54 protein-coding genes (2 of these 54 cut by a window edge) are annotated in these 57,671 nt (G+C 36.1%); 19 read left to right on the top strand and 35 right to left on the bottom strand.

Going from position 1 to position 57,671, the window contains the following annotated elements; translation table 11 throughout:
* The 4 genes in view from ACFO3O_RS04530 to ACFO3O_RS04515 are tightly spaced (each overlapping or abutting the next) and all read right to left on the bottom strand, a layout consistent with a single transcriptional unit that may run on beyond the window.
* Positions 1-5,832: the 5' portion of a hypothetical protein gene (locus tag ACFO3O_RS04530; protein WP_379977351.1), read on the bottom strand. It extends 141 nt beyond the left edge of the window; the window shows 5,832 of its 5,973 coding nt (coding positions 1-5,832); it begins with the start codon at positions 5,830-5,832; its stop codon lies off the left edge, out of view.
* Entirely contained in the window at positions 5,822-6,448 is a 627-nt protein-coding gene (locus ACFO3O_RS04525; RefSeq protein WP_379977350.1) for a hypothetical protein, read from the bottom strand. Before ACFO3O_RS04525 ends, ACFO3O_RS04530 begins: the two co-directional genes overlap by 11 nt.
* Complete coding sequence (locus ACFO3O_RS04520; protein WP_379977349.1) at positions 6,449-7,096, bottom strand: hypothetical protein; 648 nt, start codon at positions 7,094-7,096, stop codon at positions 6,449-6,451. It abuts the gene before it with no gap.
* Positions 7,096-8,223, bottom strand: coding sequence for a hypothetical protein (locus ACFO3O_RS04515; RefSeq protein WP_379977348.1), 1,128 nt, complete (start codon positions 8,221-8,223; stop codon positions 7,096-7,098). Before ACFO3O_RS04515 ends, ACFO3O_RS04520 begins: the two co-directional genes overlap by 1 nt.
* 150 nt (positions 8,224-8,373) lie before the next feature.
* Between ACFO3O_RS04515 and ACFO3O_RS04510 the strand changes: the two genes are divergently transcribed.
* The 3 genes from ACFO3O_RS04510 to ACFO3O_RS04500 all read left to right on the top strand — a co-directional run bounded on the left by ACFO3O_RS04510 (position 8,374) and on the right by ACFO3O_RS04500 (position 14,336).
* Positions 8,374-8,772, top strand: a complete 399-nt coding sequence (locus ACFO3O_RS04510; protein ID WP_379977347.1) for a hypothetical protein — start codon at positions 8,374-8,376, stop codon at positions 8,770-8,772.
* Between the two features lie 76 nt (positions 8,773-8,848).
* The gene (locus tag ACFO3O_RS04505; protein WP_379977346.1) at positions 8,849-13,183 is read left to right on the top strand and encodes a CusA/CzcA family heavy metal efflux RND transporter; all 4,335 of its coding nucleotides are present in this window, start codon (positions 8,849-8,851) and stop codon (positions 13,181-13,183) included.
* Between the two features lie 10 nt (positions 13,184-13,193).
* Positions 13,194-14,336 (top strand): efflux RND transporter periplasmic adaptor subunit, encoded by a 1,143-nt coding sequence (locus ACFO3O_RS04500; RefSeq protein WP_379977345.1) that lies wholly within the window; start codon positions 13,194-13,196, stop codon positions 14,334-14,336.
* A gap of 172 nt (positions 14,337-14,508) precedes the next feature.
* Here the strand turns inward: ACFO3O_RS04500 and ACFO3O_RS04495 are convergent, their stop codons facing one another.
* Together ACFO3O_RS04495 and ACFO3O_RS04490 are read right to left on the bottom strand one after the other, a co-directional pair.
* Complete coding sequence (locus ACFO3O_RS04495) at positions 14,509-14,922, bottom strand: DUF6691 family protein (protein WP_379977344.1); 414 nt, start codon at positions 14,920-14,922, stop codon at positions 14,509-14,511.
* 3 nt (positions 14,923-14,925) lie between these two features.
* Positions 14,926-15,483 (bottom strand): YeeE/YedE family protein, encoded by a 558-nt coding sequence (locus ACFO3O_RS04490; protein ID WP_379977343.1) that lies wholly within the window; start codon positions 15,481-15,483, stop codon positions 14,926-14,928.
* A 129-nt stretch (positions 15,484-15,612) separates the two neighbouring features.
* Here ACFO3O_RS04490 and ACFO3O_RS04485 point away from each other — a divergent pair, with 129 nt between their 5' ends.
* The 4 genes from ACFO3O_RS04485 to ACFO3O_RS04470 are packed head-to-tail and all read left to right on the top strand — an operon-like array spanning position 15,613 to position 19,116.
* Positions 15,613-16,833, top strand: a complete 1,221-nt coding sequence (locus tag ACFO3O_RS04485; protein ID WP_379977342.1) for a sulfite oxidase — start codon at positions 15,613-15,615, stop codon at positions 16,831-16,833.
* On the top strand, positions 16,834-17,307 hold the full coding sequence (locus ACFO3O_RS04480) for a monoheme cytochrome C (RefSeq protein ID WP_379977341.1): 474 nt from the start codon (positions 16,834-16,836) through the stop codon (positions 17,305-17,307).
* Positions 17,291-18,235: a sulfurtransferase gene (locus ACFO3O_RS04475; RefSeq protein WP_379977340.1), complete on the top strand. Its 945-nt coding sequence runs from the start codon at positions 17,291-17,293 to the stop codon at positions 18,233-18,235. Before ACFO3O_RS04480 ends, ACFO3O_RS04475 begins: the two co-directional genes overlap by 17 nt.
* A 2-nt stretch (positions 18,236-18,237) precedes the next feature.
* Positions 18,238-19,116 (top strand): sterol desaturase family protein, encoded by an 879-nt coding sequence (locus ACFO3O_RS04470; protein ID WP_379977339.1) that lies wholly within the window; start codon positions 18,238-18,240, stop codon positions 19,114-19,116.
* Positions 19,117-19,292: 176 nt separating this feature from the next.
* On the opposite strand, the gene ACFO3O_RS04465 is transcribed toward ACFO3O_RS04470, so the two are convergent.
* From ACFO3O_RS04465 to ACFO3O_RS04390, 16 genes are all read right to left on the bottom strand, one after another.
* On the bottom strand, positions 19,293-20,282 hold the full coding sequence (locus tag ACFO3O_RS04465; RefSeq protein WP_379977338.1) for a 2-hydroxyacid dehydrogenase: 990 nt from the start codon (positions 20,280-20,282) through the stop codon (positions 19,293-19,295).
* A gap of 3 nt (positions 20,283-20,285) precedes the next feature.
* Complete coding sequence (locus tag ACFO3O_RS04460; RefSeq protein ID WP_379977337.1) at positions 20,286-20,942, bottom strand: hypothetical protein; 657 nt, start codon at positions 20,940-20,942, stop codon at positions 20,286-20,288.
* Between the two features lie 4 nt (positions 20,943-20,946).
* Positions 20,947-21,393 (bottom strand): hypothetical protein, encoded by a 447-nt coding sequence (locus tag ACFO3O_RS04455; RefSeq protein WP_379977336.1) that lies wholly within the window; start codon positions 21,391-21,393, stop codon positions 20,947-20,949.
* 114 nt (positions 21,394-21,507) lie between these two features.
* Positions 21,508-21,954 carry an Hsp20/alpha crystallin family protein gene (locus ACFO3O_RS04450; protein WP_379977335.1) on the bottom strand — a complete coding sequence of 149 codons (447 nt, stop codon included), beginning with the start codon at positions 21,952-21,954 and terminating at the stop codon, positions 21,508-21,510.
* 84 nt (positions 21,955-22,038) lie between these two features.
* Complete coding sequence (locus ACFO3O_RS04445) at positions 22,039-22,446, bottom strand: hypothetical protein (RefSeq protein WP_379977334.1); 408 nt, start codon at positions 22,444-22,446, stop codon at positions 22,039-22,041.
* Between the two features lie 66 nt (positions 22,447-22,512).
* Positions 22,513-23,907, bottom strand: coding sequence for an MBL fold metallo-hydrolase RNA specificity domain-containing protein (locus tag ACFO3O_RS04440; RefSeq protein ID WP_379977333.1), 1,395 nt, complete (start codon positions 23,905-23,907; stop codon positions 22,513-22,515).
* A complete protein-coding gene (locus ACFO3O_RS04435; protein WP_379977332.1) occupies positions 23,900-24,730 on the bottom strand; it encodes a restriction endonuclease in 831 nt (276 codons plus the stop codon). Before ACFO3O_RS04435 ends, ACFO3O_RS04440 begins: the two co-directional genes overlap by 8 nt.
* 122 nt (positions 24,731-24,852) lie before the next feature.
* A complete protein-coding gene (locus ACFO3O_RS04430; RefSeq protein ID WP_379977331.1) occupies positions 24,853-25,263 on the bottom strand; it encodes a hypothetical protein in 411 nt (136 codons plus the stop codon).
* Between the two features lie 12 nt (positions 25,264-25,275).
* Positions 25,276-26,127: a universal stress protein gene (locus ACFO3O_RS04425; protein WP_379977330.1), complete on the bottom strand. Its 852-nt coding sequence runs from the start codon at positions 26,125-26,127 to the stop codon at positions 25,276-25,278.
* 63 nt (positions 26,128-26,190) lie between these two features.
* Positions 26,191-27,039, bottom strand: coding sequence for a universal stress protein (locus ACFO3O_RS04420; protein ID WP_379977329.1), 849 nt, complete (start codon positions 27,037-27,039; stop codon positions 26,191-26,193).
* A gap of 189 nt (positions 27,040-27,228) precedes the next feature.
* A complete protein-coding gene (locus ACFO3O_RS04415; protein ID WP_379977328.1) occupies positions 27,229-28,074 on the bottom strand; it encodes a universal stress protein in 846 nt (281 codons plus the stop codon).
* 2 nt (positions 28,075-28,076) lie between these two features.
* A complete protein-coding gene (locus ACFO3O_RS04410; RefSeq protein ID WP_379977327.1) occupies positions 28,077-28,931 on the bottom strand; it encodes a universal stress protein in 855 nt (284 codons plus the stop codon).
* Positions 28,932-28,972: 41 nt separating this feature from the next.
* Positions 28,973-29,821, bottom strand: coding sequence for a universal stress protein (locus ACFO3O_RS04405; protein ID WP_379977326.1), 849 nt, complete (start codon positions 29,819-29,821; stop codon positions 28,973-28,975).
* A gap of 80 nt (positions 29,822-29,901) precedes the next feature.
* On the bottom strand, positions 29,902-30,723 hold the full coding sequence (locus ACFO3O_RS04400) for a universal stress protein (protein WP_379977325.1): 822 nt from the start codon (positions 30,721-30,723) through the stop codon (positions 29,902-29,904).
* Between the two features lie 429 nt (positions 30,724-31,152).
* Entirely contained in the window at positions 31,153-32,199 is a 1,047-nt protein-coding gene (locus ACFO3O_RS04395; protein ID WP_379977324.1) for a response regulator, read from the bottom strand.
* Between the two features lie 12 nt (positions 32,200-32,211).
* A complete protein-coding gene (locus tag ACFO3O_RS04390) occupies positions 32,212-33,384 on the bottom strand; it encodes a PAS domain-containing sensor histidine kinase (protein ID WP_379977323.1) in 1,173 nt (390 codons plus the stop codon).
* 104 nt (positions 33,385-33,488) lie between these two features.
* Between ACFO3O_RS04390 and ACFO3O_RS04385 the strand changes: the two genes are divergently transcribed.
* The 6 genes from ACFO3O_RS04385 (at position 33,489) to deoD (ending at position 37,694) form a co-directional block, all read left to right on the top strand.
* Positions 33,489-33,899 carry a hypothetical protein gene (locus ACFO3O_RS04385; RefSeq protein WP_379977321.1) on the top strand — a complete coding sequence of 137 codons (411 nt, stop codon included), beginning with the start codon at positions 33,489-33,491 and terminating at the stop codon, positions 33,897-33,899.
* A 33-nt stretch (positions 33,900-33,932) separates the two neighbouring features.
* Positions 33,933-34,868 carry a mechanosensitive ion channel family protein gene (locus tag ACFO3O_RS04380; RefSeq protein ID WP_379977320.1) on the top strand — a complete coding sequence of 312 codons (936 nt, stop codon included), beginning with the start codon at positions 33,933-33,935 and terminating at the stop codon, positions 34,866-34,868.
* Between the two features lie 180 nt (positions 34,869-35,048).
* Complete coding sequence (locus ACFO3O_RS04375) at positions 35,049-35,450, top strand: hypothetical protein (protein WP_379977319.1); 402 nt, start codon at positions 35,049-35,051, stop codon at positions 35,448-35,450.
* Positions 35,451-35,460: 10 nt separating this feature from the next.
* The gene (locus tag ACFO3O_RS04370; protein WP_379977318.1) at positions 35,461-36,336 is read left to right on the top strand and encodes an RsiV family protein; all 876 of its coding nucleotides are present in this window, start codon (positions 35,461-35,463) and stop codon (positions 36,334-36,336) included.
* A gap of 9 nt (positions 36,337-36,345) precedes the next feature.
* On the top strand, positions 36,346-36,984 hold the full coding sequence (deoC, locus tag ACFO3O_RS04365) for a deoxyribose-phosphate aldolase (protein WP_379977317.1): 639 nt from the start codon (positions 36,346-36,348) through the stop codon (positions 36,982-36,984).
* An 11-nt stretch (positions 36,985-36,995) separates the two neighbouring features.
* Positions 36,996-37,694, top strand: a complete 699-nt coding sequence (gene deoD / locus ACFO3O_RS04360; RefSeq protein ID WP_379977315.1) for a purine-nucleoside phosphorylase — start codon at positions 36,996-36,998, stop codon at positions 37,692-37,694.
* A gap of 56 nt (positions 37,695-37,750) precedes the next feature.
* On the opposite strand, the gene ACFO3O_RS04355 is transcribed toward deoD, so the two are convergent.
* The 3 genes from ACFO3O_RS04355 to ACFO3O_RS04345 all read right to left on the bottom strand — a co-directional run bounded on the left by ACFO3O_RS04355 (position 37,751) and on the right by ACFO3O_RS04345 (position 39,629).
* Positions 37,751-38,587, bottom strand: a complete 837-nt coding sequence (locus ACFO3O_RS04355) for a universal stress protein (RefSeq protein WP_379977314.1) — start codon at positions 38,585-38,587, stop codon at positions 37,751-37,753.
* A 17-nt stretch (positions 38,588-38,604) separates the two neighbouring features.
* Entirely contained in the window at positions 38,605-38,907 is a 303-nt protein-coding gene (locus tag ACFO3O_RS04350; protein WP_379977313.1) for an HPF/RaiA family ribosome-associated protein, read from the bottom strand.
* 143 nt (positions 38,908-39,050) lie between these two features.
* On the bottom strand, positions 39,051-39,629 hold the full coding sequence (locus tag ACFO3O_RS04345) for an outer membrane beta-barrel protein (RefSeq protein WP_379977312.1): 579 nt from the start codon (positions 39,627-39,629) through the stop codon (positions 39,051-39,053).
* Positions 39,630-39,840: 211 nt separating this feature from the next.
* Between ACFO3O_RS04345 and ACFO3O_RS04340 the strand changes: the two genes are divergently transcribed.
* Complete coding sequence (locus tag ACFO3O_RS04340; protein ID WP_379977311.1) at positions 39,841-40,464, top strand: WG repeat-containing protein; 624 nt, start codon at positions 39,841-39,843, stop codon at positions 40,462-40,464.
* A 31-nt stretch (positions 40,465-40,495) separates the two neighbouring features.
* Positions 40,496-41,146 carry a uracil phosphoribosyltransferase gene (upp, locus tag ACFO3O_RS04335; protein WP_379977310.1) on the top strand — a complete coding sequence of 217 codons (651 nt, stop codon included), beginning with the start codon at positions 40,496-40,498 and terminating at the stop codon, positions 41,144-41,146.
* Between the two features lie 491 nt (positions 41,147-41,637).
* On the opposite strand, the gene ACFO3O_RS04330 is transcribed toward upp, so the two are convergent.
* The 4 genes from ACFO3O_RS04330 to ACFO3O_RS04315 all read right to left on the bottom strand — a co-directional run bounded on the left by ACFO3O_RS04330 (position 41,638) and on the right by ACFO3O_RS04315 (position 45,128).
* The gene (locus ACFO3O_RS04330; RefSeq protein ID WP_379977309.1) at positions 41,638-42,630 is read right to left on the bottom strand and encodes an MlaD family protein; all 993 of its coding nucleotides are present in this window, start codon (positions 42,628-42,630) and stop codon (positions 41,638-41,640) included.
* Positions 42,631-42,638: 8 nt separating this feature from the next.
* Positions 42,639-43,388, bottom strand: a complete 750-nt coding sequence (locus ACFO3O_RS04325; RefSeq protein WP_379977308.1) for an ABC transporter ATP-binding protein — start codon at positions 43,386-43,388, stop codon at positions 42,639-42,641.
* A complete protein-coding gene (locus tag ACFO3O_RS04320) occupies positions 43,388-44,170 on the bottom strand; it encodes an MlaE family ABC transporter permease (protein ID WP_379977307.1) in 783 nt (260 codons plus the stop codon). Before ACFO3O_RS04320 ends, ACFO3O_RS04325 begins: the two co-directional genes overlap by 1 nt.
* Before the next feature lie 121 nt (positions 44,171-44,291).
* A complete protein-coding gene (locus ACFO3O_RS04315) occupies positions 44,292-45,128 on the bottom strand; it encodes a universal stress protein (protein WP_379977306.1) in 837 nt (278 codons plus the stop codon).
* Positions 45,129-45,446: 318 nt separating this feature from the next.
* Between ACFO3O_RS04315 and ACFO3O_RS04310 the strand changes: the two genes are divergently transcribed.
* On the top strand, positions 45,447-46,499 hold the full coding sequence (locus tag ACFO3O_RS04310; protein ID WP_379977305.1) for an aldose epimerase family protein: 1,053 nt from the start codon (positions 45,447-45,449) through the stop codon (positions 46,497-46,499).
* A 10-nt stretch (positions 46,500-46,509) separates the two neighbouring features.
* Here the strand turns inward: ACFO3O_RS04310 and ACFO3O_RS04305 are convergent, their stop codons facing one another.
* The 6 genes from ACFO3O_RS04305 to holA form a co-directional block, all read right to left on the bottom strand.
* A complete protein-coding gene (locus ACFO3O_RS04305; RefSeq protein WP_379977304.1) occupies positions 46,510-49,140 on the bottom strand; it encodes a glycoside hydrolase family 3 protein in 2,631 nt (876 codons plus the stop codon).
* Positions 49,141-49,196: 56 nt separating this feature from the next.
* A complete protein-coding gene (xylE, locus tag ACFO3O_RS04300; RefSeq protein WP_379977303.1) occupies positions 49,197-50,615 on the bottom strand; it encodes a D-xylose transporter XylE in 1,419 nt (472 codons plus the stop codon).
* Between the two features lie 10 nt (positions 50,616-50,625).
* Positions 50,626-51,942, bottom strand: coding sequence for a xylose isomerase (gene xylA, locus ACFO3O_RS04295; RefSeq protein ID WP_379977302.1), 1,317 nt, complete (start codon positions 51,940-51,942; stop codon positions 50,626-50,628).
* A gap of 4 nt (positions 51,943-51,946) precedes the next feature.
* Positions 51,947-53,431, bottom strand: coding sequence for a xylulokinase (locus ACFO3O_RS04290; protein WP_379977301.1), 1,485 nt, complete (start codon positions 53,429-53,431; stop codon positions 51,947-51,949).
* 1 nt (position 53,432) lies between these two features.
* Positions 53,433-54,434, bottom strand: a complete 1,002-nt coding sequence (locus tag ACFO3O_RS04285) for a GntR family transcriptional regulator (RefSeq protein WP_379977300.1) — start codon at positions 54,432-54,434, stop codon at positions 53,433-53,435.
* Positions 54,435-54,757: 323 nt separating this feature from the next.
* Complete coding sequence (gene holA, locus ACFO3O_RS04280) at positions 54,758-55,762, bottom strand: DNA polymerase III subunit delta (RefSeq protein ID WP_379977299.1); 1,005 nt, start codon at positions 55,760-55,762, stop codon at positions 54,758-54,760.
* Between the two features lie 35 nt (positions 55,763-55,797).
* Between holA and ACFO3O_RS04275 the strand changes: the two genes are divergently transcribed.
* From ACFO3O_RS04275 to ACFO3O_RS04265, 3 genes are all read left to right on the top strand, one after another.
* Positions 55,798-56,247, top strand: coding sequence for a type I restriction enzyme HsdR N-terminal domain-containing protein (locus ACFO3O_RS04275; RefSeq protein ID WP_379977297.1), 450 nt, complete (start codon positions 55,798-55,800; stop codon positions 56,245-56,247).
* Between the two features lie 46 nt (positions 56,248-56,293).
* A complete protein-coding gene (locus tag ACFO3O_RS04270; protein WP_379977296.1) occupies positions 56,294-57,295 on the top strand; it encodes a glycosyltransferase family 2 protein in 1,002 nt (333 codons plus the stop codon).
* 79 nt (positions 57,296-57,374) lie between these two features.
* Positions 57,375-57,671: the beginning of an OmpA/MotB family protein gene (locus tag ACFO3O_RS04265; RefSeq protein ID WP_379977295.1), read on the top strand. Its footprint extends 573 nt past the window's final position; the window shows 297 of its 870 coding nt (coding positions 1-297); the start codon lies at positions 57,375-57,377; the stop codon falls past the right edge of the window.

Below are 57,671 nucleotides of genomic sequence, written 5' to 3'. Positions count from 1 at the left end.
TTCTAACTTCGCCTTGGGAATCTTTGATCTAAGTAATATGGCATCGATATCGCTTTTGCTATATGTTAACGTATCAATGACACCTGTTTTATTTTTCCAGATTATAGTGAATTGATTTTTATCTAGCATATATGCTACAGGGTAGCCTTCTGTATCTTCTACTAGAATCTCAACGTCATTATCTACGACTACATTCTTAAGTATTTCTTCAAAAAATGTAGCATTTTCTCTCACATACGGAGCTTTGGAATAGAGATCTCCTCCCTTCATGGCATTCTGATTATCACTAATATTGAAATATATCTTAGATTTTGTTCCGAGTATGTTGCTGTTAGTTTGGCTAAACAGGATACCGTTATAATCATAGAAGAACAATCTATTTTGATGCTTTCCTAAATATGTGATGTTAAAAGGAAGCTTTCTGTCTATGATATTAGTAAATGTATTTGAGACTAATGGTGTATCCTTGAAATAGTCTACCATGGCATTGTGGTTTATGGCGGTAACTCCTAAATCATAAAACAGGTCTTGCTTTTCAATATAGACCCAAGTATTTGTATCTTGACCTAAATCCATTACTATTTTCCGAGTAGCATCATGAGATTGTGAAATTAAAAACTGACGTCCATTATGATTAAACGTTTTGACAAGAGGTAGTTTTGTAGGATCTTCTATAAGTCCTTCAATAAGAATTAAGAACTTTTTAAAAGCTGCTAATCCCATTTCTCCATTATACCTAGCTGCCAGTTGAGAAACATTATCTTTAAGACTATTACTTGGATTGTACCAAGGCTCACTATCAAATATATTATTTAGTTCTGTTTCTGGTAATTCGACATATACATTACCTACTGCAGCAGCGTATTGCTCCAATTCGCCTCTTATTTCAGTATTGGGTCTTCTATGATAAGTTTTGAACTTTATAAGGTCGTTCTTCTCTACCACCAAGACATAGTTCCCATAAAAGAGTAATGCACTCACATTTTCTAGCTTAACACCGCGCTTTTCAAGTCGTTTAAAGAATCTATTTGCTACTCCCTCTATATTGTTGAAGTCGTTACCCTGGATATTTAGAAATTTGTTTCCTTTTTTTACATAAAGTTGATCGGGTGTTGCACCCATTGGGTAATATTTTTCGTTATTAATAAGGCGATTACTAAAAGAATTAAAACGTTGAGAATCAAAGGTTCTTCCACTTAACTTATAAACCTGCTTATTTCTAAGAAATAAAGTCATGTAATTCCACTCTTGAGACAACCAGTTATCATCAAATTCTTTAAACTCCTTTGTGGTATTTTGCCATAGTTTAAAACCTAGGTGCTCTAAATACAAATAGCCCTTACCATTAGGTGCCAAAGCAATTCTCCAACTCAAAGAACCATAACTAGTAGGAAATTTTTTATTATCTATTAAATAATATTGAGTACCATCTTCCTCTTTCTTGTATTTTACCAAACTTGGATCAATTTGATTGACTGCATCTGTTTTCCAAAACCTAAAATTAGAATTAAAATGTTTTGAAACGTTATCATTTATATATCTTACACTATGGTAAAGTTGGTATCCATTTTCTTTTTCTAATACAATTCCCTTTTGTACGTTAGAAGGCCATGCATCATTCATATTTTTAAGGACATACTCATGAGACTTGATATCTTGTCGATTTACTATTTTTAATCCGTATCCTTGATTATGTACTCCTTGAGAACTTGTTTTGACTTTACCGCCTGTTACAGGTACAAAATTATTCTGAGAACTGCTTGCACCTGTATTGTTTTCAGTATTTACATCTGAATTAGGAGTTTCAGATCCTGGACCTGGACCGTCACTTGGGCTTCCTCCAGTATCTCCTCCATCAAATTTAGCCGCTCCCATTGGAGCCATTTTAAAGGATATCTTTGAGGGATCTTTAAGGATTTCTAACAACGCCTCTGGGTTGAACTCAAGGAGTTTCAGAATTTCTTCCAAGATCATTTCTTCTGAAAAATCATTGATACTAGGAGTATTAACAGTAATACCAACCCCTAATACCTCAAAGCTAAGCAAGGCATGGTAATAATCGGCATCTACTGTAGCTCTTGCAATATCAAAATCTTCTACTTCAATCCTTCCGTCCAGATAAACAAAGGCATTTTTTGCAAGGCTATTAATATCACCTACTTCTAAAGTTGTCCCTGCCTTTATGGTCATTTTACCAATATCAATAAAATTGAAGCGACCTTCCCCATTTAGATCAATCACATCTCCATGCTGAATAGCGGTTATTACAGTTTCCAGCGAAATACCCAAAATGTCCATTTTGGTTTCACTACGTAGGAGTTCGTTGTTACAATTAATGGCAACACCGTTATCATATTTGATAATCTCTCTTAGGGGTCCTGTGGTTCTAGAGGACATACTAAAACATCCTTTAGAAGTGTCTATTTGGCCTTTACCCTCCATCACCTTTAGTACCGTAATCAAAAATAGGTTTGCTTCCAGATCCATGCTTCCAAAATTCCCTTCAGTGTAATAGGCACTTAAGCTACCTTCTAGATTGATAAGTTTGCTATTGGCTTCTGCCACCCCCGGAGCACCTACTGTGACATTGGTTCCTAGCACGATCTGTTTCTCATCTAAATCTAAAGACACACTGCTGCCAAAAATAGTAAGTGGTGGAGATACGGAGATAGCGTATTCGCCAGGCAACGGAAACGAAAGCGAGGGATAAAATCTAATTTCCTTTTCGGTTACGGTGAATCTCATCGCTGGAAACGTTAATTTGTTTAGCTTTAGTTCAACACTACCTTCCAGTCGTAGTGGCCCTATTTGAGGATACAATTCTAATATCTTCACAGACAAACCTGGAACTATTTCTCCGCCGAGATTAGTCATTTTTGCTACATTTTGCAACAAGGCATTAATTACAGAATCTGCTGGGAGTTCTATTTTGACTGCATCCATGATATCCTCTGCAGAAAGGTTGATTGTAATTTTGAATTTAGGAACTGTAATACCTTTTAGTTTAGCATCTGCCCAAAAAACAATTTCTTTGGGGTCCTGAAACATATTTACTCTCTCAATATCTGTGATATAAAGCCCACTTGCATCCTTAGAAAACTCTAGTTTGAGAAGGTCTTTTTCTATAAGACGTTCTAAAGATTTCTTTACATAACCATTGATTTTTGATTGAAAAGCAGTCTGAATATCAACCCCAGAGAAAGTGGCTTCTAGAATATTTTTATTATCAGGTGAAATTTCAAATACCCCCACTTTCTCATAGATGTCAAGTGCTTCAAAGTTTATATAGGTATCAACTATTAATATTCCATTTTTAAATCTAGGGTCTTTAACCTCCAGATATTTAAAATCCGACAACTCCTCCAATTCTGAAGTTATCTTATCTATGACCTTTTCTTTTAGAACAGGAGCATTAAACGATTCTAATATAATTTCTCCATCTGCTTTTAATCTAAGAGTTGCGAAATTTTCAGGTGCATCTATGTATACAGCTTTTGCCGTAAGATTCGGTTGATTAAAATCACAGTTTACATCTGTAATTTCAAAATCGAAGGTGTATAAAGATATTTTCGTATCCTCAATCAAATCATTACAGTTTTTCTCTAAGGGTTCAGTGAATTGTGATTGTACTAGTTCCTCAAGTTTTGCTGCCATTATTCCTGTAACCATATCTTCCAGTCCTTCTGCTCCAATACGGCCATTGGCAATAACCAAATCTATAGACTTGGTTGATACATCTGGTAGGGTTACAGCCGTTCGAATTTCCCGACGTTCTATATCTAACTGAAACTTTGAAAACTCCACCTGTTCCGCAAGATTAAAAACAACCGTGCTTAACTCGGCATCACTTATTGATCTGGTGATGCTATTCTTAAGCGCCTCCTTCTTATCCTCTAAAAATAATCGCACATAGTCTCTTACAGGTTTCTCAAATGGCAAAAACACATTCGATAAATGCACAGAAGCTTTGCCTTCTATTATATCTGTTTTAAACAATAACTCGGCAGTAGCGTCTGTATGAAAGGTTTTACCCAAATCACTAAAACCTTTTGGTACAAATTGAATACGGCCAACAATTTGATCTTCGTTGTTAAAAACCTCCGCATTTTCAATGCTTTCGGCCATTAATAGTGCTTTGAGAAATTTGGAATGTTTCTCATCTTTAATCATGGTGTCTAAACGATGAGCAATTTGTTTTCCAATTTCATTCCGTAAATTTTCCGTTAAAATTGCACTACTATTATCTATCTCTTTTAATGAAATTTCAAATGTGTTAGCATTCTGCTCAAGACTCAACAAGCTACGAAAAATACTCCCAGTTTCAGTTCTAAATGTAAATGTAAGGTCAAAATCCTCAGGGTTTACCGTAATTTTTTTAACGCTCAATCCAAGTTGTTTACTGATCTGCAAATCGTTAAATAATTTTTCTTGTATTTGTAGATCGTTTCTAAAATTGGTCCAAGGACTATCTTTAGGAAGCGCTACCGAAAAATCACTATATGGTATACTAGAGCCATCGTTTGCATAAAAAATTACAGGTAGATTTGCATGGCTTCCTTGCGATAGTTGAAGACCCGATACTTGAATTCCAAGAGGCACATCTACTACTATCTTTTTGAGAGCATTATACAGAGTATCTTGTTGTGCCTGAGTAAAAGTTACACCCGGTAAAAATGAATTATCTTCTAGCATAGTACGATGCTGAGTGATTTCTGGTTTATACACCAAGGATAGAGTTCCTGTCATATTATTTAAAGACTTCCCATCTTTTAATAAGGCTAATGCCCCACTAGGCAGTTGTATTCTTACCCAATACGCACTATTTTCTATTGACATACCTCTAGGCAGTACATCTATATATTCAGTTGAAGTTAAACCACTCAATATCTCTTCTGTATTAACTACAGCGTCTACGGCTATTTGCGCAACAAAATTTTTAAGGCTTCCGTACTGATCTAAAATTTTCTGTTCAAATAACTTAACTTTCTGAATTATCTCTATTATTTCAGTTTCTAAATCTGAAAAGTCATTTAAGAAATAGTCCCTTCGTAATTGTAAATACGATGCCAAACGTTCTTCTAAAATCTCTTGAGAAAGCTCTTCATTAGCGATCATTTTATACGTTTCTGAAGATAACTTGGTAAGAGAATGATACGCTTCTATTTTATTCTTAATACTGACCAGCTCTCCCTTGGAAAGCATAACCTCTAGAATTACTCCTTGCTTACTCTCAAGAAGTTTCTTTATCATATCCACCTGTATAGCTACTAACTCAATTTGATAATAAGCCTCAAGCACTCGCTCTTTTGTAATTGGATTATTACCCTCAATAATTTTACCTAAGTAAGGTAACAACTTATTCAGCACAAGCACTTTTTGATAGGCTACAGAAGCAATTTCTATACGTTCTTTCCCTTCTTTTATCTGAGCTTCGATTACCTCAATCGCTGCCTGATCATCTTCAGAAAGTACCCCTCGAACACCTTCCTCACTAATTATTTCTATAGCATCACTGAAACTTGAATTCCTAAGCTGTTCCAATCGATCTACAAGTGAAGTCAATAATTCAATATTCTGGTGATTTTTCAGATTTTCTTTAGAGAAAACACCACCAAAATGCGCTATCTGAATTTTAACCTGTTTTAGATCATCATAAAAACGGAATTGATCAAATTGTTGAACCATCTTTAATATCTGATCAGGTTCCATTCTCTCAATCAATGCTAACTCTGTTTGTGATAAACCATCTGAAGGGCTTTCATCATTCACTAACGCCGTCATCATAAGGAAGATCACACATAATACTACTATTCTTGATATATTAAATTTCATCCTCTTCAATTACAATATTAAATACCTTAGTTTCTCCGAAGTTGATTTTTACTTTTTTCTCTGTGAACGAAACACTATTCTTATTACGAATTCTATACACCAACTCAATAGCAGAAATGTCGTTGATATCTTTTATTTTATTAGGATCTTCTTTGCTGTCCCAGTTCAAAGTTCTATTAGAAATATAACTTATACTGAATTCCCATTCATTTTGATTTTTCCCATCTACTCCATAAATTCCAAAAAACTGTGAATCAAGCGCATATGTATCATTAACCTTTTTATAAAAGGGTCCCCATGCGTAGAAACTAGTAGGTTTGTCTAATTGGTTGTTTGAAAGAAGGATAAAATCTTTTTCATGCAGAAGTTCACCGTCTTGATTTAATCGAAATTTTCTCCATTCACCATCTTTTGGTCGAATTTGCAATATCAGATACGCACTCGGGTCACTGAGTTCAATTTCGCAATAGACAAAGTCTTTTGGAGCCCCCAACCCTTCCGCCTGATTATTGATTTCTTTGGACTTAGCAAAAACCAGCATAAGCAGGATTGATGCCCCAAGGGCACATGCTAACAAATCAATAAAACTCATAAGTGATCTGGCAGATTTAAACATCTATTCGTTTTTAATTTCAATAAGTTTACTAATCCTAGCACGATCTTGTGCAGGCCTTCTTTTGAAGGTAACAGATAAATTTCGGAATCCTTGATCAGCTCCATACACTTCAACGGGGAGTTCATAGAATCCAGAAAATACCTCTTCAGCATCTTGAATAGAGGCACCTTCCAAAAGTTTGGCATTTACATTAACACCACGCGATGCTATAGTTCTATCTTGGTTAAGAATTTTATCATTCAACTTAAATAGAATAGCACTCTTTACTATAGTATCAGAAACCAATGAGTATACAACAGTTGTTTTTTCAGGCACCCTATACACCTGTTCCTGCACATGTTTGCTATTTCTTAAATTAAGATCATATTCCCAGAGTCCTACATCTAGATTATTAGAAATTTGTAAATAATCTTGTTTAGAATGACATTGTATAGACACCTGCCGTACAAAAACCATTTTTCCAGGGAGAATTTCGTTTGACAAAACAGACATGGAAGAACCATTTAGTTTCCCCTGCCCTCCAGAGGTGCCGTCACTACCTTCATCGCCACCAATGTTTACTACAAATACAAGCATCAACACTATACAGGCACCTAGCGCACATGCCAGCATATCCACACTACTTAGATTAAATGTGTTCTTACTCATCAGTCTAGTTTTAATTGATTTGTAGGATCTATTCCTAATTTTGCCAAACTAAGCAACAAGGTGAGCACTAGTGCTATCAGTGTGGTTGAAAAAGCGACTCCTAGCGTTTCCGTAATACTTGAGATTGAAATAGCTTGATCTAATCCCGAACCTGAACGAAAAATAATATCAGCATCTGATAACGCATTACTTAATCCACGGATAGTTCCAATAAAACCAATAGCTGTTAGAGAAGAAAAAATCCAATTATAGAAATTATAATAACTTCTGGCAGTCTTGTTGTCTAAATTTAGTTGATCTGCAAACTTGCTCTTAATAATAAGGATAATAATTGCTACAAAGAATAAACAAATCATTACCACCTGCTCAATACCCTTAATCCATTCTTTAACCTGTACAGCATTTTTTACTTTCTGATCATCAGAAACGGACAAAAGAATTTGAAAACACAGATCTTTGATTTGCTTATATTCCTCCTGAGGCTCGAGGGTTGAATTTGGAATGGAATTAGGAACTTCAGCAAATACTTCATCGGCTCCGTAGTGATAAAACAATCTATTTAAAACAGCATGATTTACTCCAATTGATGATTCGTCTATTGCTTGGTATGTTTCACCTCCTGGAGCATTTTGCAAGTAGGCGTCGTAATTTTCAAGCGCATTATTTTTTTCAGATAACGTCTGTACAATATATTTCTTGACTTCATTTTTGGCAATAGAATCAATCCCATTTTGGCTTTTCCCAATAGATTGTAGAACTTCTATTAAAACATCAAGAGATGTACTATTCCTAATATCTTTAGAATTTGATATGGAGCTGTTAAAATACTTACTAATACGGCTACTCACATCTGTGGTAGGAACATCATCTTTGATTACATTGGCCGCTCGCAAAAGTCGCCAAGTAAGCACTGGATATTGTCCTTTTTTCATGTCAGATAAACGTCTCTCAGACTGAAGCACTCCACTAAGCGAGGGATCCTTTTCAAATGTCTGTGACAAAAAATTACTCTCTAGCATTCTGCTTTGAATAGAAGAATAAACAACTTCCAAAATCGAATAGTAAGTAATAAGTCCCAATGCGATTCCTGTGATGATCAGAAATATTGGCCTAGTAAGTTTTTTCATAAAACATTGATTTTAATATTATAAATGTACAATATATGATTTTTAAAAAAATACCTAATAAAGAGTATACTCAAAAAAAAAACTAACATTCTCCTATCCACACAACATACAAGCTCAAGATTCTTTTTTTAAATCACTATATTTGTACTAATGAGTAAACTATTTGCCATATCATTTTCTTTTCTGATCCTTATACAAAGTATAGGGTTTAGTATCAATGATATAGCGCAAATAGATGATTTTATTGAGCACGCACAATTTCATAGTGAGCAATATGGAGATAATGTATTCGTTTTTATCTCAAAACATTATGGCGAGTTGAAAGCGGAACATAATAAAGAACATCAGGAAGAAAAAGAAGATCATGAGCAATTACCTTTTCAGCATCAATCCCATGTCTCTTGCATAAGCGTTTTTGTAGCCAATACCACCAAAGATGAGTTAAAAACACCTGAGTTTTCAGAGTATAAATCACATCATTTCTTTTACCAAGAGCCTTCATCATCACTTCATCTAGAAGGATTATTACAGCCACCACGGCACTCATAAAATACGTATTTCAACTAGTTAGTTTCCATTTGCCGTTTTGGCTTTGGATACGTTCATGTTTATTATTTTATGAAAAATGTTATCCTATATTATCAATTTCAGTATAAAGAATAAGTTCATTGTTCTTTTATGTACCATCTTTATTATCGGGTTTGGATTGTATTCCTTATCCCAAATTCCCATCGGCGCTGTCCCTGATGTGACAAACAATCAGGTGCAAGTCATTACGACCTCCCGCAACCTGTCTACGCAGGACATGGAACAGTTTATCACCTACCCGGTAGAGCTAGAAATGGCTAATTTACCAGGCGTTCAGGAGATTCGTTCGGTGTCTAAATTTGGCTTGTCTGTAGTGACCATCGTTTTTAACGACGACATGGGCACCTATTTACCTAGACAGCTGATTGCCGAAAAAATAAAATCGGCTTCTGAGAAAATTCCTGAAGGCTTTGGAACGCCAGAAATGGGCCCTATTACCACAGGGTTGGGCGAAATTTATCAATACATCCTTGATGTCAAACCTGAATTCAAAGACCAATACACTGCCGAAGATCTGAGAACCATCCAAGACTGGATTGTTAAACGCCAACTTTCTGGAATTCCCGGTGTCGTGGAAGTCAATACTTGGGGAGGTTTTTTAAAACAATACGAGGTTGCCATTGACACCGACAAGTTACATGCCATGGATATTACAGCCAGTGAGGTATTTACTGCGCTAGAAATGAACAACAGTATCTCTGGTGGTGGGTATATTGAGAAGGTCAATCAGGCTTTTTTTATTCGAGGTGAAGGTTTAATTTCTTCATTAGAAGACATCAATAACATTGTTGTAAAGAACGACAAAAACTTCCCTATTTACATAAAAGATGTCGCTACAGTCGGCTTTGGGAGTGCTACGCGTTTTGGAGCCATCACTGGCAATGGCGAAGGTGAAAAAGTACTCGGGCAAGTCATGATGCTTAAAGATGCGAATTCTAAAAAAGTCATCGAAGCTGTCAAGGAACGTGTGGATTTGATGTCAAAGTCCCTGCCAGAAGGGGTCTATATCAATGCATTTTTGGATCGGAGCGAACTCATTGCCAAAACAACGTTCACAGTTTCTGAAAATCTCATTTTAGGGTGTTTGATTGTGATTTTTGTGGTGGTATTGCTCTTAGGAAATCTACGCTCTGGATTGGTCGTGGCCTCCGTGATTCCCTTGTGTTTACTGTTTGCATTGTCGTTGATGTATATTTTTGGCGTAGATGCCAACTTGATGAGTCTAGGTGCTATTGATTTTGGGATCATTATTGACGGGGCGGTCATTATCGTCGAGTTTATCGCCTTTCAAATGATGCAAAAGAAAGAGGAGTTATACGCTTTCGCGAAAGCGGACCAACAAGCTTTTAAAGATAAGATCGCATCTCTAGGAGCCTCAAAGATGATGAACTCAGCTATTTTTGGGCAACTCATTATTTTAATAGTATTCATTCCTATTCTCTCGCTTTCTGGCGTGGAGGGTAAAATGTTTAAACCGATGGCACTTACCTTTAGTTTTGCCTTAATTGGCGCCATGTTATTGTGCTTTACGTATGTGCCTGTAGCCGCTTCTTTATTTCTAAAACCTTCGAAGGCATCAGACAAAAATATCTCCGTACGCCTCATGAAATGGCTAAATAAATTATATGCGCCTGTGATTCATTGGGCATTAGCAAGTAAACGATGGGTGTTGGGTATTGCAGGGCTTTTACTAGCGATTTCTGTATATCTGTATGCGACGATGGGTGGCGAATTTGTACCCACATTAGACGAAGGCGATTTTGTGATTCAGCCTGTGCTTAAAACAGGAACCTCTTTAAGCAATACCGTGAAAATCACTACTGAAATTGAACAGATTTTACTCGAACAATTCCCCGAAGTAAAGCAAGTCGTCACCCGAATTGGTGCCGCCGAGGTACCCACAGACCCCATGTCTATGGAAGAAAGTGACGTCATTATTGTTCTAAAACCCAAAAGTGAATGGACCTCTGCGACTTCTAAAGATGCACTCGCCGATCAATTTAAAGAAGCACTGGCTATTATTCCTGGGATGGAGGTCGAATTTACACAACCTATCGAAATGCGTTTTAACGAACTTATCACAGGAGTACGAGCAGATATTGCGATTAAGATTTTTGGTGATGACCTTGATATATTGGCCAAAAAAGGAAACGAAATAGGCGATTTGATTAAAGATGTGCCAGGAGCAGCAGATGTCTCCGTTGAAAAAATAGCAGGTCTTCCAGAAATGAATGTAACATTTGATAGACGAAAAATTGCACGCTATGGCCTCAATATCCAAGAGGTTAATGATATGGTTGCTATGGGCTTTGCTGGCAAAAGCACGGGAAGTGTTTTTGAAGGTGAAAAACGTTTTGATCTTGTAGTGAGATTGGATAAGCAAAAGCGACAAGATATTGATAATTTAAAAAATCTTTACATCGATGTGCCGAGTGGTGGAAAAGTTCCGTTGCATGAATTAGCAACGATTACCTATCAAAAAGGAGCTGCCAAAATATCCCGAGACGACACCCGACGCAGAATCGTAGTGGGGATTAATGTTCGTAATCGAGATCTACAATCTGTCGTAGATGATGTACAACAATTAATCAACGATCGCATCAAACTACCCGTAGGATACACCATCACGTATGGTGGACAATTTGAAAATCTTCAAAGCGCCAAAGCGCGACTCATGGTAGCCGTACCTATCGCGCTGATTCTCATTTTTATCTTACTCTACTTCGCGTTTAAATCGGTGAAAGAGGCTTTGATGATTTACTCTGCGATTCCGCTCTCTGCGGTAGGGGGTGTCTTTTTATTATGGATTCGGGATTTGCCTTTTAGTATCTCGGCAGGGGTTGGTTTTATTGCCCTTTTTGGAATTGCCGTTTTAAACGGAATTGTACTGATTGAGCATTTTAAAGAACTTAAAAAGGAAGGAACATTTGACACTATGGAAGCACTGATCAAACAAGGAACAAAAGATAGATTGCGTGCCGTACTACTCACAGCAATGGCAGCAGCCTTAGGATTTTTGCCTATGGCAATCTCCACCAATGCAGGTGCCGAAGTACAACGCCCATTAGCAACTGTGGTAATCGGTGGATTGATTACCGCTACCTTACTTACCCTCGTCGTACTTCCTGTTTTATATGCCTATTTTAATAGTCCAAAAGAGGAAAAGACAGGTGCTAATGGCAAAAAGGCGGCTACGATATCCGTACTCTTACTTCTTGTGACTATGACTAGTAATGCACAAGAAAATCCCATGAATCTTGAGGCTTTACTCCCATTAGCGCTTGAAAATAATGCAGGGCTACAAGGGAATCGGCTTGAAATAGCACAATCGGATGCGCTTGTTAATAGTGCGTTTAGCTTTGACAAAACACAGGTATATTATGAGTTTGATGAAAATAATTTGGCGGTGAATAATGAACCGATTCGTGTTTTTGGCATTCAGCAAGATTTTAGATTCCCAACGGTGTATTTCTCTGAAAAGAAAGTGAATCAAGCAAATGTTGTGATAACTACCAACCGCTATGATATCCAAAAGAAAGCAATAGAGCGGAATTTGTCAAGTGCTTATTATACCTATCAAGTCGCAAAAGAAAAAGAACGTGTCCTGAAAACGTTGGATAGCTTATACTCAAATTTTGCTATCATTGCTGCGAGACGTTTTGAGCTGGGTGAAACGAATTATCTAGAAAAGATTACGGCTATTTCTAAGCAAAAGCAAATCAATCTTAGTTATATAGCGTCTCAAAAGAGTGTACTACTGGCATACAATGACATTATAAAGGTGGTGCAACCTAAAGATTCACTGGTCATTGCAAGAGAGCCTATTTTAAAAGTACCTCTCAAAACCATTGATGTGAGTACCAATGCAGAGATGCTGTATTATCAACATAAAATTTTGCTATTACAAGCCCAACGAAAGTTGGAGAAACAACAGCTTTTGCCAGACATTAGTCTCAATTATTTCCAAGGTACCAACGAGGGGCTGAATACAAATTTATATGGCTACCAGGTAGGTATTAAGATTCCGCTTTTATTTGGAGGACAATCCGCGAGAATCAAAGCCGCGGGTATTGCCGAAGAAATCGCTACGGAAGTATCTAATGAATATACCATTCAACTCAAAGCAAAATTTGATGCGCTTCACATGCAATTAGAACAGGTACGCACAGCACTTACCTATTATGAAGAAGAAGGTACGGCATTGTCTGATGAGATTCTAAAAACAGCAAACAGTAGTTTTAGAAATGGCGAAATAGATTTCTTCCAATACATCCAAAGCTTGGAAAGTGCGTATGAGGTCAAACTCGAGTACCTAGACAAGCTCAATGAATACAATACCATCATCATCAACATCAATCATTTAACCTTATAAATCAAGCTTTATGCAACGTATTATATATCACATAGCCCTATTCACTATCACTCTTTCACTTCTAGCATGCGGCGATAAAGATGTTAGCAATGGACAAGTAGAAATGCAGGAAGCCATCACTGATGCTCGGATTTTTGTTTCAAAAGCACAATTTAAAAACAGCGACATGGCGCTGGGAAGTATTGAAGAAAAATCATTTCCTATGACGGTAAAAACGACAGGAATGATAGACGTACCACCAGAAAATCGGGCTGTTGTTACTGCCACAATGGGTGGGTATATTAAGACCACGCCCTTACTCATAGGTGATAAAGTCCGTAAAGGTCAAGCACTCGTCTCTATTGAAAATCCAGATTTTGTATCGTTACAACAGGAGTATATGGAAGTGCATGAGCAACTCACCTACTTACGCTCTGAATTTGAGAGACAGCAAACGATGAATGCAGAGAATATTACGTCTCAGAAAAGTTTTCTACAAGCAGAAAGTGCCTATAAAACTGCCAAAGCACGCCACAATGGATTACGCAAGCAATTGCAGATGCTTCATATCTCCCCTGCTTCCGTAGAAGCAGGAAATATTAGTTCTGTGGTGACTATTTATGCCCCTATTTCGGGAAGTATTACAAAGGTTAACGTGACTAGAGGTACCTATGTTTCCCCTGCCACCGCCATCCTAGAAATCATAGATAATGATCATATTCATCTGGAATTATCGGTGTTTGAAAAAGACATCATGAAATTGAAAAAAGGGCAAGAAATCGATTTCAAAATTCCAGAATCATCTACAGAAACCTATAAAGCAAAAGTGCATCTGATAGGTACTGCCATTGAGGATAATAGAACAATCAAAGTGCACGGGCATTTAGAAAATGAGGAAGGGGTAAACTTCTTAACAGGTATGTTTGTGGAAGCAAGGATTATTACAGAGTCCGCTTTCGCGAAAGCGTTGCCAGAAACAGCATTTGTAGAAGTGGGTGAGCTAATTTATGCCTTACAACTCGATCAGGAGACTGAGGAAGGGTTTTATTTTAATCAGTTGCAAATGGATGATGAAGATACTTATGATGGTTTCGTATCTCTAAAAAATACAAATGAAATCGAAAGTTCTCTATTTTTAATACGTGGAGCATTTAGTTTGATTGGTGATGAGTAATATGCTCACATAAAAGTCTCCGAATACTGTTTGAACTGATCATACAATATCGTATGATCAGTTCAAATATGTATCAATTATAATTTTGAATAGTAAGGTCCCTTTAAAGTGGATGAGAGAATGCTTTCACGAAAGTGAAAAACACATGATTTGTTTAGCGTATATTACTCGTTTAATGAGGTAACTTATCTTTTAGTACTCCGTATATAAAAGTGCCCAAAATAGAAGCTGCAATCACGATAAGTATGGGAATGTAGCCTACGCCTACTAATGTGAACATAGGTCCCGGACATGCGCCAGCTAACGCCCAACCTAATCCAAAAATAATACCTCCAATCAAATAGCGAGCAACACTTTTTGCCTTGGGAGGAAAGAGTATAGTCTCGCCGTAAAAGGATTTGATATTAAACTTTTTTATGAGTTGTACTACAATAATACCTGTCACGAGCGCCGATCCAATGATACCATACATGTGAAAAGATTCAAACTTGAACATTTCATAGATACGAAACCAAGAGGCCGCTTCTGATTTAAACATAGTGATTCCAAAAAGGATTCCGATCAATAGGTAAATAAATGTTCTCATAATTTAAAATAAAATTGGGAAAAGAAAATGAATCATAATAAGGCCGCCAATAAAAAAGCCTATTACTGCAATAAGAGATGGTAGTTGTAAATTACTTAATCCTGATATCGCATGTCCAGAGGTACAACCACCAGCATATCGAGTTCCAAATCCTACCAAAAGACCTCCTACAATCAATATCGCAATGCTTTTAAAAGATAGCAAGGCATTCATATCATATAATTCTGTAGGAAGGTATGCTGCACCTGCACTTTCAAAACCTAGTGTTTTGAGGTCCGATATGGTATCGGGGTTGATGGCTACAGCGGTGTCTGTGCTTAGAAAATGTGAACCTATAAATCCGCCGATAATAGCACCGAGTACAACGACTAAATTCCATTTTTGAGACTTCCAATCAAATTTAAAGAAATCAGCTTTAGTCCCTGCGCCACAAATTGTACACATGGTTCTGAGATTTGCAGACATTCCAAAATTCTTACCTACCATTAAAAGCAAGAGCATAATAAAGGCAATCATAGGCCCAGATACATACCAAGGCCAGGGTTCAAAAATCCAATTCATTTCATTTATTTTAACTGCAAAATAAAGCTAATTAAAATGATCTATAAGTAACCTATGTTACATAATGTGTGTTTTGAAAATCATATATTAGTATGTTTTTACAGAAGAAATGTTTTAAATCACACTATTTTGAAGAGAAGAGATTTTGTTAAAAGAGCCACGTTAAGTTCGTTTGCGACACTCATAGGTGCCGAAATTGTTTTTGGATCTAATATGCTGGATGGATACCAACCCCTTGCTATACAAGACCCTGACCCCTTTAAAATGTTCCAAAAGAACAAAGAAATGGTCGTCTTAAATGACAAACCTTGGAATATTGAAGCCCAAGCACATCTACTAGACGATAACATCACACCCAACTCAGCTATGTTCATCAGAAATAATGGACTTATCCCTGAAGGTATTGATGCCTCCACATGGACGCTTACAATAGATGGGGAATCTGTGATTACTCAAAAAACATATACGCTGGCTGAACTAAAAACTAAATTTAAGCAGTATAGTTATCAATTAACCTTAGAATGTGGAGGAAACGGAAGAAGTGAATTTAATCCGCCTGCTAAAGGAAACCAATGGACCGTTGGTGCTGTCCATTGTGCTACTTGGACGGGTGTTCGCTTAAAAGATGTACTAGAAGATGCGGGCATCAAAGAAGATGCTGTTTACATTGGATATCACGCTGTAGATGAGCACTTAAGCAGAGATCCTAAAAAAGAACCTATTTCAAGAGGCGCTCCAATGATCAAGTCGCTTCAAGACGAAACCTTACTTGCGTTTAAAATGAATGGAGAAGACATTCCGTTGGCGCACGGATATCCCTTGCGTTTGGTTGCTGGTGGATGGCCTGCCTCTGTTTCTGGTAAATGGATAGAACGCATTAGCATCAGGAATAAAGTACACGATGGTACAAAAATGACAGGAACTGCGTATCGCGTTCCTTGTGAACCTGTCGCTCCAGGAGAAACGGTGAAAGATGAAGATATGTGCATTATTGAATCTATGCCTGTAAAGTCATTGATCACCTACCCAAAAACAGGGGCTACAATCAAAAAAGGAAAAACATTAAAAATTAGAGGTCACGCGTGGGCAGGAGAACTTGAGGTTTCAAAAATGGAATACTCCATAGATTTTGGAGCTACTTGGCAAATATGTCCTATTGAAAAGCCTGCAAATCGTCTGGCTTGGCAACATTTTTCGGCAACTGTTGATTTTCCTAAAAAAGGATATTATGAAGTATGGGCAAGAGCCACCGATGCACGAGGGGTTGCACAACCCATGTTATTACCTGGATGGAATCCTAAGGGATATTTGAATAATGCGTGTCATAGAATCGCGATCAAAGTTTCATAAATGGGCAAGGAAGAAAAATTCAAAGAATACGTTAGGGCTGTATATCACATGATGCTACTGGTATATAGCTTAATTGCCATTGTAGGCGGTGTATTGATATATGCCATGATAGATCCTGATTTTTCAGCTTTTAAAAATGACGATTCTGAAACTTATGTCGCTGTTGAAGAAATTGATGAAGACCTCATCGAAAATGGGATTCATGTGCGGACAGGTTTTATCGATGCCGAAGGATTAATGACAGTGATTAATAATTGTACGAATTGCCACTCCTCAAAATTAGTGACACAAAATAGAATGAGTAAGGAGCGATGGAATGCCACGATACGATGGATGCAAGAAACTCAAAATTTATGGGACCTGGGAAATAATCAAGAAATTATTGTCAACTATCTGGTGACAAATTATCCCGTAGAAGATAAAGGAAGACGAGCGTCATTAACTAATATAGAATGGTATGAACTGGAGGATTAGTATAGTACTTTTACTTGTGTTGTCTGCCTGTAAAAAGGAGAAGGCTACCGTTATTCATGTTCCTGATCAAACAACAGAAAGTATAGAAAACAACTACATTATCGAAGTAGACGAGCTTCTAAAAATTGCAAAGGAACCTACAATTAAAATCATAGATTTCAGAAAAGCAGAAATTTACAACCAAGAGCACATAGAAGGTGCTTTACATATATGGCGTACAGATGTTGAGGATCCTACCTATCCTTACAATGGGATGATGGCTGGAAGAGAACAACTAGAAACACTTTTTAGTGATCTAGGTATTGACACCAATGATACTATCATCATTTATGATGATAACGCATTGTGCGATTCTTCAAGATTATGGTGGATTTTGCAGAATTATGATTTTACAAATGTAAAATTATTTCATGGCGGAATCACCGATTGGAAAAATAAGGGCGGTATGGTGTCAAAAGAGGTTCCAAAAGTAACAAAGACCGTATTTAAATTGACAGACACACCTTCTATGAAGTATTATGTCTCTAAAACTGAAATGGAAGAAGCAATTACAGATAACACAATCATTCTAGACACAAGATCTTATGATGAGTTCACGGGTAAAAGACAAAAAAAAGGGGCTGCAAAAGGAGGTAGAATTCCGAACAGCAAACACATAGATTGGTCGCTAGCTGTTCATTATCATGGTGATAAAAAAATAAAACCCACAGAAGAATTGAATCAATTATATAGCGAGTTGGGAATTTCAAAAAGTGATCCTATTATTGCGTATTGCCATAGCGGGGTTCGCTCTTCACATACCACTTTTATACTCACACAGCTATTGGGTTATAAAAATGTAAAAAATTATGATGGATCTTGGACAGAATGGAGTCATTTTGACGAATTACCTACTGAACAAGACAGCGTCACAACCTTATTTAATTAATTATGAATAGATATATAGATGCATTTATTAATGCTTTCACCGGAACGGTAGATTGGACCTGGAAGTCCATTCTCTTTGAAGTACCTTGGTACACCAATTATTTTTGGGGACTCATTGCTATTTCCCTTTTTGTATGGCTTTTGGAAATTGTATTTCCTTGGCGTAAAAATCAATCCATATTTAGAAAAGATTTTTGGCTAGATGGATTTTATATGTTTTTTAATTTCTTCCTCTTCTCTATTGCCATTAGTGGTTTTTATAAAGTATTGCAAGTAGGTTTTGAAGATTTGGGTATTACAGATAAAACATTTGCTCTTATCAATCCCTCTAGTTGGCCTATGTGGTTGCAGTTGGTTGTATTCTTTATCCTCTTGGATTTTGTGCAGTGGTTTACCCATACGTTGCTCCATAAGTACCCTATTTTATGGAGATTTCACAAAGTACATCATAGTGTCAAAGAGATGGGATTTGCAGCACATTTACGTTATCACTGGATGGAAAATATCTTATACAAACCCTTAAAGACATTTGCAGTGATGATCCTATTTGGGTTTGAACCTGAGCAAGCCTACATTGTACACTTTATTGCTATTGCGATCGGTCATCTTAATCATTCCAATATTAAAATTACGTGGGGACCTCTTAAATATATCATTAATAATCCTGTCATGCATTTGTACCATCATGCCTATGACTTACCAGAAGGAAAATACGGTGTCAATTTTGGTATAAGCTTAAGTCTTTGGGATTATATTTTTAAAACTAATTATATCCCTGAAGACAGTGGGACCATTCCTTTAGGTTTTCCAGGAGATGAAACCTTTCCTAAAGATTTTATCCACCAAAACACCTATGGTTTTAAGAAAGAAAAGGAGGCTTAGGTAAGGGTACTTTTAGTAGGCTTTATTGAATATTATTCGTCTTATTTTTAGGGTACGCTCCTGCCTGCCGGCAGGCAGGTTCGCGAAAGCGAACTTGTGAGATTCACGATCAGAGGGAGAGTGAAGTGTTAAAGCGTATAAATACTGATTTACAATCATCATACTTCCTGCATTGTTTAGCTAAGTTCATTTTTAGACTTCTCCCCTGCTTCCCAACTTGATAAATTTGTGATTGTTGTTTTGGCGATATTAGACAACGCTTCTTGAGTAGCAAACGCTTGATGCGGGGTGAGGATTACTTTAGGGTGCTGTAATAGTCGATCTAAAAGTGGATCATCTGGTTTATCTGAAGACCGATCATAAAAAAAGATGCTACTTTCATGCGCATATACATCGGTTGCATATCCATTTAATTTATTAGTATCGAGGCTTTCTAATACCGCTTTGGTATCTACAATTGCCCCTCTTGCGATATTAATCAGGTATGCATTGGGCTTCATATACGCAAGGGTTTCTTTATCTATAAGGTGATGGGTTTCTGAATTAAGAGGAACACTTAATAAGATGACATCACTTTGTTTGCAAAGTTCTTTAAGAGGCATATAGGTAATACCAAAATCACGAACGAGATCTTTACTTTCTACAATATCGGTAGCAAGAATGGTTGTTTCAAAACCATGAAGTATTTTAACAATTACAGCCCCTATTCGACCTGTTCCTATAATGCCTACAGTTTTTCCTTTTAAATCCATCCCTATGAGATTAGAAAGGCTAAAATCATATTGTTGCACTTGTGTATTCGCAAGAATAATTTTACGGTTGATGGCGAGTAAAAGCGTAACTGCATGCTCTGCGATGGCATGTGGTGAATATTCAGGAGCGTTGGCTACACGCATCTTTAATTTTTGTGCTTTAAAAAGACTTACATTATCGTAGCCAGCAGATCGTAACGTGATGTATGACACGCCAAAATCTTTCAATTTTTCTAACACATTAGGAGACGCATCATCTGCCGAGAATATAGAGATCGCCCTATACCCCACAGCGAGCATGGCAGTGTGTGTTGTGAGTCGTTCTGATGTGAAATGTAGATCATGTGTCTTCTGATTTGCCTTTTCTAAATAAGGGATTTCAAAATCTTTTGCAGAATAGATGAGTGTTTTCATAAATTAGATACCCTTACCATCATTTATAATAAGTAATTGTTGTTCTTCAAGTACCCAAAGAAGTATTTTAATATAATCTTTGATCGCCTTGCGTGTGCTCTCAGGTTGCGTGATATCTATACTCCCCTTCCAAATAGTTTCTCTCTCCTTGGTAGGACAAATACAATATAGCGCAGATTCTGCATGATACACGGTGTAGACATCCATATACTCATCTTCTGCATAAATCTTTTGATTGGTATAATAATCTTCTTCAAAACTATTGAAGAGCGTATCAAAACCATCGTACGACTGTAATAAGCTTTTTCGGTCTTCTGCGCCTATGATTTTTGAGACTAGAATGGCATCAAACCCTTCTTCTAACATCGCATTTTCTAATAGATCTAACTCTTCTTGCGTATGGGGACGTTGGGTATACTCTTTATCAAAAAACTGATCACTTACAACGGCATTCACTCCTTTCTTCTCAAGTTCATCTACGAGCTTTTTTTCAAAACGTTGTCTATTCTCCACATCGTTTGTCATTGCCAGAACCAATACTTTTTCTGCGGCAAACAGATCAATTTCAGGGTTTTTCCAATTCTCTACCAAATCGCTTGACATGCAACTTGTTAAAAGAAGTAGTACACTACCTATAAAGCCATATAAAATCCTTCTCATATTATTATTTACTTGCTATTGATTTTTGTTTTCTTTTTTTAAAACTATGTTTCATCAGATCAAAAATGGCGGTTTTGATTTCTCGGTACCTATCATTAAAGTCATTTAATTTGATTTCCAGCAAAAGATGTCTGTCTTTAAACGCTTTTTCTTTTTGGCTTTCATTAATCCCGTCTACAAGCACTTCCAGTGCATTGCGGTGTTCTACTAACATTTGGCGTATCTCTGGTATTTCTTGCTTACAACTTTGTAATTTTGATACCAATTTTTGAGCTTCATCAAAATGGTCATCAGACAGCAGTAATAACGTATTATCGCTCAATAGTTCTTTTAAGAAAAGCCACTCCACCTCTACAAAATCGAGCGTGGATTGCCATTTTATGGTAGTTTCATGAATTTCTTCTGGACTATGCCATTCTAGATATTTGAATTTATATTGATTAGTATACATGGTGTTTTGTTTTTGGATGAGTTTGCTTTCGCGAAAGCGTATACATAATTACTATACCCTTAGATAAAAAATATGAGGCAGTGAGATAAAACTTGTTGCCTCATATTTAGTGCGTTATGCAATTTCAATTTTACGTTTTTGTGGTATTTCTAGTTCTTTGTTTTTTTGAAGCGTAAGTTTTAAAATACCGTCCTGATAATTTGCAGTCACCTCTTGGTTTTGGTTAACCGTAGAAGGTATTTGAAGTTGGCGCTCGAAACTTTCGTAGCTAAATTCTTTACGGGAATAATTTTCTTTTTCTTCTACGTCTTCTTTCTTTTTTGAGGCACTTACAGATAAAATATCATCTGCTAGTGTGACATCAATCTCCTCTTTTGAGAATCCTGGAACAGCTAGTTCTATCTCAAAATGATCATCGCTTTCTTTTACATTCATTGCTGGCATATTTCTCCTACTTGTAAAAAAGTCATCCTCAAAAAAACCATCTGAATTCATCAAGTCATTAATCCCTCCGTCTATCCAAGGGAATCTGTTTCTGTTAAATTTAAATAGTGACATCATAATAAAGTTTTAAGTATTACTTCTTTAAAAGTACTATGAATGTGTATCGAAAACTATGATATTGGTCAGTAAGACATCGAAAAACTACTTTTTATTGCGTTTTAAAATTCCTCCACAATACTCAAAAATATTAGATTTAAGTGCTTTATACGTGGTGATAAATTGATTGTAATCTGCAGAAATCCTTTGCCTTTTTTTCTCCATTGATGGATCAAGAGGCTCTGTATCATGAGACTCCAAGAGCCCTCCCAATTCATTATCATAACTGATTACACGTTCTTGTATCTTTTTATACTGCGTTTTGATGTTTAGAAGTTGCGTTTTAAAATGCTCAAGACGTTCAAAAAGATTAGGCGTATTGGGCTCAAACACATAGGAGTGAATGAGTTGCTCAATAAAGTGAAGTTCGGTCTCAATAAATAAAAGATTTGATTTCCATTCTTTGGCTTCAGAGTGATAGCCATTCTGTATATTTTGGGTCTGTGTTGTCATAATCGCGTGATCTATCTTTATATTAAAAGACAAAATTAGAACCTCTTCAAAAAGGAAACTATGACATTAATCAGCTATATACATTTCAGTAATCTGGTGAAGTTTTGGGATCTCTATATTCCAATGAAAATGATGTTGTAATTTTACTCTGAAAGCGTCGCTTGCACTGGCTTCGCCATGCACTAAGAACACTTTTTCCGGGATGTTTTTTATGGCACTTACCCAATCGATTAAATCCTTTTGATCTCCATGCGCAGAGAGGCTCTGTATTTGGTGTACTTGTGCTTTTACAGGATAATATTTACCATAAATTTTTACTTCATGCACGCCTTCTTGTAATTGACGTCCTCGGGTACCTTCGGCTTGATATCCTACCAATAATATACGAGTCGTAGGATTATCGATAAGTTGTTTTAAATAGGTAAGCACGCGTCCTCCAGTGACCATCCCACTTCCTGCAATGACAATTTTTGGAATAGGTTTATCTATGACTTCCCAGGTTTCTTTGTAGGAAGTGACAATATGAATATGATTACAAATGGCTTTGTATTCTTTTGGGCTTATTTTATGCCATTCTGGAAAGCGTTCAAATACAGAGAGTACATTATTTCCCATAGGACTATCTACATACACAGGAATATTGGGGATACGGTTTTTAAGATGTAATTTCCACAGGATATACATTAATGTTTGCAATCGTTCTACTGCAAAACTTGGTATGATAAGGGTCCCTCGTGTGTAGACAAGTTCTTTAATGAGATCTATTAATTTTTGATCTGTGTCTTCTTCTTGATGTAATCTATCCCCATAGGTACTTTCTAAAAATAGGAAATCTGCCCATTCAGGTTTTTTCGGAGCTCTTAATAAAAGATCGTGAGGTCTTCCTACATCTCCCGAAAACACAAAAATGGTTTCATTTATTTTTAATTCAATATACGTGGCACCTATAATATGCCCAACAGGCATCCATCTACAATAAATTTTATCATGTAATTCTATCCATTTTTCTGGTTCGATGGCTTTAAACTGTGTAATGGTTTTTTGTGCTTCTTTTTCAGTATAAAAAGGGAGCGCAGGATGGTGTTTTGTAAATCCTTCTTTGTTGGCACGTTCTGCATCTTCTTCGTGTATTCTTGCACTATCGTTTAAAATAATAGCTGCGATTTCTAGTGTGGGAGATGTTCCTAGAACTTGTCCTTTAAAGCCTTGTTTTACCAATCTTGGTAAATATCCTGTGTGATCTAGGTGTCCATGGGTTACTAAAACAAGATCTATAGTAGACACATCAAAAGGTAAAGGTTCCCAGTTTAGCTCTCTTAATTCTTTAAGCCCTTGAAACATACCGCAATCAATAAGTATATTGAATGTAGGGGTTTCAATAAGGAACTTAGAGCCTGTGACAGTTTTTGCTGCTCCTAAAAAGTGGACTTTTATTTTTTGAAGAGAGGTTGCGTTAGGCATTACAGAGTAGTTTTAGTTCGTTAAGAATATGTTCTTTTCGTTTTTCAGAAATTCCTAAATGGTCTAAGTAAAAAGCAGCTACTATTAATTGTTTACACAGTACAATACCTCTATCTAATAAAAACTCTTTTTCTCTATTAGAAAGTAGTGTTAATACGGTGATAGGATACAATCCAATTCTATCAATTCTATCTTTTAGACCGTTACCTTTGGGGAAATCCCAACTTAACAGATAAAGTCCTACACATTGACCATACTGTATCGCATCTTTTGTGAAACGGGTATTTGTGGCTACCCAACCAGCATTTTTGCAGTCTTGAGATTGAGTTATCATTAGATCTTGATATCGAGAATGGATATATAAAGGGATTTTTACATCACAATTACGACCTTCTTCCCCATGAAATTTACACTCTACAAATAGTTTTTCTGTATTCTTGGTGGCAATTACATCGATCTCATGGGAAACACACTTGCCTTCTACATATTGACCTACCGCCACTTGATATCCTGAGTGACTTAGGATTTCTGCTATAAAATGCTCAAAAGGAAATCCTGTTGGACCTAATTCATAAATTGCTTTTTTGAGTTTGTATTTAGAGGCAAAAACAGATTTCTTTTTTTTGAGGAGGACAAACGCTCGATTATAGATTTCTTTAGTAGAAATACCTTGATACAACTCATCGCGAACAATGTCTATAATTTGCTGAATATCCTTTTCACTGGCACCACTATGCCGGAGTGATTTCTTAAGTTTCGGCAACGAGAAATCTACCTTCTCCCCTGACGATTTTTGAACCTTAATAATTGATTTTCCTTTCATTGAAGTAATGGCATTGTCTTACCATTGATAGCACATTTGATCTAGGTTTAAGCAATGCTTCTTTTCTGTTGTGAAGTGCATGGGTACGCTTTCGCGAAAGCGTATAAACAATACTCTATATTCTAACGGTATTCTTTGAAGAAATCACGAATCAACGCTTTTGTTTGGTTTTCAGTCATACTATCGACAGTCTTCAGGGCAACTACTTTACTCGAAAGTTTCTCATACCTTTCTTTGAGTTCTTTTCTGAATTTCTCCGCGGTTTCTGCAGGTCCAAAGAGCGCTAGTTGATCTGCATCTTCTGTATGTGCAACAATATTTTTGAAATAACTTCTCAATTGCTTTTTTTCAAGTGCTAGATATTTACTATCATGTACCACATCTTGTGGTCCTCCCTTTAGTCTAGTTCCTGACCCTCCATGAATCCGGAAGCTATCTACTTCTGAAGGAATGGTTTCAAAATGTTCTCCATTTTCTGTGATATGAAGGATAAGCGCTTCACGTTTATCCATCCAGATTCCAATTTTTTTCATTTTTCTAAGTGTTTAGTTTCTAAAATCATGCAATGCCATAATAGGCACTTTTGAATACAATCCAATTTCTTTGACCATGGGTCTAGAAAGCAGGCTTCCAAAGAAGGAATGCTTTTTATTAATAAAAGCAATCATATCACTATCTCTACTTTCAACAAAATATCTAACGGCTTCTGAAGGAGATGAACCATGGAGGGTATGAAATGTATAGTTTACCTCTTCAAAGCATTCTTCTAGCAGCTTTTTGTTATTTTCTTGAATATCGCTTAGGGTATCATCTGTCGCTACATGGACAATACAAATAGATGCTTTTGTCAGTTTTGCGATATCTGTAAGGTATTGCAATTCTCTACGTTTAAAGTGTGTTTTAAAACTGGTAGGAAAAACAATTTCTTTGAGAATAGCAAAACGAGCCTCTTCTGGAACTGCTATGACAGGGCAGTTTCTCAAATTCTCCATGATCGTGATGGCATTACTTCCAAAGACGACACCGCCTGCATTAGTGCTTCCTTTGGTTCCCATTATAACCATATCAATATCTTTTTTTTCAACGATGTCTTTAAGACCTGCAAGTAGTGAATTGAATTGTGATATGGTGTAAAAGGAATGTTTCTCATTACGATCTCTAAAAGAAAGCATATCTAATACTTTTTCAAGTCCTTCTCCTGATTTCTTTTTCTCTCTTTCATATTCCAATTCGCCAGGTTCTGGGACCATCATATTTTCAAGAGCATAGCCTCTTACGGTATATACGTTAAGAATGTAAAATTCACATTCTTTATCCTGAAACAAATCGGTTGCATAGCTTATGGCATTCCACGCATTTTTTGAGAAATCAGTAGGTAATAAGATTTTTGTTTTCATAGAGACTTAGGATTTATATTGATTAAAAGTAAGAGTAATTAAAGGGAGTAATTATGATATTTGTCAATCTTGATCTGTAAATATTAGTACAGGCACTGTTGAATGGAATCCTATGTTTTCTACAATATTTTCTTTGAATAGTTTTTTAATAAGACTGTATTTATGATACGTAAGCACAAGTAAATCTACATCCATTTTCTTGACAAACTCCTCGAGTACTTTTTCCTTTTTTGATGTATTTTCAAGCCAATGGGTGGTATAGTCTACATCTGAAAGGCTGTCCTTTGTTTTTTTATAATTGGCTTCAAAAACATGTTCAGGGCTTTTTTGATTATAAATATGTGTGATTTTTACTGTCGCATTATTGGGTTTTATAATCTCTTTTAAGGTATTAATCGCATGGGTAAATATGGGCGTTTTAAAGTCAGTTGCAAGCGCAATTACTTTAGGAGGTGTGAAGTTTGCATTTTCTGGAACTACTAGAATAGGTAGTTTTCGTATTTTTTTTATTAGCTTAATGGTTTGGCTTCCCATAAATAATTGTCGCATTCCTGAAGCTCCTTTGGTTCCCATGACTATGAGGCTAACTGTTTTTTCCCTCTGTAATTTATTGACACTTTTAAATAAAGGAAAACCTGTCATGATCGTCTCAAAGTGAATTTTTAATCCTTCTGTATCTCTTGTGATTTTATGGATTAATTCTTCAAAACTTTTTGTCACTCTTTTTTCTATATCAAGATATAAATCTTCATTACGACCAATATCAATTCTGCTTGTAGACATGGAAAACTCACTTTCATACGAATGGATAAGTATAATTGTATATTCTTGTTTTGGAAAAAGTCGTGTAGCATATAATAAAGCATTGTATGCATTATCTGAAAAATCTGTGGGAACGGCAACGTATTTCATAGGTACTATTATTTACATTAACAAAGGGTATTAAACCATAGATCCCGCTGAAAACCGGGATTAGCCTGCCTGCTGGCATAGGCAGGTTCAACTAGTTATTTTTGAATTTGTCCTATGACTTTTTCAAAATAACGTTTCACTAATAACTCATTATAAAACTAAGAGATATTGAAAACAGAAACTATGATATTAGTCAGTTAATGAAGGTAATACTAGAAATGGGATGGTTGTGTGATGTACCATTTTTTTAATAATAGGTTCTCTTACAATTTTCTGTAATAGACTTTTAGGATATCTAATCATTGCTAGTATATCGATCTCTAATTCGTCATTAAAAATAGTAATCGCTGTTTCTATGGTATTAAAATGTGGGATGACATGAAAATGACATTGAACATCTACTAATAAATTTTCAAGCGTTTCTAAATGTGTTTTTTGATTTTTGGAGAGTATAGGGTCATGATACACTTCTATCATACGCAATGATGCATTCCATTCTTTAACAATATCAATGAGAGGTTGTATCTCTTCTTTTGAATAGGCTCGACTGAAATTAGTAGCAAAAGCAATTTTTTCAGGGTTTTTATAGGTACAATTCTCTGGGACAATGAGTATAGGTCTCTTGACTGTAGAATTGACAAGATGAAAGGTATTGCTACCCCATAGTACGCTTTTTAAACCAGTAGCCCCCTTTGATCCCATAACAATAAAATCATAAGTGTCTATGGGTATGTTTTTGAAGACTTCATCTAGTGCTCCTAGATGTGCTTTTACGGTATACGTATGCTTTTTATTTTCATTTAAGCTATTGATTTTTGCTAAGAGATTTTGTAACTGTTCTTCAGCTACGAGTTTACTACTTTGATACATAGTCCCTACTTGTTGCGAGCTTTTTCGTAACAGGTTTACAGTAGAAGGTTTGTAGGTGTGTAACAACGTAAATATCACTTCTTCATCTTGAAATAAAAGCCTTGCATAACTCAGTGCATTATGTGCATTTTGAGAAAAATCGGTAGGAACTATAACACGTTTCATCTTTATTTTTTTTGCATAGAAGGAATGACTAAAAAGGGCGTTTTAGTATGATGCACGATCTTATTAATCACTGGGACAAATAACAAATTTTCAAAAATACTGTGACGGTTGTGTATCATGACCAAAAGATCTATCCGGTGTTTTGATTGAAAATCTTCTATGGCTTCTAGCACATCCATGCCATCGCTTATTTGAAATTGATGCGCATTTTCTTTAAAAAATTTATCTAGTGCATCTCGTACTTCTATCTGCCTTTGGTCAAGGGGTACTCCATAATAAGCATTTAAAAAAATAAGCCGAGAGGTATGCCAGTTACAAATGTCTTTTACAATTGATATCCCTTTATTGTTCATTGATAATTCATAATCTGTTGCAAATACAATGTCTTTTGGTGCTTTGTAGGTGTACATACTTGGTACACAAATAATAGGAACTGTTGCTTTTTTAATTGCATGAAGGGTTTGTGAACCAATAAAAATCTCCTTAAGACCCGAAGCCCCCTGTGTCCCCATGACTATCAAATCTATCGCACAGGTTTTTACACATTCGGCAATTTCCTCTACTAGAAGATTACAAGAAGCTATTGTTTCAAAGGTGTGTAAATCATTGGGAAACATTTTTTTAATTTTCTGTATGGTCTTTTCCAATTTTGCTTCTGACGTTTTTTTATACAATTCTCCTAAGTCTACCTGTAGAGAAGTATGATATTCATAAATAGTCGATGTATATAATGATACAGGGCTGTACGTATTTAAAAGGTGAAATCTGCATCGTTCCTTTTTCATAAGTTGTACTGCGTACTGAAAGGCATTGGTTGCATTTTCGGAAAAATCTGTTGGGATTAATATATTTTTCATAGTATGATTCGTTTAGCTAGTAAATATGTTTAGACAAAGGGTTATCGCCTTTTTAAATTTTGAAAAACAAGCAATGGAATTTTGGTATTTAGACTTATGCTATCAATACTAGATTGGTTTAATAACTCTTCCATATAGGAATGTCTTGAATTGACCATAACAATCATCTCTATACCCTCTGCCTCAATGTATGTATTTATTGTTTTTGCAATAGGGCCATAATCCCTCCGTACATATTGAATGGTATTATCACCTAAGCCATATTCTATTAATGCTTTGTTGTCTTCTTGTCTTAAGGAAAGCCTGTCATAATTAGAGAGGTATAATAAATGTATGGTAGCTCTGTAACTTTTTGCTAAACAGGATAATAGTTTCAACTCTCTGTTTTTATACGGCACCATAAAATTTGAAGGAAACACAATTTGAGTAGGTCGTTCATAAATATACTCAGAAGGAATACCTAATACAGGACACGTGACATACTTAAGCATTTGTAATGTATGACTACCATATGTGATCTTACTATCATTTGTTTTGCCTTTTGTACCCATAACAATAAGGTCTATATTTTCTTCTTCCACAAGGTCATCTGCTGCATCTATTAGGCTTTCAAACACAGCCTTGGGAATGAACGTATGCTTTGGGTTAGGAAAATGGTCTTGTATTTTTTGAAGAGTAGCCTCCAATTGTTGATTAACTTCTATTTCACAGACCTTTTTATAGTCTTCAAGTGATTCTTTTGAAACTACCGTTGTATTTGCATATACCTGATCTGCATAAGCATGAAGAATATAAATATCAGCTTTTTCATACTTAAAATACTGGAGTGCACAGGTAAGCGCGTTCCATGAATTTTCTGAAAAATCTACAGGAATTAGAATCTTTCTCATCGGGATAGGGTTTAGCTTTCTTATGCTCAAAAATATCGCTTGCCCAAATCAATAACTATGATTTATGTCAGCTAAACTTTTTATTCATGTACGATTAAGAATGGCGTTTTCTTATGATAATTAATCGTTGTGTCTGTGGAAGGAGAAAACAAGAGATGCTCTGAAAAATTCATATTTTTGGCAAATAAAATAACAAGATCTACCTGCTGCACATCAATAAAAAATTGTAAAGCTTCATCCATCGTCTGATTGACCACAAAATGAAAACTATGGTCTAAATTTGAAAAAGCTTCTTTTAAAAATTGCTTATTTTCTTTTTGATCGATACTAACGATACCGTTTTTCTTCAATAGATTCAATATAGTGAGATGTGCATTTCCTATCGTAACCATGTCTGATATGACCTTTAATGCTTTAGAGTTGTGCTTAAAGTTAAAATCTGTCAGTAACGCCATTTCTTTGGGTACTGGACAGGGAGTGTCTTGGGGTACTACAAGTGCTGGACATTTTACACGAGTAATTACTTCTCGGGTATAACTTCCTATCACGCTATCTTCAAACACATTAGACTGTTGGGTTCCCAAAACAATCAGATCAATATTTTTCTCAGTAACGACTTCTCGCAATGTTTTAATAAAACTCCCTTTTCTTTCTAAAGAAGATATTTTGTGATGTGCAGTTATCTGTTTATTTGAAATTTTAAGCCATTCTTTAAATCTAGTATGAATAGCAATATTTTTATGTATTTCTAAATCCCCGTCATCTACAATATGACCGTTTGTATGAGTATTTACATGGATGATATAAAATTGTATAGCAACATTCTCAAAGAAGCATAATGCGCAGTGTAAAGCATTCCAAGATACTTCAGAAAAATCAACCGGAATTAAAATATTTTTCATTCTAAATCATTTGTAACAAGAACAAATATATTTTGATGAACGGTGTGTAACTATGACAAATATCAGTTAACGCACTGTTTTACATATAACAAATCACATCTACCTAAATTCCATATAATTACTTATTTAACTATACGTTGAACTATCGCAAGAATCCCGATAAAGAAGAATGAAAAATAAAGCAAGTCTTCTGAATGTATACTGCGGTGTATTCACTCATATTTTTTCGCTAATAAATGTGCTTATGATACTGCTATCAAGTAAAAAAAGAGTCATAGTAGCACAAATATCGGCTTAAGTATATGTGGATTTTATATACTCTAACGCTTCGCTCTCCCTTTATTCATGAATCTCACAAGTTCGATTTTTCGAACCTGCCTGCAGCAGGCATGAGAAAACTCACCCTCTCATACGAATACTTAACTCAAATTACTCAACCTCTCTGAGGCCTTCTATATCTAATATTTTAATGTTGCGCCCTTCAATTTCTATAAATCCATTTTTCTTGAATTCAGAAAGAGTACGTATTAAACTCTCTGTTGCTATGCCCGCAACACTCGCTAAGTCATTTCTAGAAATCCGAATTCCCTCTTCTGGTTTTTTATCAAAGACTGCTACAAATTGTAAGATGGTTTGTGCCGTTTTTTTACGTACAGAACTGTACGCCATTTGTAATAATTGGGATTTAATATCTGAAAGATTATCGGTTAAGAGTTCCATGAGTTCTAGAGATACTTTTTGGCTTTTTTCTAAGATATCTTTCAGGTCATTTTTTACGACTGATGCAAGTTTTGCCTCTTGTATGACCGTTGCTGATTCCTGATAGGGTATATTATCTATAAAAGATGTAAATCCTAAAAAGTCATCTGGTTTAAACAATGCTGTGATGAGTTCTTTGCCATTTTCGTCCATTTTATGGGTTTTTACAATACCTGATAAAATTAAATAGATATGGTTTGAGTTGTCTCCTTCTTTATAAATGACTTGTCCTTTTTTATAAGTGACTAGGGCTCCAGCATCATCAAAAAAGTTCTTTAACTCATGAAGGCTACGTATTTGGTCTTCATCTTTTTGCTTTGTTTGCTCCTCTACTAGACTGGATAATATGATTGATTTTGCAATACGACTTTCGATCGCACTGAGAAGATCTTCTTCTTCAAAGGGTTTTGTGAGATAATCATCTGCCCCTAGATTCATTCCTCTTCGTATTTCTTTATGTTCGGTTTTTGCAGAGAGAAATATAAAAGGGATATGGCTTGTCTCTTGATCTTGAGATAGTGCTTCAAGGACTTCATAGCCATCAGCTTCGGGCATCATGATATCACATACTATAATATCTGGTAGGTTTTCTTTGGCAACCGTAATTCCTGAGATTCCATTTGCTGCGGTGATCACATGATAATTTGCCAGTTCTAATAATTCTGCGGTGTTTTCGCGTAAAGCGGTATCATCTTCAATCAATAAAATAGTTTTCATACAAAGCTTATGTTATAATTGATCCTCTCTCAAAGGGATGGTAAACGTAAATGTCGAACCTACATTTTCTTTACTAGAAAAAGAGATATTACCTCCTAAATTTTCAAGATGAGTTTTTACAATATTAAGTCCAATCCCAGTTCCTTGATTGGTTAAAGCATTTTCTGCCCTAAAATATCTGTCAAAAATAAATTTTTGCTCATTATCTGGAATCCCAATTCCCTCGTCTCTTATAGCAATTTGTAATTGCTTAGCTTCTTTAGTAACCTTAATTGCTACCGTTGAGTTTTCGCTTGAATATTTTATAGCGTTATGAATAAGATTTGTGAGTGTTAATTCAATTATTTTTTCATCAAACGTTATCGTCAAATCACCTATATTTTTGGGATATTTAATGATTTGTCCATCTTTAAGATACATGTTAGCATCATAAATAACCTCGTCAAAGACTTTACTGATAGGGAATGATGTAAAGTTATACTTGACTTTACCTGATTGTAAACGCTCTATAGATAAGAAGTCATCTATAATATTATTTAGATATTTCACCTTTCCTTGTATTGTTTTAAGGTGTTTTTCTCTTTTTTCTTGTTGGTCTTCTCTGGGATATTTTCCTACAAGGGTTGCCGAGGTAAGAATGCCGGCTAATGGTGTTTTAAATTCGTGAGAAACTAAAGATAAAAATTTTGTTTTTAGTTCATTAAGTTCTTTTTCTGCTTTGAGTGCTTCTGTAAGTTGTTCTGTACGTTCTTTGACTTTTGCTTCAAGGTAATTATTGAGATTTTGGATTTCTTCTTCTTGTTTTTTACGTATTGTAATATCAGTTACTAATGCCATGATATAGGAATGCCCATGTAATACAAAAGGGTTGAGTCCAACCTCTACAGCGATTTCAAAACCTTCTTTGTGCAAACCATACAAGTCTCTTCCTATACCCATCTGACGCTTATCTTGATCCGCCATAAAATTTTTAAAGTGATGGTGATGATTGTGATGGTATTTTGTTGGAATTAATGTCTCAAGCATAGCACCTTCTATCTCTTCCTTTTCATAGCCAAATATAGATCTGACAGAAGAATTGCTCGCTACAATTTGTCTTGATTTATTCACCACAATAATACCCTCTGAAACACCTTCAAAAAGGGTTATAAAAGTATCTTCTATGCTTTCTTTGAAAAAATTCATAGTATAAAAATACACTATTCTAATGAAAGCAAGAAGATGATACTTGTCATAGTTTTTCTTTTATTTCACTAGTAATTTTAAAGAATTATTTAAACATGAAGACAATGACACTTTCCCTAAAAAACAATAGCTTACTTTACCAGCATCTTGGGAAGCTATTTTATGCGGTAGCCATTTCAGATAGGACAATTCAGGATACAGAATTTGAAGCCTTACAAAAATGTATTCATGACTATTGGATTGGCTACAATGATCTTAACCAGATATTTAAAGAAAACCCTGCACATACGATAGAGGCCGTATTTGAAGGAGTTGAAGCTTTTGGGTTGGAGGGTCATGAAATGTATGGGGACTTTGTTTCTTATAAAAAAGAATATCCACATCTCTTTACAAAACCTCTTAATACGCTTATTCTAGACACCGCAAAAACAATTGCTCATGCTTTTGGAGGTATAGAACGTTCTGAACAAAAAATACTCATAGCACTTGAGAAAGAACTTAGTACTAAAGATTAAGAGCGTATTAATTATTGATAATTAGAAAAATAAATGGAATTTTTTGAAAATATAAGTCGGTGGATGAAGGATCACCCTATTTCTTCCAATATCCTGAAATACTTGATCTGGGCAGTATTCATCCTACTGACCATTGCATTTTTAAGGCGATTGTTACGGAAAAAACTTCCAGATTCAGCTATCAGATATAAATCTCAAAAAGCAGTAGAAGTTTTGGGATATATATTGCTTGTGATTGTCACTATATCCTTCTTCACAGGAAGCATTAAAGACTTTGCTCTGGCTATCGGGTTACTTACAGCAGGTATTACAATCACATTACAAGAGTTAATTTTGAGTGTTGCTGGTTCCTTCTATATTTTTTTTGTAGGTGTCTACAAGCCGGGTGATCGAATAGAAATTAATGGTATTAAAGGCGATGTAATCGATGTAGATAGTATATATACCACTATGATGGAAATAGGTCAATGGGTCTCTAGTGATAATTATAGTGGAAGAATTGTAAAACTCAGTAACGCTTTTGTATTTAAAGGGCCCGTATATAATTACTCAAAGGATTTCCCTTTTGTTTGGGATGAATTTAATCTTCCTATTAGATATGATTCTGATATTGAATTAGCAAAAACGATTGTGGTCCAAATTGCTTCAGAAACATTATCTGAATACGTATCACAATCTATTGCAGAATGGCAACAAGTTGTCAATAAATATTACATAGAGAATGCACAGGTAGAGCCTACACTAGCGATTACTATGACAGACAATTGGATACAATTCAATCTTCGATATATCGTGGACTTTAAAAAAAGAAGACTCACAAAACACTTACTAAATGAACTCATTGGCACTGCCATTCAAAAAACAAATGGAAAAGTACAACTGGCCTCTATGACTGTTGAGATTGTTCGAGTACCCAGTATGGTTGTAAAACAGGAAGAAGATCCTCATTCTGGTGTAATCAACTCATAAAAAAATTAAAGTGTTAAGCCATCCATAGAACCAAAAAAAAATACGATACCTATGGTAAAAATTGGGAATCCTCTTAAAAACAGATTAAGACGTTATCAATAAATACACTAGAATGATATTTATCATAGAATCTTAGAAACAACACAATTACTTTTGGAAGGCATACTAAATATTTCTGTTATGAAAACTAAAGAACAAAAAGATGTATTATTCTATCAAAATTTAGGAAGGCTATTTTATGCCATTGCTTTTATTGATAATACCGTTAGACCCGAAGAAATAGAAACTCTCAAAGAGATGGTTTCTTCCAAGTGGACTTCTCTAGACAATGAGCCCGATGAGCATGGATCTGATAGCGCCTTTCAGATAGAAGTAGTTTTTAACTGGCTAGACAGTGAAGTTTATAGCGCACAAGAGAGCTATGATACTTTTGTAAACTATTATACATCAAACAAATCCTTATTCACAGACAATACAAAAAGAAACATCAAAAAAACGGCAAGCGCTATTGCAAATGCTTTTTCGGGTACTAATAAATCTGAACTTATCATACTTGCCCAACTTAATCTACTTTTATCATAAATAGCTACTCATGAAGTGTAAACTATTCATTATTGGTATATGTCTTTTCATATACGCTTGCAAAAAAGAAAATCCGACTCCCGTACAACAACCGCTTGAAAATAAGACCGAAGCTGCTCCGACTCCCATTACTAATGGCGCGATAGACAAAGATGTTTTAGAAAATCAAGCACGTAAACAATCTATAAAAAAAGAACTCTTTATAGAACAAGAAGATAAAAAAGAAGAGCTTCAAGAACTGGTTACTTCCAAAAAAATATATGAAGAAGAAGATGAGTATGTGCTAGATTACACCTACCCTTATTTAAACGAAAAAATAGATCCTAATTATGCGGTTTTTAACAACTATCTCACAGAGAGTTATCTTAATGTAGAGCGAACTATTAATGAAATACTAGAAGATAAAGAACTCTTATGTGATACGCTTAAAATAGACCGCTTTCGCGAAAAGCGAATCATAGATTACAAACTCCATTCTACAGCAAATAATTTGATCAGTATCTTACTCTATAAGGAGAATTTTTATTCTGGAATGAAGCACTCGGCTTATACTTTTGATTGCCTTAATTATAACACAGAAAACCATACATTTATAACCTTTAGTGATTTTTTCATCCCAGGAGCTGAAGCACAGCTCTTTGAACTTATCAACCAAACGATCACAAATGACATTGAGTCTGGCGACCTCTATTACGATTGCTGGCAACTGACAGAAATGGATTTTAGAGGCTATAAAAACAACTTTGTCATTAATGGTGACTTTGTCGAGTTTTACTTTGATGATTGCGTGATATGTCCCTCCTACACTGGGACCTACTCTATAAAACTTGCATTACCCAAAATCCTACACTTGATCAAACAATACCAACAACCGTTATTGTTATAAAACAATGATATGCAGATCAATCAGTATATAGATCATACATTACTGAGTCCAACAGCGACTTTAGATGATATCAAAAGGCTTTGTCAAGAAGCCATAGAATATCATTTTTATGCGGTTTGTGTTCCCGAATGTTATGTTTCGCTTGCGCGAAACTACCTCACTGAGTATCCCATTAGGGTCGCAGCTACGGTAGGCTTTCCATTAGGATCTATGGCAACCATAACAAAAATTACCCAAGCTAAAAATTGTATTACACAAGGCGCAAGTGAAATAGATATGGTCATCAATATTGGTTTTTTAAAATCTGGGCTAGACGATAAGGTTGAACAAGAAATAGCTAGTATCAAAAAAGCCATAGGAGACCATGTGCTTAAAGTCATTCTAGAGATCAGTTACCTTAGTAATAATGAAAAACAACGAGCAACAACACTCGCCATAAAAGCAGGTGCCGATTTTATTAAAACCTCTACAGGTTTTGGCTCTAATCCTGTTACCCCTGAAGATATCATTCTATTAAAAGAATTTGCTGGCACTGATATACAAATAAAAGCTTCTGGAGGTATCAAAGATGCTAAAACGGCACAACTCCTCATAAAAGCAGGCGCAAGCCGTATAGGCACCTCAGCAGGAGTCAATATTGTCACATAAACACAACCGCTATGAGTACACATATAGAAGCAGAAAAAGGAGCTATCGCAGAAACAGTGTTGCTTCCAGGAGATCCGATGCGTGCTAAATGGATTGCTGAAACATTTTTAGAAAATCCCATTTGTTACAATCAAGTAAGAGGAATGTACGGATATACCGGATATTATAAAGGAAAACGAGTCTCTGTTCAAGGGACGGGAATGGGTATCCCATCGGCATTAATCTACTGTCATGAACTCATTAATGACTACGGAGCAAAACAACTCATACGGGTAGGCTCTGCAGGTTCCTATCAAAGTGATGTACAAATACGTGATATCGTGATAGCCATGGCAGCTTCCTCTACATCAGGAATCAATAACTCTCGATTTATCAATGCAGATTACTCCCCTACTGCTAATTATGATCTTTTTAAAAAAGCTACCGAGTATGCAAACACACATCATATTAAAATAAAAGCAGGAAACGTACTCTCTACCGATGAATTTTATGAAGACACCTTTGACGATTATAAGAAATGGGCGCAGTTTGGTGTACTGTGTGTAGAAATGGAAGCGGCAGGCTTATATACCATTGCAGCAAAGTACAATGTAAAAGCACTGGTTATTTTGACCATATCTGACTCCTTAGTCACTGGAGAACGTACCTCGTCATCAGAAAGAGAAACTTCTTTTACAAAAATGATTGAGATTGCTCTAGGAACTATTTAAATGGGTAGAACATTAAAAATAAGCCCATTCTTTTTCGCAATCAACAAATTAGTATTTTACATCTTAAAAGTAAAAACAGGTAATTTTGCATGATTTGCAATATCTTCTCCTAAACTTCCATTAAAAAAATGAGCAAGTCCTTTTCTTCCATGTGTTGGTATAGCCAATGCATCTGCACAAACTTTTTTTCCATAATCAAAGATGGCTTGTTCTATACTGTATCCATCTAAAAAGACAACCTCATCTGGACGTATAGGAGCCTGAAAGTCGGCAATGGCAAGGAACTCATTGGCAGCTTGATCCATTTCTGTAGAACTCTTAAAAGCAGTCCCTGGTACGTTTACATAGACTAAATCCACAGCAGCACCTAGTTGTTGAAAAAAACGCATTGCTTTACGATATACGAGTATATTTTCGATTTTAAAATCACAAGCAAATACCACTCTATCAACTGTAAAATTAGAAATCTGCTCTTTAATCACCAGTACAGGTATTTCTGAGGTGCGAACTACTTTTTCTGTATTAGACCCTACAAAAACCTCTGAAATTCCTGAACTCCCATGAGAGCCCATCACGATTAAATCAGCTCCTTGTTCTTTAGCAACTTCATTAATATCTGTGAAGTTTTTGTAGTTCTGTACAATTTCAGAAACAACTAACCCTTCTAAGAAACTTCTTGATTCTATTGTTTGAAATCGCTTTTCGGCCAGTTTCATATAATACACTGCTTCTGCTACTTCCTGTTCTTCGTTTTTTGTGAGCACTGCTTGAGAAAGCCCTAACATATGTAACAATATAATTTCAGCATCATACTTTTTGGCGAAAGCCGACGCAACCTCTATGGCATATTCTGAGTAATTTGAAAAATCTACAGGAACTACTATTTTTTTCATGAGAGTATTTTTAAATATTAATGAGAAGTCATTGATTCCTTACGTTTTTTGAGTTGCTTCTCTATATCTGAAATCGTATTTTTTACAGCAACTTCATAATTCTCTTCAATAGAAGACGCATAGATACGAGGACCAGGAAGACTCATTTCAATTTCGCAACTACATGTTTTACCTTTAGGATCATTTAACTTTTTAATAAAAACCTGTGCTTTTATTAGCCATGGATATTTGGTAGCTAATGGATCTATTTTATTGTGTATGTATGTTGTGAGTGCATCACTGGTGGCTATTTTAACAAACTGTATTTCGGTAGTCATCATTTTTAAGTTTTAAATTATATACTTCAAAAATAGTTGGACTCTCTTTTAAAAAATATGATATGAGTCATAGAACAGTGCGTTATTCCAAGAATTTACTCGATAATTGAGATGTAAATGTGCTGAGGTAATATACTTTTGTGTATTCAAAATCGATACATAACGCCTGCGCTTAAGGTTATAAAATCGATATTTAAGGTTTCCTGTGTCATTTGTAATGTAATTGGATAGTTTGATGAAGAGCGATACCGTATTTCAGGAGTAAATACCCAATGGTCAAATAGAGGTATGGTAACACCAGTCCCCAATTGCCAATTCAATTTGAACGCTGTTTTTTGATTATTTATAGTGAGATCACTTTTTAAACGAATCCGATTATAAATGGTGCCTAGACTTAGATAATATCCTATCTTACTTTTATTAAAAGGCAATCGGAGTCGTCCTCCAAAAATGTATCCGCTTTGATTAAAATCAATATGTTCTTCGTTAAAACCTTCATTCGTTTCAAATTGATCCCAATGAAAACCAGTATAAAAAGTTAGATGTGGTAACACATCATACGTGACTTCCAGTTCTAATCCATTTCCCACACTAAGATCTGTATCCATAAAAGATGTTGTTGGGAAATTAAGTTGAGGTCTAAAAGCAACACCCCAACGCTCTTGCGCATTACAGGTGAGTGCGACTCCTAAAACAAATAAAGCGACATGATAGAGTTTTTTCAAAATAGTGGATGTATTTATTGCTAAAGTAGCCTCTTAATCATTCTGAAAAAATGATCTTTATCAGCTTCTATTATAGCGTGAACAGTAATTGTTTTTTGTTAAGAGAAATTTTTAAAAATAAGTTTGAAAATGATTACTACACTATGATGATGATCATTTACTATGAAATTTCTTAAATGTACTTTTAAGATGTAATCTTAAAACTCATCTTATGAAAACTATATTTCTTATTAGTATTTTGATGTTTTCTATTAGCTTACAAGCACAAATTATAGAAAACATAGAACAAATTACTCCTTTTCATGATACCTATGCAGCTATTCAAAAAGGAGATCAGTGGGCGTTCATAGATAAAGAAGGAACTATTGTTGTAGACTTTAGAAATGATCTTGTACCAATACCCTGTGTTCATGGTAAAAACGAAATAGAACACCCTATTTTTAATGCTGGACTTTCATTAATCAAACAAACAAAGGAAAATATTGAATATTATGGATACATCAATACAAGTGGAGAGATAGTCATTGAACCTCAATTTATAAAAGCACTCCCATATAACGATGCAGGTCTTGCCATAGTACATAAACTTACAAGAGAAACCATTGGTCAAAATAGTATTTTAAATAAAGATCTGATTAGGTACACCTATGGTGAAATAGTTATTGACTCCACAGGAAATATGGTAAAGTATCTTTTAGGACCTACTCATGTGATCCCTAACAAAGGACGGTTTTTAAAAATATATCCTATAAAATCATATTTTATAGATGATTTTATGGTTGCCACACAAGGAGATAATAAAAAATGGACCATTTATCATATTTCAACGATGTAAGATTGTATTTTACATGATCAAATAGACAGCGATGACAGTTCATGACTTCACATTACAAAAAAGCGTATTACAACGATATGTTTCACAATTAAGGGATCAAGAAATTCAAAAAGATGCTATGCGATTCAGAATAAACATTGAACGTATAGGGCATATTCTTGCATATGAGATGAGTCAAGAACTATCCTATAATGCAAGTACCATCACAACTCCTTTAGGGACTAAAGAGATGCTGTTACCCCAAGAAAATATAGTGGTTGCGGCAATTTTAAGAGCAGGATTACCTCTACAACAAGGGGTTGTCTCCTGTTTTGACAATGCTGAGCAAGCATTTATTTCTGCCTACAGAAATCATCCAGATGCAGACACGTTAGAGATTATCGTGAAATACCTTGCAGCACCATCACTAGAAGGAAAAACACTCATCTTATGTGATCCTATGCTTGCAACGGGTCATACCCTTGAAAATGTACACCTAGCACTTAAAAAACACGGATCCCCAGATAGTATACATATTATAAGCGTTATAGGATCTGATGATGGTGTGAAGTATATTCGGGATATCTTTCCAGACAACACCCATCTATGGATCGCTGCTATTGATAAAGATTTGAATGATAAAAAGTATATTATCCCAGGGTTAGGAGATGCCGGAGATCTATCGTATGGTAACAAGCTGTAATACTAAATAATCCTTGGAGTAAGTTCACAAGGTACACGCGAGATACTAAAATCACAACCCAAAACTATTACACGCTATAGATCCCCTAAAAAGTGGGATTAGCCTGCCTGCCGGGATAAGCAGGTTTAACTGACTATTTTGAATGCGTCTTTCAGACTTTACAAAACAGCGTTTCACTAATAAAAGCGACCTAATATTAATTACTAGGTCGCTTTACTATACAATGCCTTTTAATTTAAATGATATTAAATACTATGTGTTATACGAAACAAATTGATCAAAATACTTTTCTATAACAGAAATAAACTCCCCCAACTTTAATAAAATTAAATCAATTAGACTTTATAAAATCTATTTGAATTTTTATCTATCTCTATAATAAAAAGTATTCGCGTCAAATTTCTAAATGTAAAAGAACATCATATACCAGTATCATAAAGGTATGAGAGCTTACTATTAAAAACTATGACATATATCAGTTTTTGTTTTTTTTAATTACTCTTTAATTCTTCTTTTCTTTTTAACGCTTCTTTTTCTTTTTTTCTAAAATATCTTTTAAAAAATATAGAGCGTTTCAAAGCTTCCATATTCTCATTAAATTTTGCGGTACCTTCCTTAATATGTTGCATCGTACTATCAATATTCTTCACGAGATTTTCATCTGAACTAAGATAATGCACCACCCCTTTTTCGTTAGCTAAACGAGCTACTATCGTATCTAAAGAGGCACTTACGTTTTGTATATCTTGACTTGCTAATGTGATGTTTTCAATACTCATTTTTACCTTACGCCCCTGAATACTATCACCCAATAGCACCCCTACCACACTATCTTCCATGTCAATACGATTTATAGTCTCCGATAATTCTTGTGTCATGATAGATATATTTTTACTAGAGCTTTTTAAGTTTTTTATGGTGCTCTCTATGTCATTAGCTAATGCTTCGTCTTTTAACAAAGACGTTATTGTTCCTTCTCCACTCAATATTTCGGTAGTGATTTTAAGAAAATCAGCAGAGAGTAGTGCTAAGTTTTCATTGGTAGAATTAAGTGTTGTTAACATATTATCTGTGCTTATACGACTATAACTAGCAATGGTATCTCCAGACACTACCGCGGGTAATTTTCCTTCTGTAGGGAGGATATTTACAATCATGTTCCCCACCAGTCCATCGGAACCTATACTAGCCACGGCATCTTTTTTAAGATGCGATGTCATACTTTCTTTCAGTAACATTTCTACTAAAATAAGCGTATCTGATTGCATTTGAATACTGTGTACAGTACCTATATCAATACCAGAATATCGTACATTGTTACCCAGTTGTAATCCATTTACATTGGCAAAATAGGTGTTGATTTTTATAGTATTTGAAAATATATTTTGTCTGTTTCCTATAAAGTATAATACAATCACAAGAAGTATGGTTCCTAAGATTACAAAAACTCCTAGTCGTATTTTATTTTTAGAAGATTTTTCCATGAGTCCTATTATTTAAAAAACATTTTAATTTTTGGGTCTTTAGAAGAAGACAATTCTGCATACGTTCCTTCTGCATAATTAATCCCGTCTACCAGCAATATAATTCTATTAGAAATCACACGGGCGCAGTCTACATCATGCGTAATGATAAGCGATGATGTCCCATACGTATCTTGAATACTTCGCATTAATTGTATGATCTCTTTTGCAGTGATAGGATCTAGACCAGTGGTAGGCTCATCATAAAGCATGATACTTGGTTTTAGAATCAATGCTCTCGCTAAAGCTACTCTACGTTTCATTCCTCCTGACAGCTCTGCAGGCATTAAATCTATAGCGTCTAATAAACCTACATTTTCTAAAGCTTCATGTATGAGGTTTTGTGTGCTTTCGCGAAAGCGTAATTTGTCCCGATGTCTACGTAACGGAAATTCTAGATTTTCACGCACCGTCATTGAATCGTACAAAGCGCTTCCTTGAAATAAAAATCCAATCTCTGTGCGTAAAAAATCCAATTCTGTTTGCCCTAAAGCAGTAATATCTTTGTCCCGTATCTGAATACTTCCTGAACTTGCTTTCATTAACCCTACGAGACATTTAATCATCACAGATTTTCCAGAACCCGACTTTCCCATGACCACTAAATTTTCTCCAGGATATAGTGTTAGGTTAAACCCTTTAAGTACTTGATGATCTCCAAAATTTTTATGCAAATCTTTGATTTCTAAAACGGGTGTTATGTTGGTAGTGGTTTCCATTAAATTTCAAAAAATATATCAGCTATAAATACAGCAATAAAATCGACAATAAACAGGAGCATTGAAGCATAAACAACAGCCGAGTTGGATGCCTCTCCCACACCTAATGTTCCTTTTTTACAATGATATCCTTTGTAACATCCTATAAGACCTATCACAAAACCAAAAAAGAACGTTTTGATCGTTGCGGGTAAAACATCGCCATAGGATAAGGCTTTAATGACCTTATTAAAATAAAGGATAAATGAAACGCTCCCTTTTGAGTATTCGACCAAAGAGGAACCAAAAAGGGCAATTGCATCTCCAAATATAACCAATAATGGAAGCATTAAAGTGGTGGCGGTGATACGTGTGACAACAAGATATTTAAAGGGATTTGTTCCAGATACTTCCATAGCGTCTATTTGTTCTGTGACGCGCATAGATCCAAGTTCTGCTCCAATACCTGAACCTATTTTTCCCGCACAAATAAGAGCTATAACAACAGGTCCTATCTCTCTTACTATAGAAATACTTACCATAGATGGCATCCAAGAAGAGGCGCCAAATTCTAATAAAGTAGGACGTGACTGAAGGGTAAATACAAGTCCTAATATAAAGCCAGTAACTCCTACTAATAGAAGAGATTTATTACCAATAACATAACACTGTTTTAAAAGTTCGCTAGTTTCATAAGGACTTTTAAATAATTCCTTAAAATACCTTAAAGCAAAATAAGAAATATCTCCAATCTCTTTTAAAAATTCACGTAATCGTACTGGATATGTGATTTTAAACTGCATATACCAAATGTAATTTCTGATACTGATCAGAACTATGATATTAATCAGGTATATAATAGTATCACTATAAGGGCTTTTACAAATCTACCTACAGACAAGAAGGAGCGTACCTAGTTATTTTTTAATCTTTTAAAAAGAAGGTGGGTTTCTCTATATTTAAAATGAGTTCGTCAACACCTGTATTTTTTATAAGCCTTGATGTAAAAGAAATAGGTCGAGTGCTAATCACATTAGCGTCTGCGTGTAAAACTTCGTCAACAATCTGGAGTTGGTTGCCTTTAGTGCCTGTAAGCTCTGAGAGATGAAAATAAGGGACGCTACGTTGATCAAAATCTTCTTCAATCTGAGAAATCTCTTCGCTTTTAAACATAGGTTCCGATTCTGAAAGTCTTAATACAGATACCTTTACCTTAGTACGATCTAAAATTTTAAACGCTTTATCGAAAATATAGGTAGAATACACATTTTTTTCATCCAAAACCAAAAGTACATTATGTATGGGTGAATAGGTGTAGTTATCCGGTATAATAAATACAGGACAATCGACTTTACGCACCACGCGCGTGCTGTGACTTCCAAACAATCGCTCTGTAAAATTAGATTGTCCGTTAGATCCCATTAAAATACAATCAATCTCATACGATTTTACAGCTTGTTTGATCGCATCTGTAAAAACATCATAATCTATAAGTGCTGTAAATGTATAATCCTCATCTGTATAGGTGTCTTCAAGATGCGCTATTTTTTTTTTGAGTTTACTTTTTGAGGAAGATAATATCGTATCATAGACGGTTTCGCCTTCATTAGCAGTCATTAGATCATCTGTTGTATATTCCCATACTTTTACGACATTAAGAAAATAAAAATGACAAGATTGTCCACTGAAAAAATCCATAGCATAGGTTGTAGCATTTATAGAATAGGATTCAAAATTTGACAAAATGAGTATATTTTTCATAATCGCAGTATTTATGCTTCAAAATTATGCTTGAAATACCATGAAAGCTATGATAAATATCAGTAATGTGCAAGAAGTACCCCATGGGGTCGCGGGTTAGAAAATCTATTGATCAACTTGAAAAGCTGATGCGTTCAAATCTTCAACTGGTATAATACCCCTTTTACCCGCTTCTAAACATCCATATATTTTATTTTTAGAATTGTAGGGTTATTACATCCCTTCTTTTTAAATTAGCGAGTCTTCAAGGGCTAATTAGTTACAAAACAACAAAAATCCCTCTTTTAAAGCATTCCACATGAGTAAAAAAGCATTCGTATGCGTTTGATAACATCTAGTCGGTTTGAAAAAACACTCCACGGAAAGTCAATTTCTCTTTTTACGCTCACCAATCATAAGGGCGTTTCCATGCAAATCACCAATTATGGTGCGCGCATCGTTAGTTTGTATGTTCCAGACAGAAATGGGGTGTCCCAAGATGTCGTTTTAGGATATGATGGTATTGACGACTATTTGAAGACAGGTAACCGCTATTTTGGAGCTACGATCGGTCAATTTGCAAATCGTATTGCCCATGCGCAGTTTATACTTCATAACAAGGTTTACACTCTAAATGCTAATGATGCTCCTCATTCCCTCCACGGAGGTGCTGAAGGTTTTCATCAGGTCGTTTGGGATGTCCATCAGATATCAGATAGCAAATTGGAATTTACCTATACGTCTAAAGATGGAGAAGAGGGGTTTCCTGGCACGGTATCAGTAAAGGTGACGTATTCTATTAGTGATAACAATGAAGTTACCATTGCATATACGGCGAATACTGACCAACCCACCGTCGTTCATCTAACAAATCATTCGTATTTCAATTTAAAAGATGCAGGAAAAAGTTCTATAGAACTTCATCAATTACAGATTCTAGCCTCCAACTACACACCTGTAGATACTTCATTGATTCCAACAGGTTATATTGAAACTGTAGCAAGTACCCCTTTTGATTTTAGAAGACTCACCGAGATAGGAAAACAGATAAATCAACCACACGAACAACTCCAAATAGGGACTGGATACGATCATAATTACGTACTTGACGGCAAAGGATTAAAAGTGGTAGCAACAGTAAAAGAACCTACTTCAGGACGCATTATGGAAGTGATTACAGACACCCCTGGCATACAGTTTTATAGTGGCAACCATATTCATCAAGACATTCTTGGAAAGCACAACATCTGCTATGGAAATAGACATGGGTTCTGCCTTGAAACACAGTATTTCCCAGACAGTCCGAATCAGCCTCATTTTCCTTCAACAGTTTTGAATCCTGAAGATACGTATCAGTCAACGACTGTTTATAAATTCAGTACCTCAGAATAACTTTACCAAATTACTTCAATACAATAGTCTTTGTTAAAACACTCGTCGTTTCAGCATCTGCCAAGCCATTAAAATTGGGTTGCTTCCCTCCTACATTGACCGTTAATGAACCTTGATTAAACTCGGGCTGCCCTTCTTCATTTAACTCAGCATATTGTTTAGGTGTGATTAGAAATTCAACCGTTTTGGTCTCTCCTGTCTTCAAATGCACTCGTTGAAAACCAACTAAAGATCGGATTGGAGCATCATTTGTGCTATCTATATGGCTTATATAGAGCTGTATCACTTCATCACCATCTCGCCTTCCAATGTTAGTCACATCTACTTTTAGAGGAATACCTTTCTTTAGTTCAATCTCTGTATCTACTACCAGATTCTCATACGCAAACGTCGTATAACTGAGTCCATGTCCAAAAGGAAACAATGGATCTCCTTTAAAATATTTATACGTTCTATTATTCATATCGTAGGACTTAAAATCAGGCAAATCCTCCACAGATTTATAAAACGTAACGGGTAGTCTTCCTCCTGGATTATAATCGCCAAAAAGAACGTCTGCAATGGCTTTTCCACCAAATTCCCCAGGATACCAAGCTTCGAGAATGGCAGGAATATTTTTACCCGCCCAATTCACCGCCAACGCACTTCCGTTCATCAAGACCACAATGGTTGGTTTTCCGATGGCTTGTACTTCTTTCATCAATGCAATTTGCGTTTTAGGCAATGTAATATCTGATCGGTCACCTTTGTCAAAACCTTCTAATAAAACAGGCATTTCCTCCCCTTCAATAGTAGGTGATAATCCCAAAAATAAGAGGACTACATCCGATTTTTTTGCCGCTTCGATGGCTGGTGTTAACAGATCTTGGTCTTTTTTTGCCCACACAAAATGTGCTTGAGGATCTGTATGATAATTAAAATACTCAATCGTGACGTCGTAAGGTGTTCCTTTTTTTAGGATACGATCAAAATACCGTGTCTTTGGTTCATGATCATCTTTAAATTCAAACTGCAGCTCACCATCAAAATACACCTTCCCGCCACTGCTCGCTTTCAATCCGATGCGATACTCGCCATCTTCTTCAGGAACTAATTGCCCAGTCCATTGAACAGAAAAAATATCCTTTTCAAGACCACTTATTGGTTTTTCAGGCATCCATATAAAATCGATCAGTGTATCATTGCGCACAAATGCGGGTTCTCCTTTCCAATCTATTGATTTATAATACTTCCCTTTCAATCCAGCTTCCTCTCCATTTTTTAGTACAGATGACGGAATTGGCGTTAACATTGGCCAACCTTCGGCAATGTCACTTCCTAATGCATAATGAATTTGTGCATTGGGTAACTTTGCTTCAATAGCTTTTAAGGGTGTTATAAATTGGTGTGGCGTTCCATGATAGTTTCCCAATAATGCTTGTTTGGAATTTGCATTAGGGCCTATCACAGCAATCGATGCGATATCTTTGCTTAAAGGCAGTGTATTATTCTCATTTTTCAATAACACCATGGACTCACGGGCTACTTGTTCTGACAAGGTATAATGCGCGTCACTTGCGACCACATCATACGGTATATTGGTCCATTTCACATCTTCTGCTGGATCAAACATCCCCAACTTAAAACGAGCAGTAAACAGTCTTTTAAGTGCTATATCCAACTTAGATTCGTCAATCAGTTCTTTGAGAACAGCTTCTTTTAGATTAGGGTCATACACACTTCCGCAGTTCAAATCTGTCCCGCGATCAACAGCTAGTGCCGCTGCTTCTGGTGCGGTATCTGTGATTCCATGTCGATTAGGTTCCCAAAAATCAGTAATCGCCCAACAATCAGAAACTACATAGCCGTCAAATCCCCAATCATCTCTTAGTATTTTTTGAAGCAACAAATTACTTCCACAACACGCTTCATCTCGATATCGATTGTACGCACACATCACCGAGTGTACTTTCGCCTCTTTGACAGCAGCTTCAAATGCGGGTAAATACGTTTCGTACAAATCCCTATTGGACGTCTGATAATTATCTTCGTGTCTAGATTTTTCTGGACCGCTATGCACGGCAAAATGTTTGGCAGTCGCGACCACTTTTAGGTATTTTGGATCATCACCTTGCAATCCATTAATGTAGTTGACACCTATTCTACTGGTGAGGTACGGATCTTCTCCATAGGTTTCTTGTCCTCTTCCCCAGCGTGGATCTCTAAAGATATTAATATTAGGGGTCCAAAAAGTTAATCCCTGATAGATGCCTCTTTTACCCGCTTTCGCGAAAGCGTGATGTTTCGCACGAGCTTCGTCCGAAACGGCGATTCCCATCTGATGAATCAGTGGCGCATTCCACGTCGATCCCATCCCAATGCCTTGCGGAAAAACCGTGGCTTCCCCAGCACGTGCAACACCGTGCAAACATTCATTCCACCAGTTGTACTCAGGAATACCCAAACGTTTGATAGCAGGCGCATCATATCGCATTTGTGACACCTTTTCCTGTAATGTCATATGAGATATTAGATCTGTAACCCGTTCTTCCACACTCAAATTCAAATCCTGAAATGCGAATTCAGTTGATTCTTTTTCTGCGCAAGAAGACATCAGTAAAATGCTCATTAAGATGATGATATAGAAAGGTCTATTTTTCATAACAGGTAATTTTATTCGTTTGTTTTTAAGAGATATTCAATGTTTTTAAAGAAGATTCACTTCCAAAGTTCTTCCATTTCTTCCAAGGTTTTTCCTTTGGTTTCTGGTACAAATTTCTTCACAAATAGCAATGCTAATATCCCCATAAAGCCATACACCCAATAGGCGAATCCATGGTTAAACTGTTCGGTGAGATAGCTGTTGTCATCCATCATCGGGAAGGTAATAGACACGGCGTAATTAGCAATCCATTGGGCAGCAACGGCAACGGCCATAGCACGTCCGCGAATTTTATTGGGAAAAATTTCAGAGAGTAATACCCAAGTGACAGGTCCCCAACTCAACGCAAAGCTTGCAACATAGACCATCATACATAGTAATGCGAGATAACCCGTAGATTGAGCATAGAATACAAAACCTAATGAAAACATCGCAATTGCCATGCCTAGTGCACCGATCATCATCAAAGGTTTTCGACCGTTTGTATCCACCGTTTTTATGGCAATAATTGTAAATAAAAAGTTGACAACCCCAACGATGATAGTGAGTAACAATGCCCCATCGGTATCGGGATTGATGTTTTTAAAGATTTCTGGAGCGTAGTATAACACCACATTGATTCCTACAAACTGTTGGAATATGGACAACACCACACCAATCACAATGACCAACCACCCAAAAGACAAAAGTTTTCCCGTAGCAGGTTTATTGATCGATGCATTGATTTCATCCAAAATTTGATAAGCATCTTCTTCTCCATTGACGTTGATTAATACTTCTAAAGCCTCTTCAGGTTTATCTTTCAGCATCAAAGATCGTGGCGTATCGGGTACAAAGAATAAAAACAGTAAGAATAAGCCCGCTGGAATCACCTCTGAAGCGAACATCCATCGCCATCCTACAGCATTTAACCACACATCTGAGCCTCCAGATTTTGAAATAAAATAATTCACAAAATAGACCACCATAAATCCTGCTACAATGGCGAGTTGGTTGTAGGACACTAAACGCCCTCTACTATTTGCTGGGGCTATTTCTGCAATATATAAGGGTGATAGCATAGACGCTAGTCCGACACCGACACCTCCAATAATCCGGTAGATGATAAATAGAGTTGAAAAGGTATGGTCTCCCTCGCCTATGGTTCCTATCAATAACTCTGGCATTGCAGAACCTAAGGCGGAGATCAAAAATAAAATTCCTGCCAAGATCAGTCCTTTTTTTCTACCTAACCATGTACTCACAAAACCACTAAAGGCTCCACCAATAATACAACCAATTAAGGCACTTGAAACGATAAAGCCTTTAAAGGCGTTGGCTGCGTTTTCGCTTAATCCTTTTGGAGTCACGAAGTAACTCTCCAAAGAGCCGACAGTTCCTGAAATCACACCGGTATCATATCCAAATAGAAGTCCGCCAAGAGTGGCTACCATGGTCAGTTTAAGAAGGTATTTCGAATGGGTTGATGATGGCATAGTTTTGTGTTTATATGTACTGATTTATGATGTTTTCGAAGAGTTCTTGTTTCCCACTTTGAGGTATCAGTTCCCCATTTTCTTGTGCGATTTCATACAAATCCTTGAGGCTTAAATTGCCTTTCTCAAACGCCTTTCCTTTCCCTGAGTCGAATGATTGATAGCGGTCTGTTCTTAATTTCGCGTAAGCGGAAGCATTCATAATTTTTTCAGCGGTCAATAAGGCTCTAGCAAACGTATCTGCGCCACCGATATGTGCATAAAAAACGTCCTCCATGTCTGTAGAATTACGTCTGATTTTGGCATCAAAATTCACCCCTCCGCCCTTGAGACCACCAGCCTTTAAAAAAACCAACATTGCTTCGGTGGTTTCTTGGATATTGTTCGGAAACTGATCGGTATCCCAGCCATTTTGGTAATCGCCTCTATTGGCATCGATACTCCCGAGCATGTTTGCCTTTGCTGCCACGGCTAATTCATGCTGAAAGGTATGCTGTGCAAGCGTAGCGTGGTTGACTTCGATATTTAATTTAAAATCTTTGTCTAGTCCATATTCACGTAAAAAACCAATAGCTGTTGCCGCATCAAAATCGTATTGATGCTTCATGGGTTCCATCGGTTTTGGTTCGATAAAGAAACTACCTTTAAACCCTTGTGATCGTGCATAATCCCTTGCCATAACTAAGAATTGCCCCATGTGATCTAGCTCTCTTCCCATATCGGTATTAAGCAACGACATATAGCCCTCACGTCCTCCCCAGAAGACGTAGTTCTCACCGTCTAGCGCGATCGTAGCATCTAAGGCTAGTTTTATCTGTCCACCCGCTCTTGCCACCACCTTAAAATCTGGGTTGGTAGCAGCTCCATTCATATAGCGAGGGTTAGAAAAGCAATTGGCAGTACCCCATAATAATTTGATGCCTGTTTCGGCTTTTTTTTCTTTGATGTAGTCGACAATGGTAGCGAGTCGTTTTTCTGATTCGGCGAAAGTGGTTCCTTCTTGCACGAGATCAAAATCATGAAAACAGAAGTAGTCAAATCCTAATTTTGAAATGAATTCGAAGGCAGCATCTGCTTTATCTTTGGCTGCTTGGAGAGGGTCTGACGCCTGATCCCATGGAAAATTTTGAGTTCCCGGACCAAAGGGATCGGAACCTTGGCCGCAGAAGGTATGCCAATAGGCAATGGCAAATTTAAAGTGTTCGCGCATGGTTTTTCCTGCGACTATTTTAGTAGGATCATAGTATTTGTAGGCTAAAGGGTTATCTGATTCCTTCCCTTCATAGGATATCGTTTCAATTCCTTTAAAATATTCTCGATTTGCCATAATTTTATATGCTTTTTAAGGTCATTTCTAATTCGTTTCTCCAGTGTTGATATGCTTTTTGATACGGGGTAATATTCTTACTAGGATGATAAGACATCACATAATCATTATTGTTGATGTTTTTTGTGTAGGTATCAAAATCACCATCCAAAAGGCCCGCTGCTCTTGCTGCTCCTACAGCTCCTGTGGTGTTATATATTTTAATTTCTTGATTAATGAGCGTGGCAATGGTGGTAGAAAAAATGGCAGATCGAAACAAATTATCATTTCCAGCGCGTAGCTCATTAATCATCGTTTTATCTTTTTTTAATAATTCCATTCCATAAACAAAAGAGAATGCAATTCCTTCTAATGCAGCGCGATACAGATGTGCATCTTGATGTCTATTTAAATTGAGATGTTTGATTTGAGAACCGATCATTTGATTTTCGAACATCCGTTCTGCACCATTTCCAAAAGGAAGCAATACTAGACCATCTGAGCCTACGGGAACACTATCTGCTTTTTTATTCATTTCTTGGTAGGAAGAAGCCGCAGTGTTTTTAAGTAACCAACGAAATTGAATTCCTGCACCATTGATATTAAGCAATCGCCCTACGGTAGGATTCATTTTGGAATAGTTGACATGTGCAAAGTGATTGACTTTGCGGATTTCATTGAATGTTGCTTTTTGAGTCACCGCATAGATCACACCTGAAGTGCCTCCTGTTACCGCTACTTGTCCGGGGTTAAACACCCCTAAAGTAAGTGCATTATTAGGCTGATCTCCTGCTCTGTAGGTAATAGGAATTCCTACCGGTAGCCCGGTTTCTTTAGATGCATTTGGTGTCACCATCCCTTGAGTTGTGAAGTTTTTTACAACAGGCGGTGTGAGATGGGTATCAATATCATAATAAGCCAACAACCAATCTGCGACACACTCATTTTTATAATCCCAAAGAGTTCCTTCAGATAAACCATTACGCGTCGTATTGATCTCACCTGTGAGTTTATAGGCAATGTAATCGCCAGGTAACATATACTTATGAATCTTATTATAGATAACAGGTTCATAATCTTTTACCCACTTTAATTTGGAGGCAGTAAAATTACCTGGAGAGTTCAAAAGTTGTTCCGCGCATTTTTTTTCTCCTAAGTCTTGAAATGCTTTCTTTCCTATATCCACTGCACGACTATCGCACCAGATAATAGCGGGTCGTAGTGGGCGACCTTGTTCATCAACGATAACGAGGCCGTGCATTTGGTAAGATATACCAATCGCTGCTATTTTTCTTGTGTCTATACTTGTTTCTAAGATAACCCTTTTGATGGCTATGCACGCATATCGCCACCAAGTCTCTGGGTCTTGTTCTGCCCAATCAGGTTGTACTGATTGCATCTCCATTTCAGTAGAAGGTTCATGTACACTTAGCATGTTTTTTCCTGTAGACGCTTCTACGAGTGCAACCTTAACAGACGAACTCCCTATATCTAAACCAAGGTAATACATATTACAGAGACTCTCTGAGGGTTAACGTAGTAGGAACATAATGTTGGATGGGTTCATCTTGCGTAATAAACTGTGCGGCTTTGGTGCCCAATTCCATAAAATCTGTTGAAATAACGGAAATTCCTTTATAAATAAACTTTTTCATTGGAGTCTCGTTGTACGAGAGAAAACCTACATCTACGCCTGGCTCGAAACCTTGATCTCTACATTGCTCCAAGAATCTACCAAGCATACGATCGCTTACGCTTATATAAGCAATATCCTTTTCTACAGAGAATTCTTTGGGGTCGGTGAGTATCATAAAATCAAATTGAAACTCTTTGCAAAATTTTTCAAAGAAAACAATGGTTTCTTCAGGATGATCGCTAAACGTTGGGTACAAGAAGTCTATTCGTTTATATTTTCGGAATAGATGGGTAGCCCCTTTTAGAGATTCATAAAATGAGATTCCAAAATCTTGAAAAACATAATTGTTTTCTGAAGTAGAAAAAATATTCCAATCGATTAATAATAATTTGTCTTTATTAATTTTTGAAATAGTTTCTGCTACCTCTTTATGATCAAAATTCATCACAATGTATTTATAGTACTTGCCTACACTGTTGTTAATGATTGTTTTAAAATTATCTATGTTATAGTGATGAAATTGAACATCGGTGCTGATGGTATCGGGTACATTATTGACAAAGGAGTGGTATAATACTTCTTTATACGCCTTAAAGGTATCAAGCACTAAGAGTACTTTCTTTGTTTCGGTCGCTACGTAATAGCCTTTATTAGGAACCGATGCTACAACACCATTCTCTTTAAGGATAGAATACGCTTTAAAGACGGTATCTCTAGAAAGCTGATTTTCTTTACAAATGGTATTTACCGAGGGTAATGCGTCTCCTATTTTTAAGACATTCTCACACACTGCGTCACTGATCGCGGTCACAATTTGTTGGTACTTTGGAATATCACTTTGGTGATCAATCGATATGATCATTTCTTTTACGTCCATACTGTTCTGCTCTGGTAGGTAAACTTAAAAAATAATTTTAAATAAACAACAAAATGGAGGCTTTTGTTTTGGGGGATTTGTTTTAGTCAGCATGGAGCGTATAGAAAACGAGTAACTATTATTTTCAAGAAGAGAGAATTCAATTAATACGAGATCTAGTATAACATTGATATTATGTAAAGTAATACTTATTAGAGTTTCATCTCTCAGTTCACGCTTTCGCGAAAGCATAAACACCTCATCCATACTGTAAGAATGAACTTCTTAAATTAAGGCAAATTGTCTTGTGTTTGCTATATTTTTGACCTAATCTACCTTGTAGATCATCCCATAATCTTCACTAACAACTCTTTAAGCAGGTCTGGTGTAGCAAAAGGGCTAGATCCTACCCCTTTGCTTTTTACATCGGCTTCACGTAACAAGGCAATGGCGGCACTGACTCGTTTCATAGGGTAATGACGCGCAGCGGTCGTATATTCTCCTACAAAAAATGGGTTGACGCCTAAGGCTCTCGCCACAGTAGTTTTATCTTTTTGAGGCAGTCCGTGATAGCGTAATAAATTAGAGAAAAAACCATACAAGGAAGAGATGGTAAGCACTAGCGGGTTGTCTTTTGGGTTTTGTGTAAAGTATTGACTAATGCGTTGTGCCTTGACAATATCCCGTTCGCCAACGGCTTTACGAAGTTCAAAATTATTAAAATCCTTACTAATCCCGATATTCTCCTCAATCGCTTCTGGTGTAATCTCACTTCCTTTAGAGAGAATGAGCATCAGTTTTTCAATCTCATTATTCACTTTACTGAGATCTGTTCCTAAATACTCAACTAGAATATGTGCGGCTTTGGGGTTGATATGATATCCTTTGTGGATGACCAATCGTCGAAGCCAATCACTTACTTGATTTTCATAAAGTTTTTTGCTCTCAAAGTGAATTCCATTTTTCTTAAGCGCTTTGGCAAGTGCTTTTCTTTTGTCTATTTTTTTATACTTATAACAAATCACTAGTACTGTAGACGGCTGCGGATTTTCAACATAAGACGCTAACTTCTCAATAGTACGGGAGAGGTCTTGTGCCTCTTTTACGATTACAACTTGTCGATCTGCCATCATAGGGTAGCGTTTGGCATTCCCTACAATATCCTCAATAGTCACATCACGACCGTATAGCACCATTTGATTAAACCCTTTTTCAGATTCGTCAAGGATATGATCTTCAATATAGTCTGCAATTTCATCAATAAAATAAGCCTCTTCTCCACTTAAGAAATATACAGGATGTATGATTCCATTTTGAAGGTCTGACAGTATATCTTTTGTGTATTCCACTATGACTATTTGGTATAAAAATGTATTTTGCGGTTATGCAAGAACTCGAATTTCCAGCGTATGAATTTCGTCTCAAAAATAGCGAAAACAAACCGTATATTTTTGACCCTATACGTAAAAAATTTATACATCTTACGCCAGAGGAATGGGTGCGCCAACATGTGTTGCAGTTTCTCATACAAACCAAAGGCTATCCGAGTAGTTTAATCAATGTAGAAAAGGAAATAAAAATATACGATACCAAAAAACGGTACGATATTGTTGTTTTCAACTCAGACGGAACCATCTTTCTAGTGGTTGAATGTAAGCGCCCTAGCGTTGCTATTACGCAAGCTACTTTTGATCAAATTGCCCGTTACAATCTATTGTTAAAGGCTGAATTATTAATGGTTACTAATGGGTTACAACATTATTATTGCGCTATGGATTTTGAGGAGGAACGGTATCACTTTTTAAAAGAATTACCAAATTATAATATAAAATGATGCTTTTTATGCTTTCGCGAAAGCGGAAAACCCTTTTATTTGCAACGTGAAAACAGCGATCGTTATACTCAATTGGAATGGACGTGCCTTATTAGAACGTTTTTTAGGAAGTGTCGTACAACACAGTGCTCATCTTGCGACCATTTACGTGGCAGATAATGCCTCGACAGATACCTCTATTGCCTACTGTGAAGAATACTTTCCTGAAGAGGTGATCGTGATTAAAAACACAAAAAACGGAGGCTACGCCAAAGGATATAATGATGCGCTACGCCATGTAGATGCAGATCTCTATGTACTTATGAATAGTGATGTGATGGTAAAGGAAGGATGGCTAGAACCAATGCTTGCTATCTTTGAAACCTCTTCTGAAATTGCTGTCGCACAACCAAAAATAAAAGATCTAAAACGACCTACCCATTTTGAATATGCTGGTGCTGCTGGCGGCTATATAGATGCCTTAGGCTATCCATATTGTAGAGGACGTATTTTTAATACCTGTGAAGAGGATACAGGACAATATAATGACACGGTAGACGTGCAATGGGCCAGCGGTGCCTGTCTTTTTATAAAAGCAGCTCAGTACTGGGAAGTCGGTGGTTTGGATGAAGATTTTTTTGCCCATCAGGAAGAGATTGACCTATGCTGGCGTGTAAAAAATAAAGGATATCGTGTGGTAGCTGTAGGTGATAGTGAGGTTTTCCATTTAGGCGGTGCTACACTAGCTACTTCAAATCCAGTAAAAACATTTTATAATTTTAGGAATACCCTTTTTGCATTGGTAAAAAATAGTCCTGGTTCAAAGTTTATTTTATACATTTTATTTCGTCTCATCCTAGATGGTATTGCTGGTGTTAAATTTTTATTAGAAGGAAAACCTAAACATGTATGGGCGATCTTACAAGCACATATTAGTTTTTATAGCCATTTCCCTAGTTTGTTAGAAAAGAGAAAGACCTTACCACAACGCAAAGATTATTACACGATAGGGTCTATTGTTTTTCAATATTTCGTAAAAAACAAAAAGTCATACCGCGATCTTTTATAAAAACGATAAAAAACTGTTAATCGCTATTTTAACATTTCCATTTTTGGTACTTTTGAATAAACCCAAAACAATCTAGAAAATGAAACGAATATTAATAGTGTGTGGTGCTTCTTTGTTATTAGCAACCTCTTGTGTGTCAAAAAAAGAATATGCTGCGCTTGAAGCAAGACAACAAGAAACTCAAGATTTATTAAACTCTGCAACGGTAAAGCTAAACTCTTGTTTAGAAGAAAAAGCGAGTGCAACAACCCGTGTTGCTTCTCTTGAAGAACGTATCGCTGAGTTACGAAGAGATCGTGAAGATCTTATCCAGAGTTCAAAAGAAATGACTATGCTCACAAAACAAGGAGCAACCAATCTTGAAAAATCACTAGAG

It is taken from the genome of Dokdonia ponticola (assembly GCF_042653865.1).
In the GTDB taxonomy this organism is placed as follows: domain Bacteria; phylum Bacteroidota; class Bacteroidia; order Flavobacteriales; family Flavobacteriaceae; genus Dokdonia; species Dokdonia ponticola.
The sequence above is the reverse complement of the archived record's forward strand: the minus strand, read 5'-3'. Positions and strand labels throughout refer to the sequence as shown.

Excerpts from the sequence above, each read along its gene's own strand:
- ACFO3O_RS04290 (WP_379977301.1), bottom strand. The coding sequence starts at position 53,431 with ATGTATTACCTTGGTTTAGATATAGGGAGTTCGTCTGTTAAGGTTGCA.
- ACFO3O_RS04490 (WP_379977343.1), bottom strand. The coding sequence starts at position 15,483 with ATGAATTGGATTTTTGAACCCTGGCCTTGGTATGTATCTGGGCCTATG.
- ACFO3O_RS04355 (WP_379977314.1), bottom strand. The coding sequence starts at position 38,587 with ATGAAAAAAATAGTAGTTCCTGTAGATTTTTCAAATTACTCAGAATAT.
- ACFO3O_RS04410 (WP_379977327.1), bottom strand. The coding sequence starts at position 28,931 with ATGAAAAATATATTAATCCCAACAGATTTTTCCGAAAATGCAACCAAT.
- ACFO3O_RS04480 (WP_379977341.1), top strand. The coding sequence starts at position 16,834 with ATGGGCAAGGAAGAAAAATTCAAAGAATACGTTAGGGCTGTATATCAC.
- deoC (WP_379977317.1), top strand. The coding sequence starts at position 36,346 with ATGCAGATCAATCAGTATATAGATCATACATTACTGAGTCCAACAGCG.
- ACFO3O_RS04445 (WP_379977334.1), bottom strand. The coding sequence starts at position 22,446 with ATGACAACACAGACCCAAAATATACAGAATGGCTATCACTCTGAAGCC.
- ACFO3O_RS04320 (WP_379977307.1), bottom strand. The coding sequence starts at position 44,170 with ATGCAGTTTAAAATCACATATCCAGTACGATTACGTGAATTTTTAAAA.
- ACFO3O_RS04470 (WP_379977339.1), top strand. The coding sequence starts at position 18,238 with ATGAATAGATATATAGATGCATTTATTAATGCTTTCACCGGAACGGTA.
- ACFO3O_RS04425 (WP_379977330.1), bottom strand. The coding sequence starts at position 26,127 with ATGAAAACAAAAATCTTATTACCTACTGATTTCTCAAAAAATGCGTGG.
- ACFO3O_RS04465 (WP_379977338.1), bottom strand. The coding sequence starts at position 20,282 with ATGAAAACACTCATCTATTCTGCAAAAGATTTTGAAATCCCTTATTTA.
- upp (WP_379977310.1), top strand. The coding sequence starts at position 40,496 with ATGACAGTTCATGACTTCACATTACAAAAAAGCGTATTACAACGATAT.
- deoD (WP_379977315.1), top strand. The coding sequence starts at position 36,996 with ATGAGTACACATATAGAAGCAGAAAAAGGAGCTATCGCAGAAACAGTG.
- ACFO3O_RS04330 (WP_379977309.1), bottom strand. The coding sequence starts at position 42,630 with ATGGAAAAATCTTCTAAAAATAAAATACGACTAGGAGTTTTTGTAATC.
- ACFO3O_RS04415 (WP_379977328.1), bottom strand. The coding sequence starts at position 28,074 with ATGAAACGTGTTATAGTTCCTACCGATTTTTCTCAAAATGCACATAAT.
- ACFO3O_RS04390 (WP_379977323.1), bottom strand. The coding sequence starts at position 33,384 with ATGAATTTTTTCAAAGAAAGCATAGAAGATACTTTTATAACCCTTTTT.
- ACFO3O_RS04525 (WP_379977350.1), bottom strand. The coding sequence starts at position 6,448 with ATGTTTAAATCTGCCAGATCACTTATGAGTTTTATTGATTTGTTAGCA.
- ACFO3O_RS04325 (WP_379977308.1), bottom strand. The coding sequence starts at position 43,388 with ATGGAAACCACTACCAACATAACACCCGTTTTAGAAATCAAAGATTTG.
- ACFO3O_RS04430 (WP_379977331.1), bottom strand. The coding sequence starts at position 25,263 with ATGAAAAAAATTGGAATCTGGATGGATAAACGTGAAGCGCTTATCCTT.
- ACFO3O_RS04380 (WP_379977320.1), top strand. The coding sequence starts at position 33,933 with ATGGAATTTTTTGAAAATATAAGTCGGTGGATGAAGGATCACCCTATT.
- ACFO3O_RS04510 (WP_379977347.1), top strand. The coding sequence starts at position 8,374 with ATGAGTAAACTATTTGCCATATCATTTTCTTTTCTGATCCTTATACAA.
- ACFO3O_RS04500 (WP_379977345.1), top strand. The coding sequence starts at position 13,194 with ATGCAACGTATTATATATCACATAGCCCTATTCACTATCACTCTTTCA.
- xylA (WP_379977302.1), bottom strand. The coding sequence starts at position 51,942 with ATGGCAAATCGAGAATATTTTAAAGGAATTGAAACGATATCCTATGAA.
- ACFO3O_RS04375 (WP_379977319.1), top strand. The coding sequence starts at position 35,049 with ATGAAAACTAAAGAACAAAAAGATGTATTATTCTATCAAAATTTAGGA.
- ACFO3O_RS04405 (WP_379977326.1), bottom strand. The coding sequence starts at position 29,821 with ATGAGAAAGATTCTAATTCCTGTAGATTTTTCAGAAAATTCATGGAAC.
- ACFO3O_RS04385 (WP_379977321.1), top strand. The coding sequence starts at position 33,489 with ATGACACTTTCCCTAAAAAACAATAGCTTACTTTACCAGCATCTTGGG.
- xylE (WP_379977303.1), bottom strand. The coding sequence starts at position 50,615 with ATGCCATCATCAACCCATTCGAAATACCTTCTTAAACTGACCATGGTA.
- ACFO3O_RS04315 (WP_379977306.1), bottom strand. The coding sequence starts at position 45,128 with ATGAAAAATATACTCATTTTGTCAAATTTTGAATCCTATTCTATAAAT.
- ACFO3O_RS04400 (WP_379977325.1), bottom strand. The coding sequence starts at position 30,723 with ATGAAAAATATTTTAATTCCGGTTGATTTTTCTGAAGTATCTTGGAAT.
- ACFO3O_RS04515 (WP_379977348.1), bottom strand. The coding sequence starts at position 8,223 with ATGAAAAAACTTACTAGGCCAATATTTCTGATCATCACAGGAATCGCA.
- ACFO3O_RS04310 (WP_379977305.1), top strand. The coding sequence starts at position 45,447 with ATGCGTTTGATAACATCTAGTCGGTTTGAAAAAACACTCCACGGAAAG.
- ACFO3O_RS04395 (WP_379977324.1), bottom strand. The coding sequence starts at position 32,199 with ATGAAAACTATTTTATTGATTGAAGATGATACCGCTTTACGCGAAAAC.
- ACFO3O_RS04305 (WP_379977304.1), bottom strand. The coding sequence starts at position 49,140 with ATGAAAAATAGACCTTTCTATATCATCATCTTAATGAGCATTTTACTG.
- ACFO3O_RS04450 (WP_379977335.1), bottom strand. The coding sequence starts at position 21,954 with ATGATGTCACTATTTAAATTTAACAGAAACAGATTCCCTTGGATAGAC.
- ACFO3O_RS04285 (WP_379977300.1), bottom strand. The coding sequence starts at position 54,434 with ATGGACGTAAAAGAAATGATCATATCGATTGATCACCAAAGTGATATT.
- ACFO3O_RS04340 (WP_379977311.1), top strand. The coding sequence starts at position 39,841 with ATGAAAACTATATTTCTTATTAGTATTTTGATGTTTTCTATTAGCTTA.
- ACFO3O_RS04520 (WP_379977349.1), bottom strand. The coding sequence starts at position 7,096 with ATGAGTAAGAACACATTTAATCTAAGTAGTGTGGATATGCTGGCATGT.
- ACFO3O_RS04420 (WP_379977329.1), bottom strand. The coding sequence starts at position 27,039 with ATGAAATACGTTGCCGTTCCCACAGATTTTTCAGATAATGCATACAAT.
- ACFO3O_RS04440 (WP_379977333.1), bottom strand. The coding sequence starts at position 23,907 with ATGCCTAACGCAACCTCTCTTCAAAAAATAAAAGTCCACTTTTTAGGA.
- ACFO3O_RS04475 (WP_379977340.1), top strand. The coding sequence starts at position 17,291 with ATGAACTGGAGGATTAGTATAGTACTTTTACTTGTGTTGTCTGCCTGT.
- ACFO3O_RS04275 (WP_379977297.1), top strand. The coding sequence starts at position 55,798 with ATGCAAGAACTCGAATTTCCAGCGTATGAATTTCGTCTCAAAAATAGC.
- ACFO3O_RS04460 (WP_379977337.1), bottom strand. The coding sequence starts at position 20,942 with ATGAGAAGGATTTTATATGGCTTTATAGGTAGTGTACTACTTCTTTTA.
- ACFO3O_RS04455 (WP_379977336.1), bottom strand. The coding sequence starts at position 21,393 with ATGTATACTAATCAATATAAATTCAAATATCTAGAATGGCATAGTCCA.
- ACFO3O_RS04350 (WP_379977313.1), bottom strand. The coding sequence starts at position 38,907 with ATGATGACTACCGAAATACAGTTTGTTAAAATAGCCACCAGTGATGCA.
- ACFO3O_RS04495 (WP_379977344.1), bottom strand. The coding sequence starts at position 14,922 with ATGAGAACATTTATTTACCTATTGATCGGAATCCTTTTTGGAATCACT.
- ACFO3O_RS04435 (WP_379977332.1), bottom strand. The coding sequence starts at position 24,730 with ATGAAAGGAAAATCAATTATTAAGGTTCAAAAATCGTCAGGGGAGAAG.
- ACFO3O_RS04505 (WP_379977346.1), top strand. The coding sequence starts at position 8,849 with ATGTTATCCTATATTATCAATTTCAGTATAAAGAATAAGTTCATTGTT.
- ACFO3O_RS04370 (WP_379977318.1), top strand. The coding sequence starts at position 35,461 with ATGAAGTGTAAACTATTCATTATTGGTATATGTCTTTTCATATACGCT.